This is a genomic window from Pseudomonas sp. E315, assembly GCF_055406205.1.
On sequence record NZ_JBUZPJ010000011.1, the window covers coordinates 1 to 55,966 of the forward strand.

At 54.8% G+C, this 55,966-nt stretch carries 54 protein-coding genes, 2 tRNA genes, 1 pseudogene and 1 riboswitch (1 of these 58 cut by a window edge); of the genes and pseudogenes, 21 read left to right on the forward strand and 36 right to left on the reverse strand.

Annotated elements, in window-relative coordinates; all coding sequences use genetic code 11:
* Positions 1–31: 31 nt before the first annotated feature.
* The 6 genes from ACZRJQ_RS15580 to ltaE all read right to left on the reverse strand — a co-directional run bounded on the left by ACZRJQ_RS15580 (position 32) and on the right by ltaE (position 5,834).
* Positions 32–108: transfer RNA gene (locus tag ACZRJQ_RS15580), tRNA-Arg, on the reverse strand.
* A gap of 107 nt (positions 109–215) precedes the next feature.
* Positions 216–306: transfer RNA gene (locus ACZRJQ_RS15585), tRNA-Ser, on the reverse strand.
* Between the two features lie 61 nt (positions 307–367).
* On the reverse strand, positions 368–556 hold the full coding sequence (gene csrA, locus ACZRJQ_RS15590; protein ID WP_003175645.1) for a carbon storage regulator CsrA: 189 nt from the start codon (positions 554–556) through the stop codon (positions 368–370).
* Positions 557–745: 189 nt separating this feature from the next.
* A complete protein-coding gene (locus tag ACZRJQ_RS15595; RefSeq protein WP_463979223.1) occupies positions 746–1,981 on the reverse strand; it encodes an aspartate kinase in 1,236 nt (411 codons plus the stop codon).
* Between the two features lie 83 nt (positions 1,982–2,064).
* Positions 2,065–4,683, reverse strand: coding sequence for an alanine--tRNA ligase (alaS, locus tag ACZRJQ_RS15600; RefSeq protein WP_463979224.1), 2,619 nt, complete (start codon positions 4,681–4,683; stop codon positions 2,065–2,067).
* Between the two features lie 146 nt (positions 4,684–4,829).
* Positions 4,830–5,834 (reverse strand): low-specificity L-threonine aldolase, encoded by a 1,005-nt coding sequence (ltaE, locus tag ACZRJQ_RS15605; RefSeq protein ID WP_463979225.1) that lies wholly within the window; start codon positions 5,832–5,834, stop codon positions 4,830–4,832.
* A gap of 213 nt (positions 5,835–6,047) precedes the next feature.
* Positions 6,048–6,218, forward strand: a riboswitch (FMN riboswitch).
* A 131-nt stretch (positions 6,219–6,349) separates the two neighbouring features.
* Here ltaE and ACZRJQ_RS15610 point away from each other — a divergent pair.
* Positions 6,350–6,862: a 6,7-dimethyl-8-ribityllumazine synthase gene (locus ACZRJQ_RS15610; protein WP_463979226.1), complete on the forward strand. Its 513-nt coding sequence runs from the start codon at positions 6,350–6,352 to the stop codon at positions 6,860–6,862.
* A 183-nt stretch (positions 6,863–7,045) separates the two neighbouring features.
* On the opposite strand, the gene astE is transcribed toward ACZRJQ_RS15610, so the two are convergent.
* The 13 genes from astE to acs form a co-directional block, all read right to left on the reverse strand.
* On the reverse strand, positions 7,046–8,044 hold the full coding sequence (gene astE / locus ACZRJQ_RS15615) for a succinylglutamate desuccinylase (RefSeq protein WP_463979227.1): 999 nt from the start codon (positions 8,042–8,044) through the stop codon (positions 7,046–7,048).
* Between the two features lie 13 nt (positions 8,045–8,057).
* The gene (locus ACZRJQ_RS15620) at positions 8,058–8,345 is read right to left on the reverse strand and encodes a topoisomerase II (RefSeq protein WP_463979228.1); all 288 of its coding nucleotides are present in this window, start codon (positions 8,343–8,345) and stop codon (positions 8,058–8,060) included.
* Positions 8,346–8,412: 67 nt separating this feature from the next.
* A complete protein-coding gene (gene astB / locus ACZRJQ_RS15625) occupies positions 8,413–9,759 on the reverse strand; it encodes an N-succinylarginine dihydrolase (RefSeq protein ID WP_463979229.1) in 1,347 nt (448 codons plus the stop codon).
* 135 nt (positions 9,760–9,894) lie between these two features.
* Positions 9,895–11,364 (reverse strand): succinylglutamate-semialdehyde dehydrogenase, encoded by a 1,470-nt coding sequence (gene astD / locus ACZRJQ_RS15630; RefSeq protein WP_463979371.1) that lies wholly within the window; start codon positions 11,362–11,364, stop codon positions 9,895–9,897.
* Entirely contained in the window at positions 11,361–12,398 is a 1,038-nt protein-coding gene (astA, locus tag ACZRJQ_RS15635; RefSeq protein WP_463979230.1) for an arginine N-succinyltransferase, read from the reverse strand. The genes astD and astA overlap by 4 nt, the downstream gene beginning before the upstream one ends.
* A gap of 55 nt (positions 12,399–12,453) precedes the next feature.
* A complete protein-coding gene (aruF, locus tag ACZRJQ_RS15640) occupies positions 12,454–13,473 on the reverse strand; it encodes an arginine/ornithine succinyltransferase subunit alpha (protein WP_463979231.1) in 1,020 nt (339 codons plus the stop codon).
* Between the two features lie 212 nt (positions 13,474–13,685).
* A complete protein-coding gene (locus ACZRJQ_RS15645; protein WP_463979232.1) occupies positions 13,686–14,906 on the reverse strand; it encodes an aspartate aminotransferase family protein in 1,221 nt (406 codons plus the stop codon).
* 301 nt (positions 14,907–15,207) lie between these two features.
* The gene (gene argR, locus ACZRJQ_RS15650; protein WP_463979233.1) at positions 15,208–16,197 is read right to left on the reverse strand and encodes a transcriptional regulator ArgR; all 990 of its coding nucleotides are present in this window, start codon (positions 16,195–16,197) and stop codon (positions 15,208–15,210) included.
* Positions 16,198–16,322: 125 nt separating this feature from the next.
* On the reverse strand, positions 16,323–17,087 hold the full coding sequence (locus ACZRJQ_RS15655) for an ABC transporter ATP-binding protein (protein WP_463979234.1): 765 nt from the start codon (positions 17,085–17,087) through the stop codon (positions 16,323–16,325).
* Between the two features lie 47 nt (positions 17,088–17,134).
* Positions 17,135–17,833 carry an ABC transporter permease gene (locus tag ACZRJQ_RS15660; protein WP_463979235.1) on the reverse strand — a complete coding sequence of 233 codons (699 nt, stop codon included), beginning with the start codon at positions 17,831–17,833 and terminating at the stop codon, positions 17,135–17,137.
* Positions 17,830–18,519 (reverse strand): ABC transporter permease, encoded by a 690-nt coding sequence (locus tag ACZRJQ_RS15665; RefSeq protein ID WP_463979236.1) that lies wholly within the window; start codon positions 18,517–18,519, stop codon positions 17,830–17,832. Before ACZRJQ_RS15665 ends, ACZRJQ_RS15660 begins: the two co-directional genes overlap by 4 nt.
* Positions 18,520–18,610: 91 nt before the next feature.
* Positions 18,611–19,384, reverse strand: a complete 774-nt coding sequence (locus tag ACZRJQ_RS15670) for an ABC transporter substrate-binding protein (protein ID WP_463979237.1) — start codon at positions 19,382–19,384, stop codon at positions 18,611–18,613.
* A gap of 543 nt (positions 19,385–19,927) precedes the next feature.
* Positions 19,928–21,883, reverse strand: coding sequence for an acetate--CoA ligase (gene acs, locus ACZRJQ_RS15675; RefSeq protein WP_463979238.1), 1,956 nt, complete (start codon positions 21,881–21,883; stop codon positions 19,928–19,930).
* Between the two features lie 417 nt (positions 21,884–22,300).
* On the opposite strand from acs, the gene ACZRJQ_RS15680 reads away from it, so the two are divergent.
* The 4 genes from ACZRJQ_RS15680 (at position 22,301) to ACZRJQ_RS15695 (ending at position 25,230) form a co-directional block, all read left to right on the forward strand.
* Positions 22,301–22,564 (forward strand): DUF2790 domain-containing protein, encoded by a 264-nt coding sequence (locus ACZRJQ_RS15680; protein ID WP_463979239.1) that lies wholly within the window; start codon positions 22,301–22,303, stop codon positions 22,562–22,564.
* A 134-nt stretch (positions 22,565–22,698) separates the two neighbouring features.
* Positions 22,699–22,917: a heme utilization protein gene (locus tag ACZRJQ_RS15685; protein ID WP_463979240.1), complete on the forward strand. Its 219-nt coding sequence runs from the start codon at positions 22,699–22,701 to the stop codon at positions 22,915–22,917.
* 508 nt (positions 22,918–23,425) lie between these two features.
* Entirely contained in the window at positions 23,426–24,676 is a 1,251-nt protein-coding gene (locus tag ACZRJQ_RS15690) for a ribonucleotide-diphosphate reductase subunit beta (protein WP_463979241.1), read from the forward strand.
* Positions 24,677–24,912: 236 nt separating this feature from the next.
* Positions 24,913–25,230: a helix-turn-helix domain-containing protein gene (locus ACZRJQ_RS15695; RefSeq protein WP_463979242.1), complete on the forward strand. Its 318-nt coding sequence runs from the start codon at positions 24,913–24,915 to the stop codon at positions 25,228–25,230.
* A gap of 12 nt (positions 25,231–25,242) precedes the next feature.
* Here ACZRJQ_RS15695 and ACZRJQ_RS15700 read toward each other — a convergent pair whose 3' ends face one another.
* The gene (locus tag ACZRJQ_RS15700; protein WP_463979243.1) at positions 25,243–26,295 is read right to left on the reverse strand and encodes an MBL fold metallo-hydrolase; all 1,053 of its coding nucleotides are present in this window, start codon (positions 26,293–26,295) and stop codon (positions 25,243–25,245) included.
* Between the two features lie 287 nt (positions 26,296–26,582).
* Between ACZRJQ_RS15700 and ACZRJQ_RS15705 the strand changes: the two genes are divergently transcribed.
* Positions 26,583–27,644, forward strand: a complete 1,062-nt coding sequence (locus ACZRJQ_RS15705; protein ID WP_463979244.1) for a diguanylate cyclase — start codon at positions 26,583–26,585, stop codon at positions 27,642–27,644.
* Between the two features lie 119 nt (positions 27,645–27,763).
* Here the strand turns inward: ACZRJQ_RS15705 and ACZRJQ_RS15710 are convergent, their stop codons facing one another.
* Complete coding sequence (locus ACZRJQ_RS15710) at positions 27,764–28,087, reverse strand: DUF2025 family protein (protein ID WP_463979245.1); 324 nt, start codon at positions 28,085–28,087, stop codon at positions 27,764–27,766.
* A gap of 233 nt (positions 28,088–28,320) precedes the next feature.
* Between ACZRJQ_RS15710 and ACZRJQ_RS15715 the strand changes: the two genes are divergently transcribed.
* The 5 genes from ACZRJQ_RS15715 (at position 28,321) to ACZRJQ_RS15735 (ending at position 32,939) form a co-directional block, all read left to right on the forward strand.
* Complete coding sequence (locus ACZRJQ_RS15715; protein WP_463979246.1) at positions 28,321–29,454, forward strand: glycerophosphodiester phosphodiesterase; 1,134 nt, start codon at positions 28,321–28,323, stop codon at positions 29,452–29,454.
* 220 nt (positions 29,455–29,674) lie between these two features.
* On the forward strand, positions 29,675–29,980 hold the full coding sequence (locus tag ACZRJQ_RS15720) for a PepSY domain-containing protein (RefSeq protein ID WP_463979247.1): 306 nt from the start codon (positions 29,675–29,677) through the stop codon (positions 29,978–29,980).
* Between the two features lie 207 nt (positions 29,981–30,187).
* Positions 30,188–31,345 (forward strand): GAF domain-containing sensor histidine kinase, encoded by a 1,158-nt coding sequence (locus tag ACZRJQ_RS15725; protein ID WP_463979248.1) that lies wholly within the window; start codon positions 30,188–30,190, stop codon positions 31,343–31,345.
* A 123-nt stretch (positions 31,346–31,468) separates the two neighbouring features.
* Complete coding sequence (gene mddA / locus ACZRJQ_RS15730) at positions 31,469–32,257, forward strand: methanethiol S-methyltransferase (protein WP_463979249.1); 789 nt, start codon at positions 31,469–31,471, stop codon at positions 32,255–32,257.
* A gap of 166 nt (positions 32,258–32,423) precedes the next feature.
* Positions 32,424–32,939 carry a GNAT family N-acetyltransferase gene (locus ACZRJQ_RS15735; RefSeq protein ID WP_463979250.1) on the forward strand — a complete coding sequence of 172 codons (516 nt, stop codon included), beginning with the start codon at positions 32,424–32,426 and terminating at the stop codon, positions 32,937–32,939.
* A 5-nt stretch (positions 32,940–32,944) separates the two neighbouring features.
* Here the strand turns inward: ACZRJQ_RS15735 and ACZRJQ_RS15740 are convergent, their stop codons facing one another.
* On the reverse strand, positions 32,945–33,433 hold the full coding sequence (locus tag ACZRJQ_RS15740; protein WP_463979251.1) for a GyrI-like domain-containing protein: 489 nt from the start codon (positions 33,431–33,433) through the stop codon (positions 32,945–32,947).
* A gap of 198 nt (positions 33,434–33,631) precedes the next feature.
* Here ACZRJQ_RS15740 and alaC point away from each other — a divergent pair, with 198 nt between their 5' ends.
* Positions 33,632–34,840: an alanine transaminase gene (alaC, locus tag ACZRJQ_RS15745; RefSeq protein ID WP_463979252.1), complete on the forward strand. Its 1,209-nt coding sequence runs from the start codon at positions 33,632–33,634 to the stop codon at positions 34,838–34,840.
* A gap of 67 nt (positions 34,841–34,907) precedes the next feature.
* On the opposite strand, the gene ACZRJQ_RS15750 is transcribed toward alaC, so the two are convergent.
* Together ACZRJQ_RS15750 and ACZRJQ_RS15755 are read right to left on the reverse strand one after the other, a co-directional pair.
* The gene (locus ACZRJQ_RS15750) at positions 34,908–36,260 is read right to left on the reverse strand and encodes a GntP family permease (RefSeq protein WP_463979253.1); all 1,353 of its coding nucleotides are present in this window, start codon (positions 36,258–36,260) and stop codon (positions 34,908–34,910) included.
* Positions 36,261–36,345: 85 nt separating this feature from the next.
* Positions 36,346–36,879: a gluconokinase gene (locus tag ACZRJQ_RS15755; protein WP_463979254.1), complete on the reverse strand. Its 534-nt coding sequence runs from the start codon at positions 36,877–36,879 to the stop codon at positions 36,346–36,348.
* Positions 36,880–37,107: 228 nt separating this feature from the next.
* Here ACZRJQ_RS15755 and gntR point away from each other — a divergent pair, with 228 nt between their 5' ends.
* Together gntR and ACZRJQ_RS15765 are read left to right on the forward strand one after the other, a co-directional pair.
* Entirely contained in the window at positions 37,108–38,139 is a 1,032-nt protein-coding gene (gene gntR, locus ACZRJQ_RS15760) for an HTH-type transcriptional regulator GntR (RefSeq protein ID WP_463979255.1), read from the forward strand.
* 181 nt (positions 38,140–38,320) lie between these two features.
* On the forward strand, positions 38,321–38,821 hold the full coding sequence (locus tag ACZRJQ_RS15765) for a hypothetical protein (RefSeq protein ID WP_463979256.1): 501 nt from the start codon (positions 38,321–38,323) through the stop codon (positions 38,819–38,821).
* 73 nt (positions 38,822–38,894) lie between these two features.
* Here ACZRJQ_RS15765 and ACZRJQ_RS15770 read toward each other — a convergent pair whose 3' ends face one another.
* The gene (locus tag ACZRJQ_RS15770; RefSeq protein WP_463979372.1) at positions 38,895–39,467 is read right to left on the reverse strand and encodes a methyl-accepting chemotaxis protein; all 573 of its coding nucleotides are present in this window, start codon (positions 39,465–39,467) and stop codon (positions 38,895–38,897) included.
* Positions 39,444–40,214 (reverse strand): annotated as a pseudogene (locus tag ACZRJQ_RS15775) (PAS domain-containing protein); the annotation flags it as partial. The pseudogene ACZRJQ_RS15775 and the gene ACZRJQ_RS15770, both read right to left, overlap by 24 nt.
* 606 nt (positions 40,215–40,820) lie before the next feature.
* Between ACZRJQ_RS15775 and ACZRJQ_RS15780 the strand changes: the two are divergent.
* Positions 40,821–41,231: a GNAT family N-acetyltransferase gene (locus ACZRJQ_RS15780; RefSeq protein WP_463979257.1), complete on the forward strand. Its 411-nt coding sequence runs from the start codon at positions 40,821–40,823 to the stop codon at positions 41,229–41,231.
* A 9-nt stretch (positions 41,232–41,240) separates the two neighbouring features.
* Here ACZRJQ_RS15780 and def read toward each other — a convergent pair whose 3' ends face one another.
* From def to ACZRJQ_RS15795, 3 genes are all read right to left on the reverse strand, one after another.
* The gene (gene def / locus ACZRJQ_RS15785) at positions 41,241–41,780 is read right to left on the reverse strand and encodes a peptide deformylase (RefSeq protein ID WP_463979258.1); all 540 of its coding nucleotides are present in this window, start codon (positions 41,778–41,780) and stop codon (positions 41,241–41,243) included.
* A gap of 2 nt (positions 41,781–41,782) precedes the next feature.
* The gene (locus tag ACZRJQ_RS15790) at positions 41,783–42,736 is read right to left on the reverse strand and encodes a YihY/virulence factor BrkB family protein (RefSeq protein ID WP_463979259.1); all 954 of its coding nucleotides are present in this window, start codon (positions 42,734–42,736) and stop codon (positions 41,783–41,785) included.
* Between the two features lie 194 nt (positions 42,737–42,930).
* A complete protein-coding gene (locus ACZRJQ_RS15795) occupies positions 42,931–43,122 on the reverse strand; it encodes a CsbD family protein (protein ID WP_463979260.1) in 192 nt (63 codons plus the stop codon).
* A 199-nt stretch (positions 43,123–43,321) separates the two neighbouring features.
* Here ACZRJQ_RS15795 and ACZRJQ_RS15800 point away from each other — a divergent pair, with 199 nt between their 5' ends.
* Positions 43,322–43,699 (forward strand): hypothetical protein, encoded by a 378-nt coding sequence (locus ACZRJQ_RS15800; RefSeq protein WP_463979261.1) that lies wholly within the window; start codon positions 43,322–43,324, stop codon positions 43,697–43,699.
* An 87-nt stretch (positions 43,700–43,786) separates the two neighbouring features.
* Here the strand turns inward: ACZRJQ_RS15800 and fadD1 are convergent, their stop codons facing one another.
* Together fadD1 and fadD2 are read right to left on the reverse strand one after the other, a co-directional pair.
* Entirely contained in the window at positions 43,787–45,478 is a 1,692-nt protein-coding gene (fadD1, locus tag ACZRJQ_RS15805) for a long-chain-fatty-acid--CoA ligase FadD1 (protein WP_463979262.1), read from the reverse strand.
* A 362-nt stretch (positions 45,479–45,840) separates the two neighbouring features.
* Complete coding sequence (gene fadD2, locus ACZRJQ_RS15810) at positions 45,841–47,529, reverse strand: long-chain-fatty-acid--CoA ligase FadD2 (protein WP_463979263.1); 1,689 nt, start codon at positions 47,527–47,529, stop codon at positions 45,841–45,843.
* 208 nt (positions 47,530–47,737) lie between these two features.
* Here fadD2 and ACZRJQ_RS15815 point away from each other — a divergent pair, with 208 nt between their 5' ends.
* Both ACZRJQ_RS15815 and ACZRJQ_RS15820 read left to right on the forward strand, forming a co-directional pair.
* A complete protein-coding gene (locus tag ACZRJQ_RS15815; protein WP_463979264.1) occupies positions 47,738–48,682 on the forward strand; it encodes an alpha/beta hydrolase in 945 nt (314 codons plus the stop codon).
* A 76-nt stretch (positions 48,683–48,758) separates the two neighbouring features.
* The gene (locus ACZRJQ_RS15820; RefSeq protein ID WP_463979265.1) at positions 48,759–49,229 is read left to right on the forward strand and encodes a MaoC family dehydratase; all 471 of its coding nucleotides are present in this window, start codon (positions 48,759–48,761) and stop codon (positions 49,227–49,229) included.
* 54 nt (positions 49,230–49,283) lie between these two features.
* On the opposite strand, the gene ACZRJQ_RS15825 is transcribed toward ACZRJQ_RS15820, so the two are convergent.
* Positions 49,284–49,751 carry a ferritin-like domain-containing protein gene (locus tag ACZRJQ_RS15825; protein WP_463979266.1) on the reverse strand — a complete coding sequence of 156 codons (468 nt, stop codon included), beginning with the start codon at positions 49,749–49,751 and terminating at the stop codon, positions 49,284–49,286.
* 210 nt (positions 49,752–49,961) lie between these two features.
* On the opposite strand from ACZRJQ_RS15825, the gene ACZRJQ_RS15830 reads away from it, so the two are divergent.
* On the forward strand, positions 49,962–50,198 hold the full coding sequence (locus ACZRJQ_RS15830) for a DUF3820 family protein (RefSeq protein ID WP_019693207.1): 237 nt from the start codon (positions 49,962–49,964) through the stop codon (positions 50,196–50,198).
* Positions 50,199–50,210: 12 nt separating this feature from the next.
* Entirely contained in the window at positions 50,211–51,398 is a 1,188-nt protein-coding gene (locus tag ACZRJQ_RS15835; RefSeq protein ID WP_463979267.1) for an aminotransferase class V-fold PLP-dependent enzyme, read from the forward strand.
* Between the two features lie 140 nt (positions 51,399–51,538).
* On the opposite strand, the gene ACZRJQ_RS15840 is transcribed toward ACZRJQ_RS15835, so the two are convergent.
* From ACZRJQ_RS15840 to zwf, 3 genes are read right to left on the reverse strand one after another with little or no spacing between them, the layout of a single operon-like run.
* Positions 51,539–52,204 carry a bifunctional 4-hydroxy-2-oxoglutarate aldolase/2-dehydro-3-deoxy-phosphogluconate aldolase gene (locus ACZRJQ_RS15840; protein WP_463979268.1) on the reverse strand — a complete coding sequence of 222 codons (666 nt, stop codon included), beginning with the start codon at positions 52,202–52,204 and terminating at the stop codon, positions 51,539–51,541.
* A 17-nt stretch (positions 52,205–52,221) separates the two neighbouring features.
* Positions 52,222–52,935: a 6-phosphogluconolactonase gene (gene pgl / locus ACZRJQ_RS15845; RefSeq protein WP_463979269.1), complete on the reverse strand. Its 714-nt coding sequence runs from the start codon at positions 52,933–52,935 to the stop codon at positions 52,222–52,224.
* The gene (zwf, locus tag ACZRJQ_RS15850; RefSeq protein WP_463979270.1) at positions 52,922–54,391 is read right to left on the reverse strand and encodes a glucose-6-phosphate dehydrogenase; all 1,470 of its coding nucleotides are present in this window, start codon (positions 54,389–54,391) and stop codon (positions 52,922–52,924) included. The genes pgl and zwf overlap by 14 nt, the downstream gene beginning before the upstream one ends.
* Before the next feature lie 206 nt (positions 54,392–54,597).
* Here zwf and ACZRJQ_RS15855 point away from each other — a divergent pair, with 206 nt between their 5' ends.
* Complete coding sequence (locus ACZRJQ_RS15855) at positions 54,598–55,458, forward strand: MurR/RpiR family transcriptional regulator (RefSeq protein WP_463979373.1); 861 nt, start codon at positions 54,598–54,600, stop codon at positions 55,456–55,458.
* Positions 55,459–55,502: 44 nt separating this feature from the next.
* Here ACZRJQ_RS15855 and ACZRJQ_RS15860 read toward each other — a convergent pair whose 3' ends face one another.
* A protein-coding gene (locus ACZRJQ_RS15860) for a D-hexose-6-phosphate mutarotase (protein WP_463979271.1) crosses the window boundary here: on the reverse strand, positions 55,503–55,966 show its 3' portion. It continues 400 nt past the right edge of the window; the window shows 464 of its 864 coding nt (coding positions 401–864); its start codon lies beyond the right edge, outside the window; it ends in the stop codon at positions 55,503–55,505.

Genomic DNA, 55,966 nt, shown 5'->3' on the forward strand with positions numbered 1-55,966 from the left:
AAGTTGATTGCCTTGGCAACTAACTCTTAAATGGTGCACTCGACAGGATTCGAACCTGTGACCGCTCGGTTCGTAGCCGAGTACTCTATCCAGCTGAGCTACGAGTGCATTTGAAGCTGCGTATTATAGACCGTTGAATCTCTCTGCCAAGTACTTTTTTCAATAAATTCAACAACTTACTGAAATGGCTAGATTCGAACGTGCTACTTAAATAATGGCGGAGAAGGGGGGATTCGAACCCCCGACACCCTTTTGAGATGTACTCCCTTAGCAGGGGAGCGCCTTCGGCCACTCGGCCACCTCTCCGCAACACGGGGCGTATAATAACCAGCCTTTTCCCCGTATGCAACCAAAAACTTAAATAAAATTAAAGACTTGGTTCTTCGTCCTTTTCTTTCTTGATTCGCAGGTAGATTTCCTCACGGTGTACGGCCACTTCTTTGGGGGCATTCACACCAATTCGCACTTGATTTCCTTTGACGCCGAGCACGGTCACAGTAATTTCACCATCGCCTATGATCAGGCTTTCTGCGCACCGGCGAGTCAGAATCAGCATACGTTTCTCCTCACGGTTAGTATTTCAGGGACAACAGTCTGCAAAAAAAAAGGGCTTCGGCCTACTAGCTAAATAGCTATATAGCCCTCCGCTCCTAAGTATTGACCAACGTGACGACACAAGAGGTCTTCGTTCACGATCATCAAAAAAACAAAAGGCGCGGATCAACCGCGCCCTCTGGGCAACGCATTACTCTCCCTGTCGGGCGGGTGCGTCCAATTCAAAAGCGGTGTGCAGCGAGCGTACAGCCAGCTCCAGGTACTTCTCTTCAATCACCACCGAGACTTTGATCTCGGAGGTCGAGATCATCAGGATGTTGATGTTCTCTTTGGCCAGCGACTCAAACATGCGGCTGGCAACGCCCGCATGGGAGCGCATGCCCACACCCACGATCGACACCTTGGCAATCTTGGTATCACCAACCACTTCGCGAGCGCCGATTTCCTGCGAGGTGTTTTCCAACACCTGGAAGGCCGCCTGGTAATCGTTGCGGTGTACCGTGAAGGTGAAGTCAGTGGTGTTATCGTGCGCAACGTTCTGCACGATCATGTCAACTTCAATGTTGGCCGCGCTGATTGGCCCCAGAATCTTGAACGCCACGCCCGGGGTGTCTGGCACGCCACGGATGGTCAGCTTGGCTTCGTCGCGATTGAAGGCGATGCCAGAAATGATTGGCTGTTCCATGGATTCCTCTTCATCAATAGTAATGAGGGTGCCCGGCCCCTCCTTGAAGCTGTGCAAAACGCGCAGCGGAACGTTGTACTTGCCTGCGAACTCAACCGCACGGATCTGCAACACCTTGGAGCCCAGGCTGGCCATTTCCAGCATTTCTTCAAAGGTGATCTTCTCCAGCCGCTGAGCCTGCGCCACAACCCGTGGGTCTGTGGTGTAAACGCCATCAACATCGGTGTAGATCTGGCACTCATCTGCCTTCAAGGCTGCTGCCAACGCCACGCCCGTGGTGTCAGAGCCGCCGCGGCCCAGCGTGGTGATGTTGCCGTGCTCATCAACCCCCTGAAAACCCGCCACCACAACCACACGCCCAGCCTTGAGGTCGGCGCGAATTTTCTGATCGTCGATTTTGAGGATGCGAGCTTTGGTGTGCGAGCTGTCAGTCAGGATGCGCACTTGGCTGCCGGTGTACGACACCGCAGGCACACCACGCTTGTTCAACGCCATCGACAACAGGCCAATGGTTACCTGCTCACCCGTGGACACAATCATGTCCAGTTCACGGGGTAACGGCTGATCGCTGACTTGCTTGGCCAGTTCGATCAAGCGATTGGTCTCGCCGCTCATCGCAGAAAGCACAATTACCAAATCATTACCGGCTTCGCGGAACTTCTTAACTTTATCGGCGACCTGTTCGATTCTCTCGACAGTGCCGACCGAGGTGCCTCCGAATTTCTGTACGATCAAAGCCATTTCAAAGCAGCCTCAGCCCATAAAGGGCGCCCATTTATCATTCAAACTACGCGCTGCCACTAGACGACAGCGCGTACTGGACCTCAGATACCTTGCTCAACAAATGGAACAGTCAGCGCCAGTGCGCTGTCCAGGGCCGCAGCATCAACACCACCGCCTTGCGCCATATCTGGACGACCACCGCCCTTCCCGCCCACTGCCGCAGCGGCTTGCTTCATCAAATCACCAGCCTTGAGTTGGCCAGTCAGGTCTTTGGTCACGCCTGCAACCAGTACAACCTTATCTTCATGAACACTGCCAAGCAGGATCACTGCACGGCCGAGCTTGTTCTTTAGCTGGTCGACCAGCGCCAGCAACGCTTTGCCATCCTGACCGTCCAGGCGGGTGGCCAGTACTTTCACGCCTTTTACATCCACCGCTGACGATGACAGATCATCGCCCGCAGCGCTTGCCGCTTTAGCCTGCAATTGTTCGAGTTGCTTTTCCAGCTGGCGATTACGCTCAAGCACTGCCGACAGCTTGTCGACCAGGTTCTCACGCGAGCCCTTGATCAGGCTGGCCGCTTCCTTGAGCTGCTCTTCAGCGGCATTCAGGTACGCCAGCGCAGCTGCGCCTGTGACCGCTTCGATGCGACGAATACCAGACGCCACGCCACCTTCGCTGGTGATCTTCATCAAACCGATATCACCCGTGCGATTGGCGTGAATCCCACCGCACAGCTCTACCGAGAAGTCGCCACCCATGCTCAATACGCGAACGTTATCGCCGTATTTTTCACCAAACAGTGCCATAGCACCTTTTTGCTTAGCGGTTTCAATGTCGGTTTCTTCGGTTTGCACCGGGGTGTTCTTACGAATCTCGGCGTTGACGATATCTTCCAGCGCCTTGATTTGCTCAGGTTTGATGGCTTCAAAGTGGCTAAAGTCAAAGCGCATGCGCTGACTGTCCACCAACGAACCCTTCTGCTGTACGTGTTCGCCCAACACTTTACGCAAAGCAGCGTGAAGCAAGTGAGTAGCCGAGTGGTTCAGCGCCGTAGCGTGACGCACATCAGCATCCACTTGCGCGTCAACGGTTTCGCCAACCTTCAAACCACCTGCAGCCACGACACCGTGGTGCAAGAACGCGCCGCCGGTTTTAGTGGTGTCGCGCACATCAAAGCGCGCAGCACCTGCTTGCAAGTAGCCACAGTCACCCACTTGACCGCCCGACTCGGCGTAGAACGGGGTCTGGTCGAGAATCACCACGCCCTCGTCGCCTTCGTGCAGGCTGGCAACCGATTGCCCGTCTTTATAAAGAGCAACGACCTTGGCCGAGGCCTGCGTCGCGCTGTAACCAACAAACTCGGTTGGCACGTCAACTTTGACCAGCGTGTTGTAGTCCAGACCAAACGAGCTGGCCGAACGCGCACGCACACGCTGTGCTTCCATCTCGCGCTCAAAGCCTTCTTCATCTACGGTCAGATTGCGCTCACGGGCGATGTCTGCCGTCAGGTCCATCGGAAAACCATAGGTGTCGTAGAGTTTAAACACTACGTCGCCCGGCACTACGGTGCCCTTGAGCTCAGCCAGATCCTGCTCAAGAATTTTCAGGCCCTGCTCCAGGGTCTTGGAGAACTGCTCTTCTTCAGCCTTCAACACACGTTCGATGTTGGCCTGCTCACGCACCAGCTCAGGAAAGCTTGCGCCCATCTCAGCAACCAGTGCTGCGACGATTTTGTAGAAGAAGTTACCCGTGGCGCCCAGCTTGTTGCCGTGACGGCACGCGCGACGAATGATCCGACGCAACACATAGCCGCGACCTTCATTCGAGGGCAGCACGCCATCGGCAATCAGGAAGCTGCACGAGCGTATGTGGTCAGCAACCACTTTGAGCGATGCCTGACCTTCGTTAGCGCAGCCAATCGCCTGGGCAGCTGACTTCAACAGGTTCTGGAACAGATCGATGTCGTAGTTGGAGTTAACGTGCTGCATGACCGCACTGATCCGCTCCAGGCCCATACCGGTGTCTACCGACGGCGCAGGTAACGGATGCAAAACGCCATCGGCGGTGCGATTGAACTGCATGAACACGTTGTTCCAGATTTCGATGTAACGGTCGCCATCTTCGTCTGGCGAGCCCGGCGGGCCGCCCCAGATTTCTGGGCCGTGATCGTAGAAAATCTCGGTGCATGGGCCGCAAGGGCCGGTGTCACCCATAGTCCAGAAGTTGTCCGACGCGTACGGAGCCCCTTTGTTGTCGCCAATGCGGATCATGCGCTCGGCAGGCACGCCGACGTCTTTGGTCCAGATGTCATAGGCTTCATCGTCGCTGGCGTAGACAGTCACCCAGAGTTTGTCTTTAGGCAGCTTCAATACGCCGGTCAAAAAGGTCCAGGCGAAATTGATAGCGTCTTTCTTAAAATAATCGCCAAAGCTGAAGTTGCCGAGCATTTCAAAAAAGGTGTGGTGACGCGCGGTGTAACCGACGTTTTCGAGGTCGCTGTTCTTGCCACCGGCGCGCACGCACTTCTGGCTGCTGGTTGCACGGGTGTAGGCTCGTTTTTCCTGACCCAGGAAGCAGTCCTTGAACTGGTTCATACCCGCGTTAGTGAACAGCAGGGTTGGGTCGTTATTCGGGACCAAGGAGCTGGAAGGGACACGGGTGTGACCTTGCTCCTCGAAGAAGCGAAGGAAGGCTTCACGGATTTCTGCGCTTTTCATAGGTTCTTCCACGGAGGCTGCGGCCAGAGGCAAGTCAATCACGTCCATCGACGGTGCGACTCGCAAAGGGCCGCATTATATCGGCCCTTCGCCTTGGGTACAGCGTGTTTATACGATAGGCACAAGCAATTGGACGGCCTGAGCACTCATTGGCGATTAAATTCAGTCAAAACCGCGATCACCTTCTCAATCTGGCCTCGACTGACATCCATGTGCGTGACCATACGCAAGCGCGGCGCCGCACTCAATTTGATTCCGCGTTCGGCCGCAAACACTTTGAGCGCCTCAGCCCGATCCCCCAGTTGCGCGTAGAACATGTTGGTCTGCACAGGCTCAACGTCGTAACCCGCCGCCCGCAAGCCATCAGCCAAAAAATCGGCGTTGGCGTGATCGTCAGCCAGACGCTCGACCTGATGATCCAACGCATACAGCCCTGCTGCGGCCAACTGACCGGCCTGGCGCATGCCGCCGCCAACCATCTTGCGCAACCTCCGAGCTTTGGCAATCAGATCAGCCGTGCCGCACAGCACCGAACCCACTGGCGCACCAAGCCCTTTAGACAGGCAAATCGACACCGAATCAAAGTAGCGAGTGATGTCGCTTGCCTCCACACCCAGCTTGACCGCTGCGTTGTACAACCGGGCACCATCCAAATGCAGCGCCAGGCCTTTTTCGCGAGTCAAACGGCTGGCTGCGGCCAAATAGCTGATGGGCAGCACTTTGCCCTGCATGGTGTTTTCCAGCGCCAGCAAACGCGTGCGAGCGAAATGGAAATCATCGGGCTTGATGGTGGCAGCCACCTGCTCCAGATCCAGAGAGCCGTCTGCCTGAACCTCCAACGGCTGCGGCTGAATCGAGCCAAGCACCGCCGCACCGCCGCCCTCGTACTTATAGGTATGTGCTTGCTGGCCAACAATGTACTCATCGCCACGCCCGCAGTGCGCCATCAGCGCCAACAAATTACTCATGGTGCCACTGGGCACAAAGAGCGCTTGAGCAAAGCCCAAACGCAAGGCCAACTCTGATTCCAACTGGTTTACGGCAGTGTCTTCGCCATACACATCGTCGCCCAGCGGTGCTCGGGCCATCGCCTCACGCATGCCGAGGCTAGGTTGAGTCACGGTGTCACTACGAAGATCTATAACAGTCATGGGGAGCAGCCTCGGCATGGAGAGATCAGCACAGGATGCCAATCAAGGAAATCCCTTTCGAACAAAGTTCTGCGGGCAGACGCACGGGTTATCAAGGTATCGAACAAGAATGGTCCAAAACAATCAGAAAAATCGATGTCTATTAGCGAAAAGCATCCATGCAAGCTTGAAACAGATGTGATACAAAATGCCCGCCGCCAGAAAGGCTGGTGGCAACGTTCTCAGGGCGGGGCGCAATTCCCCACCGGCGGTAATTACGCGCAAAGCGTATAGCCCGCGAGCGCTTGGCAGGTCCTTAAGCTTTGGCTGAGGGCAAACCAAGGTCAGCAGACCCGGTGTGATTCCGGGGCCGACGGTCATAGTCCGGATGAAGAGAGAACGGGATTGGCGCCAAAGGGCCGTCAATCAGGCGGGCATGCACCGAAGCTTAATTGCAACGAGCTGCCCGCCTGAACGTACCCTTAAATCCCATTCGATTCATATGCCCTGTTTTTCACACAAACAGGAGTCAGAACATGCAACCCACCGCAATCGATAGCAAAAGCAAAAACCACCACAACGAGCGCGTCGCGTTTATTCAAGCCTGCTGGCACAAAGAAATTGTCGACCAAAGCCGCAAAGGCTTTCTGGCCGAAATGTTGGTGCAGGGCTACCAGGAAAGCGACATTGACTTTTTTGAAGTCGGCGGTGCTTTTGAAATCCCGTTGCACGCCAAGTTGCTGGCAAAAAGCGGCCGCTATGCAGGCATTGTTGGCGCAGCACTGGTGGTCGATGGCGGCATCTACCGCCACGACTTCGTTGCCCAGTCAGTGGTCAGCGCACTGATGCAAGTCCAACTGGAAACCGAAGTACCGGTGTTCTCAGTCAGCCTCACGCCGCACCACTTCCACGCGGGTGAAGAACATCAAAAATTCTTCTTCGACCACTTCGTACACAAAGGCGAAGAAGCGGCGAAAACCTGCGTTGATACGCTGCAAAAAATTCGCAATTTGAAGCGCATGGAAACCCAGCAAAAGCGCGCAGTGTAACTACCCCAGCGACCAACTCTTTGTAGCTCAGACACACCGCTGTCGGGTTTGCGAGCGCTATACGCCCGATCGCAGCCTTCGTTCCTCGACAGCGACTACAGAGATCGGGTTAGCCGCACGCACTTCGTGTAAGCGCTGCCGAAGGCTGCAATCGACTGCACAGCAGTCGTACCTCGGCAGCGACTACAGGGTTGCCGGTTCGATGATTATTCCGGCGCGCAAGCCGTTCTTCACCTTTGGGTTAGGGAAGATAATCCTCGCCCCGCCCTCCTCTATCACCCAACGGGTGCTGGCCACGTCTTCGGCCAACAGATAGCCCTTGGGCAGTTCAGAAAAGTTCTCGACATCCGCCGGTAAGTGCAGGATGAACGCATCACTGTGTTTGATCACTTCACGCGCCACGCTAAACAGTTGCAGGCCGTCCAGCGACCCATCATCCAGCGCAGGCTCTGTACCTTCGATGATGTGCTTTAAGCGCAGCTCAAGACGCTCAACATTGACCCCTGCGTTTTGCCCAAACGGTCGAGCCTTGCCCAGCTCAAGGGTGAATGCCTCAGCGCCGAGCTGATCGTAGGTGTAAGCACTGAAGACAATCGAAGGCTTGTTTTGCAACAACACCGCTTCCATACCCGCAGCCCGCAGGCGCGCCAATTGTTGTCGGGAATGGGCGCGCCCTTCTTTATAGGGGTACAACGCAAACTGCTCGATCTTGGAGCCACGAATGGCCGTGTGCAGGTCGTAATGCAGGCGGGTGCGCGCCGGATCGCTGAAAAACGTTTCTGCCAAATGCTCAAGCTCGCATGCACGCAATGCCTCTGGGCCACTGCTGCTCTCGTGCTTGCCGTTAAACAAGCGGTTGAGGTCTTCTTCGACAAAACGGGCGCCCGTGCGCATGGCGCCTGGGTTGCCAAATAGAAATAGAATTCGGGCGCAGGGCGTTACTTCTCCCCGCGCGATGGCATTGATCAGCCGATCGAGTAACTCAATCGGCGCTGTCTCATTACCGTGGATGCCAGCCGACAACAGCAAGTCCATACCATTGTCGCGACCCGCTGGAGGGCTCACTTCAAGCGCGCCCTCGGCCAGCCAGCGCATCCGCACGCCCTTGGCAGTCAGTTGAGTTTTCTCGGCCGGCTCACGCCCAGCCAAGGTCAGTTCAAGCAATTTGCCGAGAGCGAGCATAGAACATCCTTAATCAGTGGTTGCAGTCTGGGCCGTGCACATGACCCTCTTCGTCATCGCCCAGCTCAGCCGGCTCCATTTCCAGTTGCAGGCTTACAAGATTAGTCGCTAATGGACGCAACAGCAGGTTGGCGTATTCCGCGTCACCTTCTTCAACGTCAACACCGATCAGCAGCTGGCCACGGCCATCTTGCTGAATCCACAGCTCTTTGCCCTGCCACATGACCGCAACGCGGGTGCAGGAGGTTTGCAGCTGCGTGCCATCGGTGTCCTCAAGGATCAGCTGTAGGGAATCGCTCATAATTTCGCTCTCATCGGTAGGTGAAGTGGCGCACTCAGCATTGATAAACACCCAAGCGCGCCCATGCTCAATTGATCTGGAAGGGGTAAACCGCGCCCAGTTTAAGGATTTGTGTCAGTTCATCCAGTGCCGTACGGCACTCAAGCAGCAATTGCGGGTCTGCCAAATCGCTTTCGCGCAGGGCATCACGATAGTGCTTGCCGACCCATTGGGTCAGGGTGTCGTACAGCTCGGGAGTCATGATAACCCCGGGATTGACCACCGCCAGCTCAGTTTCATTCAGTGCGACGCGCAGCCGCAGGCACGCCGGGCCACCGCCATTTTGCATGCTCTGTTTAAGATCAAACACCTTGACCTCGCGGATCGGCCCGCCTGTCGCGGTGAGGCCTTGCAGGTACTGCCAAACACGCGGGTTGTCGCGGCATTCTTGCGGCACAATCAGCAGCATTGAGCCATCTGGGCGACTCAACAGTTGGCTGTTGAACAAGTACGAGCGCACAGCATCTTCTACTGCAACCTGATCGCGAGGCACGCTGATGGACTGAAAGTTGCCACCACGGGCCGCCAGTTTTGCATGCAACTCGGCCAGCATCGGCTCGGTATTGAGGAACGCATCCTGGTGATGGAACAACAACTCACCATTACCCACCGCGATCACATCGTTATGAAACACGCCCTGATCAATGACAGCCGGATTTTGCTGAGCAAACACCACGCCCTCCTCGCTCAAACCGTGCAAACGCGCCACGGCCTGCGACGCTTCAAGGGTCTGGCGCGCGGGGTACTTTTGCGGCGCCGGGTAACGGCTGTCGAACGCGCTGCGCCCGAACACAAAAAACTCAACCCCCGCCTCGCCATAATCTCGGCAAAAACGGGTGTGGTTTGCCGCGCCCTCATCGCCAAACTGAGCCACGGCAGGCAGTGCAGCGTGATGCGCAAAATGCTGTTGATCAGCAAACATGGCGCCCAGCACACGACTGGTGGTCGGGTGCTCAATGCTGCGATGAAACTTGCAATTGAGATTGGCAGCAGTGAAATGCACGCGACCATCAGCGGTATCGGCACTTGGGCTGACAGTCGCCGCATTGGCCACCCACATGCTGGAGGCCGAGCAACTGGCCACTAACAAAGGCATGGCTTGCTTGGCCGCTTGCTCAATCACCTGCGCGTCGCTGCCCGCAAAACCCAGGCTGCGCAACGCTGCAACATCCGGGCGCTCTTGAGGGGCCAGCACACCCTGGACAAATCCCATGTCCATCAGCGCTTTCATTTTTTCCAGACCTTGCAGCGCAGCTTCCTTGGGGTTGGAAGCCTGCTGACTGTTGCTCTGGGAGGCGACGTTGCCGAACGACAAACCGCCATAGTTATGGGTCGGCCCCACTAGACCGTCAAAGTTGACTTCAAAGGATTTCATCGGTGAGGCTCCAACAAACGGTGGTAATAGACAAAAAGCTGCACATCCCCGTAGGCGCTGGCAAAGGCTGCGATCTGCTAAAGATCAAAAGATCAAAAGATCGCAGCCTTCGCCAACGCCTACGGGTTTAACCAATTACGATAACCGTACGCCCGGCGTTAATGCCGCAGGCAACGCCAAGGTCGGCGTCTCCAGAGAGGCCACGGGGTAAGCGCAATAATCAGCAGCGTAATACGCGCTGGCGCGATGGTTACCCGATGCCCCGATGCCACCAAAAGGAGCGCTGCTCGCCGCGCCCGTTAGCTGCTTGTTCCAGTTCACAATTCCGGCTCTACTTTCCAGCCAGAACTGCTGGTAACGCGCCTGGGAGTCAGACAACAAGCCTGCCGCCAAACCGAACGCCGTGTTGTTGGCCTCAGCAATCGCCGCATCAAAATCCGCGTAGCGAATCACTTGCAGCAATGGCCCAAACAACTCTTCGTCACTGCGATCACTGACTTCGGTCACATCAATAATGCCCGGTGTCAGTAACGCGGCGTTGCCGTCTGGCTGAGCCATTTCAAGCAAGGCCACTGCGCCCGACCCCAGCAGTACTTCTTGTGCATCCATCAACGCACGGGCCGCTGCCAGCGAAATAACCGAGCCCATAAACGGCGCGGGTTGCTGATCAAACGCACCCACCTCGATGCGCTGGCTAACTTCAATCAAACGCGTCAGCAGGCTGTCGCCCCATGCGCCTTGTGGCACCAACAAACGACGAGCGCAGGTGCAACGTTGCCCAGCTGAGATAAACGCCGATTGAATGATGGTGTAAACCGCAGCCTCCAGATCCGCCACCTGATCGACCACCAGCGGGTTATTGCCGCCCATTTCCAAGGCGAGAATTTTATCCGGGCGACCAGCAAACTGCTGATGCAGCGCGTTGCCCGTACGGCTTGAACCCGTGAAGAACACCCCATCAATACCCGCATGTGCCGCCAGCGCGATGCCCGTTTCACGCGCACCTTGCAGCAGATTCAACACACCCGCTGGCAAACCAGCCTCAATCCAGCATTTGACCGTTAGCTCAGCGATTTTTGGCGTCAGCTCGCTCGGTTTGAACACCACGCTATTACCCGCCAGCAATGCTGGCACGATGTGCCCATTGGGCAAATGGCCCGGAAAGTTATACGGGCCAAACACCGCCACCACACCATGTGGTTTATGGCGCAAAACAGCCGTGGCATCCCCTAGCGGGCCACTTTTTTCACCCGTCCGCTCGCGATAGCTTTGTACCGAGATCGCCACCTTATTGATCATGCTGGTGACTTCGGTGGCCGACTCCCACAGGGGTTTGCCGGTTTCTTCACCGATGCAATGTGCCAGTTCATCTGCATGGGTTTTGAGGCAGGCAGCAAAGGCTTCCAATACGCTCAGGCGCTCGTCGAAAGAACGCTTGGCCCACGCAGGGAACGCCTGACGTGCGGCTTTTACGGCTGCATCCACTTGCTCGGCATTTGCACCTTGCCCCGACCACAACACCTGCTGGGTGACCGGGTTCAATGATTCGAATGCCTCGCCCTGCCCGTTCTGCCAAGCGCCTGCGATGTATAACGTGCTCATTATTTCGACTCCCGTGGGGCAGTTGGCTGGGCAGACAAGGGAACGCCGCGAACCTGATCTCCGGCGGTCAGTTGCAGGCGCTTTGCAGTCAGTTGATCGACCACCAGAGTGCCTGCCGCCAAGCGCGCAGGTGCGGCAGTGATGCGGCAGTCTTCACGCTTGCGGTTATGAATCAGGTAAGGGGTAGCGTCTTCGCCCGGCGTGCCAATGGCCAGCACCAAGGTTTCGCTGTCCCGGACTGCGCGAATTTTGCTGGTTTCACATTCAACCGCCGGGCCAGCGTCGAAAATATCGACGTACCCCTGATAGCTGAACCCTTCGCTTTTAAGCATGTTCAAAGCAGGTTCGGTGTGGGTATGCACCTTGCCGATCACTGCACGGGCGTCTTCGGACAAAAAGCAGGTGTACACCGGAAACTTAGGCATCAGCTCGGCAATGAAAGCCTTGTTGCCTACACCGGTCAGGTAGTCCGCCTGGCTGAATTCCATTTTGAAGAAGTGACGCCCCAGACTTTCCCAGAAAGGAGAACGCCCTGCTTCGTCAGACATGCCGCGCATTTCAGCAATGATCTTGTTGCCAAACAGCTCAGGAAATTCGGCAATGAACAGCATCCGCGCTTTGGCCAGCATGCGGCCATTGAGACCATTGCGGTAATCGGCGCTGAGGAACAACGAGCACAGCTCAGAGTTGCCCGTCAGGTCGTTGGCCAAAAACAGCGTCGGGATTTCGCGGTAAATCTTCAACTCTTGAGACGCGCTGACTGTCAGGCCAACTCGAAAGTTATACCAAGGCTCACGCAGGCCCACAGCGCCCGCGATGGCCGAGATACCCACCACTTTGCCGTCGTCGTTTTCGAGCACAAACAGGTAGTCCGCGTCGCCGCGCTCGGCTTCGCCACGGAAGGTTTTTTCAGCCCAGGTCACACGATGCAGCAAACGCTCTTCGTTGGCCGGCAAGGTGGTCAGGCCAGTGCCCGTGCTGCGGGCCAGTTCAATCAGGGCCGGTAAATCACTATTGCGTACAGGACGAACGATCATGCTATCTCCTTAAACAGGGCTCGCTGGCGAACCCCGCGAAACTCGCTCAAACGCGTTAAACCGCAACCACTCGTACGCTGGCACCTTCGCCAACGCCAAGTGCTTCGGCCGCTTCCAGATCCAGCATGACCGGCTTGCCCGGCGCCCAATCGAGTTCGAGCAATACGGCGCGGTAATCCTGCAACTGGGCATTGGCCACCAAATACTGGCGACCGCTGCCTTTAGTCAGTTCGCCGATTTTGACGGGTACCACACGGCTTTGAGCAATCGAGCGGATACCAGACACCCGCGCATGCAGGGTCGGGCCACCGTCGAAAATGTCGATGTAATGATCGGTCTCAAAACCTTCGCGCATCAGGATGTCGAAGGTGATTTGCGCACGCGGATGCACCTGCCCCATCGCCTCTTGGGCCGTGTCCGGCAACAGCGGCACGTAAATGGGGTAATGCGGCATCAGTTCGGCAAGGAAGGTGCGGCTTTTCAGCCCGCTCAGGCGTTCAGCGGCGGCGTAATTCAAATCAAAGAAGTTACGTCCAATCGCGTCCCAAAACGGCGAGTCGCCATTTTCGTCGCTGTAGCCAACAATCTCCGTCACCACAGAATCGGCAAAACGCTCCGGGTGGTTGGCCACAAACAGCAGGCGACCACGGGAGTTGAGTTCAGACCACGCCGAACCCACCAGCTCCGGCACCACATAGAAACTGGTCAGCAGGCTGTTACCCGTCAGGTCGTGGCACTGCGACAACACGTGAATCTTGTTGTGGATTTTCAGCTCGCGGGAGGCGTGAACGAAGGTCTCATTACGAAAGCTGTAAAACGGCTCTGAGTAACCTGCCGAAGCCACAATGGCTGAACAGCCCACCAGCTTGCCGGTGGCGGTGTCCTCAAGCACAAAGAAGTAGCTTTCTTCGCCATTGAAACTGACTTCTGCCGCAAAGGAAGCTTCAGACGCCGCGATCTTGTCGCTAAGACGCTCGATATCGTCCGGCAATGAAGTGACACCAATCGGGCTGTCCGCAGCCAGACGCTGTACCTCGCCCAGATCAGCCATTTGCGCGGGGCGCATCACCAGCATGGTGTCACTCCTTAATCCTTGAACAACTCAGATGAGAATGCCGAGCAGGGCTTCATCTGTAGGCACGTGCCTGCTCACGATCAAGGCTCACGGACAGACACATAGTGGCCTGAATGGAGGCTATCGCGAGCCAGCTCGCACCTACAGGTTTCGCGGTGCAGGGCGCATAAAATTCGGTTCGACGCCCGATTCATCAGGCGTCGAGGTCACACTCAGGCTTGGGTCAGCGATTGCACAGCGCGCTCAAAACGCTCCAGACCTTCCTGGATGTCTGCGTCTTCAACCACCAGGCTTGGGGCGAAGCGCACCACGTCGGGGCCCGCTTGCAGAATCATCAAGCCCTGCTTTTCAGCGGCATTGAAAATGTCTTTTGCGCGGCCTTTCCAGGCATCGCTTAGCACGCAACCCAGCAGCAAGCCCAGGCCCCGCACTTCAGTGAACAGGCCGTATTGCTGGCCAATGTTCTCAAGGCGGGTTTTGAACAGGTCGTGCTTGGCCTTAACGCCGCTCAACACTTCAGGCGTGTTGATCACGTCAATCACTGCGTTACCGACAGCGCACGCCAGCGGGTTGCCGCCGTAGGTGGTGCCGTGAGTGCCGACGACCAAGTGTTTGGCCAGCGCTTCAGTGGTGAGCATGGCCGCAATCGGGAAACCACCGCCCAGGCTCTTGGCGCTGGTCAGGATGTCCGGAGTCACGCCGTAGTGCATGTAGGCGAACAGCTCGCCAGTGCGGCCCATGCCGGTTTGCACTTCATCGAACACCAGCAGCGCATTGTGCTTGTCACACAGGTCACGGGCGCCTTGCAGGTAAGCCAGTTCGGCAGGCAATACGCCGCCCTCGCCTTGTATAGGCTCAAGCACCACCGCACAGGTCTTGTCCGAAATCGCAGCTTTCAGCGCATCCAGATCGTTGAACGGAACGTGGGTGATACCGGTGATTTTTGGACCAAAACCATCGGAGTACTTCGACTGCCCGCCCACGTTTACAGTGAACAGCGTGCGGCCGTGGAAGCTGTTGAGTGCGGCGATGATTTCGTACTTCTCAGCACCAAAGCGGTCATGGGCCACACGACGCGCCAACTTGAAGGCCGCTTCGTTGGCTTCAGCGCCTGAGTTACAGAAGAACACGCGCTCTGCGAAGGTCGAGTCCACCAGCTTTTTGGCCAAACGCAAGGCTGGCTCGTTGGTGAACACATTGGACACGTGCCACAGATTGTTCGCCTGCTCAGTCAACGCACCGACCAGAGCCGGGTGGGCATGGCCCAATACGTTAACGGCGATGCCGCCTGCGAAGTCGATGAGTTCGCGCCCCGATTGATCCCATACTCGGGAACCGGCGCCACGCACAGGAATGAAGGCTGCAGGTGCGTAGTTCGGAACCATGACCTGATCGAAATCGGCGCGTTGCACCGGGGCTTGCTCAACGGACATCGGAGTCTCCTGATGAGAAACGCCTGCCTAAAATGGCGAGCGATGGGGGATTGTAAGGACAGATGCTGACGCGGCCTTGTCGCCAAGCGACAACTTCTTATAGCGGCCAACCACAGCGTTGACGGGGTTTATGACAATGCGACATATTTCGTCACAAAGGCGCAGTTTAAACGCTGCGCATCTCCAGAGAAGCCCTTTGTACCTAGAAAAGGTTTGCCATCACAACCCACGCACCTTAATGCTCGCGCAGATTCCAACGGGCACGCCCGAAAGCGATCATCAAGACACGCCACCGACAGGGTCAACCCCGTTCAGCAGGCACCGAAGACAATTCAAACGGGCTACTGCTGCGGCGCTGGTTGCGGTCTTCGCGAGGGGTGGCGCCAAAAAAGTTGCGGTAGGCGCTGGAGAAGTGAGGCCCGGACGAGAACCCGCACGACAGGCCGATCTGAATGATCGACTTGCTGGTTTGCATGAGCATTTGTCGCGCCTTGTTCAAGCGCAGCTCAAGGTAGTACTGACTGGGGACGCGATTGAGGTATTGCTTGAAGATGCGCTCCAACTGACGACGCGACACACACACATGCTGAGCGATTTCGTCTGTTGTCAGGGGCTCTTCAATATTGGCTTCCATCAACAACACTGCCTGGGTCAGCTTCGGATGACTGGAACCCAGACGGTTTTGCAGCGGGATGCGCTGACGCTCGCCCCCTTCACGAATGCGTTCAACCACCAACTCTTCCGACACGGCCCCCGCCAACTCAGCACCGTGATCACGCGCCAGTAACGCAAGCAACAAATCGAGTACCGACATGCCACCACACGCACTCAAGCGATCACGGTCCCAGTCGAACAAATGGCTGGTCGCAATAACCTTGGGGAAGCGCTCGGCAAAGTCATCTTGCCAGCGCCAATGCACGGCCGCCCGATAGCCATCGAGCAACCCCAATTGGGCTAATGGATACACCCCAGCAGACAACCCACCAATCACACAGCCAGCACGCACCAGTTGTTTAAGCGCGCTGCTTAAGGCGGGAGCGATCGAAACCGGCGGCTCGTCTGCCAGCAAGAAAAGCTTCTGACACCCTTCTAGCTTTCCGGCCCACGGCTCGCCCGGCAATTGCCAGCTACCCGTGGCCACTTCTGGCACAGCTTCGGCGCTCAAAAACAACAGCTCGTATGCCACTTCTGGATGCACCCGCTGCGCGACACGCAAGGCCTCCTCTGCCAGCGCCAGCGTCAATGCTTTGGTGCTGGGCCAAATCAGGAAACCTATTCGATGGGCAGTCATGGCATGCAATCCGAAACTAAACAGTGTTAAAGCCGAAAGTGGCAACAACCAAGCTAGATCAGTTGCCACAGAATGGGGAAGCATGCACTAAGTTGGTGCAAAATAGCAGTCTCACATCACCGGTATTACTTGAGGCTGCCCGACAAAAACTGCTGCAAACGCTCGCATTTCGGGTTGACCAACACTTCGCGCGGGTCGCCACGCTCTTCTACAACGCCTTTGTGCAAGAACACCAACTGGTTCGACACCTCACGGGCAAAGCCCATTTCGTGGGTCACCACCACCATCGTTCGGCCTTCTTGAGCCAAGGCCTGCATCACCTTGAGCACATCGCCCACCAGCTCTGGGTCCAGCGCCGAGGTCGGCTCATCGAACAGCATGACCTCCGGTTCCATCGCCAACGCTCGCGCGATTGCCACACGCTGCTGCTCACCACCGGACATGTGTCCCGGATACGCATGCTTGCGATGTGAGACGCCGACTTTGGCCAAATAGTGCTCGGCTTTTTCCAGCGCTTCTTTTTTGGGCATGCCCAGCACGTGCACGGGCGCTTCAATGATGTTTTCCAATGCAGTCATGTGTGACCACAGGTTGAAATGCTGAAACACCATCGACAGACGCGAACGCATGCGCTGCAACTGCTTGGGATCAGACGCAACCAGTGCGCCGTCCTTTTTGGCCACCAGTTTGAGCTCTTCGTTGTTGAGCAGGATTTTGCCCGCATGCGGCTGCTCAAGCAGGTTGATGCAACGCAAAAAGGTACTTTTGCCTGAGCCGCTGGAACCGATGATGCTGATGACATCACCCGCCTTTGCAGCCAGAGATACGCCTTTGAGCACCTCGTGGCTGCCATAACGCTTATGCAGGTCTTGGACTTCAAGTTTGTACATGCTGTCGGTTCTCACAAAAACAGTGGTTCAGTCGCTGAGCAGACCGCTCAACCCTTACGCGGGGCCATGTAGCCCAGCCAGCGGCGTTCAGCCAGTTTGAACAGGCGCACCAGAATAAAAGTCAGGCACAGGTAGAACACACCAGCGGTGATATAGGCTTCAAACGGCAAGTAATATTGGGCATTAACAGTACGCGCAGCCCCAGTGATATCAATCAGGGTCACGATGGACGCCAGACTGGTGGTTTGCAGCATCATGATCACTTCGTTGCTGTATTGCGGCAGCGCTCGGCGCATGGCCGACGGCAGCAAAATACGGCGATACATCTTGGCGCGGGACATGCCCATTGCCTTGGCTGCCTCAATCTCGCCATGAGGTGTGGCTTTAAGGCTGCCAGCAATGATCTCTGCGGTGTAAGCACTGGTGTTAATGGAAAATGCCAGGCACGCACAAAACGTTGCACTCGACAGCAATGGCCACAAGACACTGTTACGCACCGCTTCAAACTGAGCCAGACCGTAATAGATCAGAAACAGCTGCACCAGCATCGGCGTGCCACGAATCACATAAGTAAACAGCCACGCCGGAAAGTTTATAAACGGGCTCTTGGATACCCGCATTAAGCCCAGCGGCACCGCCGCCAGCAAACCAAAAAACAGCGAAATACCCAGCAATTTAAGGGTTTCGAGCAGGCCACCCAAGTACAGCGGCATGCTTTCCCAAATGACGTTGTAGTCGAAGATCATAGATCGGCCGCCTTAACGCCTACCGAGTAGCGCTTTTCAAGTTGTCGCAATGCCAGCAACGAAACACTGGTCAACACCAGGTACATCGCTGCCACGACCAGAAAGAAGGTAAAGGGTTCGCGGGTGGCATCAGCCGCCTGCTTGGCCTTGAACATCATGTCCTGCAGGCCCACCACCGAAATCAGCGCTGTCGCCTTGGTCAATACCAGCCAGTTGTTGGTGAACCCCGGAATCGCCAGACGAATCATCTGCGGCACCATCACCCGGAAAAACACCTGAAAAGGGCTCATGCCATACGCCATGCCAGCTTCTGCCTGACCTTTGGGGATCGCCATGAAGGCCCCGCGAAAGGTTTCAGACAAGTAAGCACCAAAGATGAAGCCCAAGGTGCCAATGCCTGCCGCCAAGGGGTTCAAGTCAATGTAATCGTCGTAGCCCAGCAGCGGCGCCACACGATTGAGCAAGTCCTGACCGCCGTAAAAAATCAGCAGGATCAATACCAGATCGGGAATCCCGCGGATAACCGTTGAATACAGATCGCCCAACCAAGCCAGCCAGCGTACCGGCGAAAGACGCAAGGCAACCCCGATAAGACCCAGAACAATGGCCAAGGCCATGGACGACAAGGCGAGCTGAAGCGTCAGCCAAGCGCCATCGAGGATGACAGCCCCGTAGCCTTTCAACATGATTCAGGTCCTCGAAAACTAGAATGAAAAAATGGCGCAAACTTCAGAGATTCTGTCGATTGCGCCATTTCGGACGTACCGCTGCGATGTATTACTGACCGTAAATATCGAAGTTGAAGTATTTGTCCTGGATTTGTTTGTACTTGCCATTGGCACGAATGCCTTCAATGGCAGCGTTGATTTTGTCTTTCAGCGCGTCGCCCTTGCGCACAGCGATGCCTACGCCATCACCAAAGTATTTAACGTCAGTGAATGCTGGCCCTACAAACGCAAAACCTTTGCCCGCTGGGGTTTTCAAGAAACCGTCTTCCAGCAAGGTGGCATCAGCTACGGTGCCATCAAGGCGACCGGCTTGCACGTCAAGGTAGATCTCGTTCTGCGAGCCGTAAGGAACTACTGTGGCACCTTTAGGTGCTAACACTTCCTTGGCAAAACGGTCATGGATCGAGCCACGCTGCACGCCGATTTTTTTGCCTTTGAGCTCATCCAGACTGTCGCTGACCACAGTGCCTTCCTTCAACACCAGCCGCGCTGGAGTGAGGTAGTACTTGTTGGTGAAATCGACGGACTTTTTACGGTCTTCAGTGATGGACATCGAGGAAAGGATCGCGTCGATCTTGCGCACTTTAAGCGCAGGGATCAGACCGTCGAACTCTTGCTCGACCCACACACACTTGACCTGCATCTGCTCACACAGAGCGTTACCGATGTCGTAGTCAAAGCCAACAATGCTGCCGTCCGGCGCCTTGGAGGCGAACGGAGGGTAGGCAGCTTCAATGCCAATTTTCAGCGGCTTTTCTTCAGCAAAAGCCTGCAGGGACAGCACGGACAGTGCCAGGGCGCCAAGAAGCACGAGTTTCTTCATCTTAGGACTCCATCGGTAAAGGGCAATAAATGCAGAATGAGCGTGAGCCCAATATGCGAAGGTTAAACCGGGAATGCGGCGCCACGTCCTACAGGCGCTGTACTGAGACCAGCACAACCAAGACGAGCGAGTGATCGGCATTCTAACGACAGGCTTCAAGCCGTTATTTCTTCAATGCGACAACATATTACAAATGCACCGAGAAAGGCGACTCCAAGCATTGACATCCAGAGCATTTAATGCAAGGACGAAAGATGTAGAACCTATACACATTGCAAATAGCGGGCCTATTATTCGCAAAGCCTTCTATTCCGGCAAGCGTAGCGTTTCATCTTATTTGATAGTCCTCTGAAAACGGCTCTAAAACGGTGCTTTGCGTAGCACATAGCTCCGTTTTTGTGCGCCCGGTTACACATGCGGTAACACCCGCACTAAAGAGGCGCTCCATTTTGTTGATGCTGGAGCAGACGGCTATAAGCCCGCCTACAGACAAAAAAAACCCGCCAAGCATCGCCAGGCGGGGTTCTTTTAAAGCGAAGATGCTTACGCGACCTTCATGCCTTTATGGGTATCGATCAAGTGCTGCACCACACTCGGGTCAGCCAAGGTGGAAATATCACCCAACCCGTCATACTCACCCGTCGCGATTTTGCGCAGGATGCGGCGCATGATTTTGCCCGAGCGAGTCTTGGGCAAACCAGGTGCCCACTGGATAACGTCCGGCGAAGCAATCGGGCCGATTTCCTTGCGCACCCAGTTTTTCAGCTCAAGACGCAGCTCCTCTGTAGGCTCTTCGCCACCATTCAACGTGACGTAAACATAGATGCCCTGCCCTTTGATGTCGTGCGGCACACCCACCACTGCTGCTTCAGCGACTTTAGGGTGGGCGACCATTGCGCTTTCAATTTCGGCGGTGCCCATGCGGTGGCCGGACACGTTGAGCACGTCATCCACACGGCCCGTGATCCAGTAGTAACCGTCTTCGTCACGACGCGCGCCATCACCCGTGAAGTACATGCCACGGAACGTCTTGAAGTAGGTATCAACAAAGCGATCATGATCGCCATACAGCGTGCGCGCCTGACCTGGCCACGAATCGAGAATCACCAAGTTCCCCTCAGCAGCCCCTTCTATGAGGTTGCCCAGGTTATCGACCAGCGCGGGCACCACACCAAAGAACGGACGTGCTGCCGAACCCGGCTTGAGCGCGTGCGCCCCCGGCAACGGGCTCATCATGCAAGCGCCGGTTTCGGTCTGCCACCAAGTGTCCACAATCGGGCAGCGCTCTTTACCGACTGTTGTGTAGTACCAGTTCCAGGCTTCAGGGTTGATGGGCTCACCCACCGACCCCAGCAAACGCAGGCTGGAGCCGTCTGCATCTTTAACCGCCGCCTGACCTTCGGCCATCATGGCGCGGATAGCCGTTGGAGCCGTGTAGAGAATATTGACCTTGTGCTTGTCGACGATCTTCGACACGCGGGTGATATCTGGATAGTTCGGCACACCTTCAAACAGCACCGTGGTCGCGCCATTGGCCAGCGGCCCGTAAACGATATAGGTATGACCCGTTACCCAGCCCACGTCAGCCGTGCACCAATACACTTCACCCGGACGATAGTCGAACACGCGCTCGTGGGTCAGCGCCGCATATAACAAGTAGCCGCCGGTGGTGTGCTGCACACCTTTTGGTTTACCGGTGGAACCCGAGGTGTAAAGGATGAACAACGCTTCTTCGGCGCCCATTTCTTTTGGTGCGCAGTGGGTGGAAGCCACAGCCATCAAGTCGTGGTACCAAATATCGCGATGCTTGTACCAAGCGATGTCGCCGCCGGTGCGCTTGAACACAATGATCTTCTGCACACTTGAGGTGTCAGGGTTGGTCAATGCCACATCAACATTGGCCTTAAGAGGCGTACGTTTGCCGCCACGCAGACCTTCGTCAGCCGTAATCACAACCTTGGATTTGCAATCGATAATCCGACCCGCCAGCGCCTCAGGCGAGAAGCCGCCGAACACCACCGAGTGAATCGCGCCGATACGGGTACAGGCCAACATGGCGACCACGGCCTCAGGAACCATTGGCATATAGATAGTGACTACGTCACCACGGTGAACGTCCTGCCCGCGCAAAGCGTTTGCAAGCTTGCAGACTTCTTCATGCAGCTCGCGATAGGTAATGTTGCGCTGCTCGGAAGGGTCATCGCCCTCCCAGATGATTGCTATCTGATCGCCGCGCTCGGCAAGGTGGCGATCCAGACAGTTATAGGAAACGTTGAGGGTGCCATCGGCAAACCACTTGATATCGACATGGTGATCGTCGAAGGAGGTTTGTTTGACCGTGGTAAAAGGCTTGATCCAGTCGAGACGCTGAGCTTGCTCGCGCCAGAAGCCATCGGGGTTGACGACCGACTGCTGGTACATCGCCTTGTAGGTCGCCTCGTCAGTCAGCGTGTTCGCAGCAACTTCGGGGCGTACGGGATACAGGGAAGCGGCACTCATGTTTCATACCTCAATTTTTTGTAGTTGTTGTTTTATGACCCTGTTGTAGCCGGGCCAAGGCCTAAGAACCATTCGACGTTGGTAGTAAGAAATACACCCAAAAGCACTGTTTTTTCGTCTGAAGGCTCAAGATCAGTACTTACAGCGCTTTTGTATTATTTGCCTACTGACAAAATGTGGCAGCCACCCCCTGTTTTCGACGATTGTTGCAGAATCTGTCAACAGTCTTTATCAAAACTCCCTCTATATGCCCGTCCAGCGCAGGCATAAAATTCATCTCGCCAACCAAGGCACTGCGATTAACGCAAGTTACAGCCCCCACGAAGGCAAGTTTAATCGCTCTTAAACGATGATGTTTCACACGTAGCCTCATAAGGGCTACGTGACCCCTCTCGACCAAAAACAGGTAATCAAGAAATGAAAGCGTTGTTAGTTCTGGCCCTCAGCAGTGTGTGTTTAACCGCCTTTGCTGATGAAGCAAACACTAAAGTTTCCAGCCAGCAACCTGCCGTTGAACACTATTCTTACTCTTCCGAACTGGACATTGCCAAAGTGATTTCCATGAGCGAAATCCCAAGTGTTTGCGAAGTCGTCCCAGCACAAATGGTTTACGAAGACTCGCAAGGCATGCAGCACACTCTTGAATATCGCGTGATGGGTAATGGCTGTTCCAACGGCTAACTTCAGCGCCAACAATCACGCTTAACACATGTATTAAAAACGTGATTATTGACACTTAAAAGTTATCGCTCTCAATGCAACTTTAACTGCATTGAAACTTAGTAATGCCTGAATACTCTGACAGGACACATTAAATGAAACGCTCACTGATCATGGCTTTAAGTCTGTCAGTATTGGCCAGTGCCGCCTTTGCAGCAGATGGTTATGACCGCACCCATTCGGCAACCTTTGCAGAGGATGGTTATGACAACACCCGCTCAGCGTCTTTTGCAGAAGATGGCTACGACAGCACGCGTTCCGCCGCCTTTGCCGAAGATGGCTACGACCGCACCAACGGTCATCGCTTGAGCTGACACGGCTCGCGACTTTAACGCCCGGTTTTGGCCGGGCTTAAGTCCGCCTCCCACGCCCAAAACCTGCTGCATTGCACACCCAAACCGGGCGTCACTCGACCTCCCGGGCTCGCTGTAAAAAAACTTCCTCCAGGGCAAACCCACGCCCAGCCGCTGCCAAGCCAGAGTCCAGGCCCGATTTAGGGCATTTCGTCGCATCGACCAAAAAAATACTGGCTGAAATACGTTGTGCAAAAGCCTTATACTGCGGCCGTCAAACGGGCTCACAGCTCCTCTGACTGGGCCATAAACCCACGCTGCGACGGCCTCCAGGGCCAAGGCGAGATGCAGGCAACGCCTCCTCCCCCAGCGACAGCGGGACAACCCCCCGAATACATTCATGTTTTTGCGTGCGCACACCGCTACTGCAAGCAACATTTCTTAGATCCAAGCGGCCAATGGCCGTGTGACAACCAAACCATCAGTGTTATCACACGGGCACAGGCCCTCACGCAGGAGACGACACGTCATGCTGAGCTGGGACGAATTCGACAAAGAAGACGAAGGCGAAATCGCCGTTAAAGGCGCCAACGCTGGCCACGCAACGGAAGCCAACATGGACCGTCTTGACGCCGCTGGCGGCGTTGCGGCTCAAGAAGCCCGCGCAGTAACCGCAACTGACTCTGCCGCGATCATTCGCGCCAAGGCTGCTCTGGACAACCTCGACATCGCTGAAGGTCTGGCTGAACTCGAAGGCGCCAGCGCCCGCGTCGCCGTTGACGAAAAGATGATGATCAACTGCCGCGCCGACCTTAACCAACTCGTACCGTTCAAATACGACTGGGCTTGGCAGAAGTATCTGGACGGTTGTGCAAACCACTGGATGCCGCAAGAAGTCAACATGACCGCCGACATCGCCCTCTGGAAAAACCCAGAAGGTCTGACTGACGACGAACGCCGCATCGTGATGCGTAACCTGGGCTTCTTCTCCACCGCCGACTCCCTGGTTGCCAACAACCTGGTACTGGCTGTGTACCGCCTGATCACCAACCCTGAGTGCCGCCAGTACATCTTGCGTCAGGCATTCGAAGAGGCGATCCACACTCACGCTTACCAGTACTGCATCGAATCGCTGGCTATGGATGAAGGCGAGATCTTCAACATGTACCACGAGATCCCATCGGTCGCGAAAAAGGCCACATGGGGCCTGAAGTACACGCGCTCGATCTCGGATCCAAAGTTCGAAACCGGCACCGTAGAGACCGATAAGGAACTGTTGCGCAACCTGATTGCGTACTACTGCGTTCTGGAAGGCATCTTCTTCTACTGCGGCTTCACACAAATTCTGTCGATGGGCCGTCGCAACAAAATGACCGGTGTTGCTGAGCAATTCCAGTACATCCTGCGCGACGAATCCATGCACCTGAACTTCGGCATCGACGTGATCAACCAGATCAAAATCGAAAACCCGCATCTGTGGGACGCTGAAATGAAGGAAGAGGCTTCGCAGATGATTCTGCAAGGCACTCAGCTGGAAATCGAATACGCACGCGACACCATGCCTCGCGGCGTGCTGGGCATGAACGCAGCCATGATGGAGGACTACCTCAAGTTCATCGCTAACCGCCGCCTGTCGCAAATCGGCCTGAAAGAAGAGTACCCAGGCACCACTAACCCATTCCCATGGATGAGCGAAATCATGGACTTGAAGAAAGAAAAGAACTTCTTCGAGACGCGGGTTATTGAGTACCAAACGGGCGGCGCGCTGAGCTGGGACTAACTCCCTGCGAGTGTGTTTGCTGTTAAAGGGGCTGCCGCGAGGCGGCCCTTTTTGTTGGCGTCACAGGCACATCGAAATTTTCGACCCCCTGTTTGCGCACAAAACGCTGAAAGCGGCGTCCGGCTCTAGATTCCTACCGCGGGCACTCATCAAAAAATGAGTTTGATCAGCTTTAAAAACAACTGTATAAAAACACAGTATATTTTCAAGCACCGAATCAGCCACGGAGAATCGTCATGTCCAACGCAGCCATGCGCAGCACATTCGAACGCATCATCATTAATCAATTCACCCCTCTGCACTGCGCACAAGCTCGTGAAATGCTCGGCTGGAGCTTTGAACATTTGAGCGAGCAGTCCAGCGTTTCAGTGCCTGCCATTCAGCGTTTTGAAGCAGGTGAGCCGGTGCTCGACGTGACTCGTCTGGCGTTGGCCTACCGACTGGAAGCAGAAGGGTTAGTGTTCTTCCCCGGGTTTTCGCCTGGACGCGGCGGCAATGTTCGCGGCTCAACCCCCGACCCAATGGGCCGAGACGACTTCGCGATGATTGAGTAAACACACTCCCCCTCAGAGCCTGCCGTCGTGATGGGTGTCACCCTCCTCTGTCGGCACGTTAACCCACCACGCACTGCCCTTGTGGGGCTGACGCAGGTTAAAAGCCTCGCCCATGTGTGGCGTTGTAATCAGCACATTATGTTGCCGAGCCAACGCCACAATGCGATCAAAGGGTTCATGCCAAGGGTGAAACGCCAAATCAAAAGTACCGTTGTGGATGGGCAATAACCAGCGGCCTTTAAGGTCGATATGGGCTTGCAGGCTCTGCTCTGGCTGCATGTGTACGTCTGGCCAGTCCGCGTTGTAAGCGCCCGTTTCCATCAGCGTCAGATCAAATGGGCCAAATTGCTCCCCAATTAACTTAAACCCATCGAAGTAACCTGAGTCGCCACTGAAGAAAATCCGCACATCGTCAATGATCATTACCCACGACACCCAAAGCGTCTGGTTGTGGTCAAACAACCCACGCCCAGAAAAATGCTGACTAGGGGTCGCAATAAAACGAATGCTGTCGATGTGGGTGTGTTGCCACCAATCCAGTTGCTGCACGTTTTGCGCTGGCACGCCCCACCGAATGAGCAAATCACCCACGCCAAGCGGGGCTAGAAAGTGACGGGTTTTGGCTGCCAGCTTTAGCACTGACTTCTGATCAAGATGATCGTAGTGATTGTGGGAAAGAATGACGGCCTCAAGGGCCGGAAGCTCATCAAGGCTGATCGGCGGCGCATGAAACCGCTTGGGGCCAACCCACTGAAAGGGAGAAGCACGCTGCGCATAAACCGGGTCGGTCAGCCAATATTTGCCCTTGAGCTTAAGCAGCAAGGTGGAATGGCCTAGCCGAAACACACTCAAATCAGGGGCCATCTCCAGCGTTTGAGGGCTTAAGGGCTCAACTGGAATAAACCCGGCGGGCCGCGTATTCAGAGGCTTTCGAAATAACATTCGCCAAAAGATGCCCAAGGTTTTACCCAAACTCGCAGCTGGCCTGACACCTTGATTCTGAAATTTACCCTGATACCGCTCAGCGGGCCCAAGCCCGTCGTTCCCGGAAGAGTCAAAGGCCATGCTCAAAAGACTCCAATAAACGAACGTCACGATTACGCTCGTTGTTGGACGATAGAAGGTCAGCCATCATTTTCAAATCAATGTGCGCATTGGCGAGTAGTGTCAGGCAGCAATCATCGGCACCTTAACTGCCACATGCAGCTAATCTTGGTGCTAACGTAAACGCCTTAACCGTGCAGGCCATTGACATCCCAACCCTTGGAAATGCTCAACCTGTTGGAATCACAAACAGCGGTGCCGTGCCAAGCGGCAACCACGCCGGACTCAAACATCTTGCGCAGATCACTATGGACAACCAATTAGGTAAAGGCCTGTCATTCACTCAGCGCATTTATGTGCCACGAGTCATTGGTTCAGGGATCGGTTTTATCTGCGTGATGGCCGCTCTTTACCCGCTCAATACACCCGGCTGGTTGTGGGGAGTGCTGTTGATCAACGGTTTTGTCTGGCCGCACCTAGCGCTTTTACTGTCTTCACGGGCGGCCTACCCGTATCGCGCCGAGCGCCGCAACATCCTCTTCGACTCGCTGTGCGGAGGCTTTTGGGCGGCGAGCATCCAGTTCAATCCGCTGCCATCGGTGATCATCTTATCGATGATGACCATGCATAACGTTGCAGCAGGCGGGCCTAAAATGCTGATTCGAGGGGCATTGGCTCAAGTGGCAGGCATCCTGCTTTCGCTCCTGCTTCTTGGGGCGGCCTTCAACCCTCACACAACAGCTCTGCAAATCTATGCGTGCATCCCCGTGCTGATTTTTTACCCATTCGCCGTGGGTATGGTCAGTTACAAACTAGCCATCCAACTGGCAGAACACAAACGCACTCTGAGCGCCCTGAGTCGTACAGACAGCCTGACAGGGCTGTTGAATCACGGTTCATGGAAAGACCTGCTGCACATTTGTTTTCAGCAATGCCAGCACGATCAATCCGCTGCCACCTTGGCTTTGATTGATATTGATCACTTCAAGACCATCAATGACACCTATGGTCACATCATCGGTGACAGCGTATTGCGCCAACTGAGCAAAGAGCTGAAAGACAACTTGCGCAGCGATGATTTTGCAGGCCGGTATGGCGGCGATGAGTTCTGCGTCATTTTGCCCAATCGCACGCTCGCCCAGGCGCAGGAAATTCTGGAACGGTTACGCCTTGTGTTCTGCCAGTACCAACACTGCGAAGCACCTGGGCTGCAAGTGAGCCTGAGTATAGGCTTGGCATCGTACCGCACCGATCTACAGGACGCCGGCATGTGGCTCAACGAAGCCGACAAAGCGCTGTATATCGCGAAAAAGACAGGCCGTAATCGGATCAGTCTCGCAGCAGCAGACCAGTTTATGGACTCCGTTTAAAGCCCAGTCCGGCAAGGCACGCGCGCAAACGCTCAGTTAACTGAATTGAACACACAGCTAACCGAGCGAAGGGTGAGCCTGACATCCAGCATGCCCCGACACACTGTGAGCGAGCGTTCTTAACTCACACACCTGCGTACCGCCGAGATTTCAGGCACGTCCCGACGCTGCATGTACACACGCAAGGGCTCGGTGATGTTTAAGCGATCGTCGATATTTTGATCCAGCAGCAACTGAATCAATTCGCGCTTGAGGGTCATGGTGTCTGCGGCATCGGCCTGCCAGACAAACTCGCTGGTTGGCGTGATGTTGTCGTCTGCCACATCCATTCCGAAGGAATCTTCACTGAATCGGACAATGTACTGCTGTGTCTTACGATTGAAACCTACAAAGCCGTTAAGTAGGTCGGCAGCCTGACAGATGAGTTGCGAAGTGATACGCATGGTAAACCTCACTAACGAGCCGCGAGGGCTCTGGGACGATGGTTTACACGCAAGTCTTAAACACGCATCCCTCTGCTGGGAACGCTGGGTGAGCGAAGAATACTGCACAAACGGGCAAATAAGTGCTGCAAATTAAACACGACGCACGTTTATGTCGGGTTCTCGATAGCGCTCCCGTAGCGTCAGTTGCTAAAAGACGCCCCTATTTTTTATGCGACCAAAGGAACTCAACAATGCCTGACACTTTTAGCAAGAGCGCACTGCTGCTGAGCCTGCTTCTGGGCATGGGCGGCGCACACGCTGCCAGTGAGTCAAAAAGCGCTCAGACAACCTTGGCCAATGCGCATGGCATCCCGCGCCCGGCGGTTATTGCTCACCGAGGAGCCTCTTTCGATGCGCCGGAATCAACCGCTGCCGCTTACACACTGGCTCGTGATCTGGGCGCTGACTATCTGGAAATGGACCTGCAACGCAGCAAAGACGGCGTGCTGTTTGCCTTGCATGACAACAGCCTGCTGCGCACCACTGACGTGGCCAAAAAATTTCCAGAGCGTAAAGACAGCCCTGCAAGCGCCTTCACCTTGGCGGAGTTGAAAAGCCTGGACGCTGGCAGTTGGTTTAATCAGGCCTACCCTGATCGTGCTCGGGCCTCCTACGCCGGCCTGCAAATTCTTACCTTGGATGAAATCATTGATATCGCCCAAGGCAACCCACAACATGCACCCGGTTTGTACATTGAAACCAAAGAGCCCAAACAGTTTCCGGGCCTTGAACACGATCTGAAAAACGCACTAAACAAACGTGGATGGCTACAGCCTGCTACTTCAGCAGAGGCCAAAGGCGAACCAAAGGTGGGCCAAGGCAAAGGCCGGGTAATACTGCAAACTTTTGAAAAAAGCAGCCTACAACTGCTGCAAAAAGAAATGCCACAAACACCAAAAATCCTGTTGTTGTGGGTCGGTGAAGGCGGCATGGCCCCCAGCTCCAGCGTCAGCTTTGCCGATTCCGGCGAGAAGGACAAAGCCGCCTACTACGCCAAGCAACAACCCAAAGACAAAGCAGAATTCATGCAATGGCTCGATTTTGCCAAAGCCCACGGCGCCATCGGCACTGGCCCTTCAGCAACCCTGACCAATGGTGGCGACCAAAGCTACTTCGACCTGATCCAACCCTGGATGAACAAAGCCACCCACGACAAAGGCATGTTGGTGCATGTTTACACCTTGGACGAACCTGTGGATTTCAAAAAAGCTATGGAGGCTGGCGTAGACGGGATTTTCACCAATCGTGCCGCGCAACTGCTCAAACACTACCAACGCCCGAGCCCAGTCAGCGTTAACCAACTGCTGGAAAAAAACGGCTACTGAGCCAATAAACCCGCACGTCAGTCTTGGGGCTGTACGAAATATATCTGCGCCCCGTGATCCCTCGTTGAAAACAGCCGAACAATGCCCATTTACAACTCGTAAGCGGCACTTGCTCTCCTGTTTTCGACTTGCCTAACCTTGGCGCGAAAAATTAAGGGTGAGTTAAGTTGCGCTGGTTAATCTGATCCCACTTAAACAGATCACCCCAGAGGGATTAAACATGAAAGCACTTAAAATTTTGTTCGCCGCTACTGCCCTGACACTGACCGCTGGTTTGGCTCAAGCTGATGTGCGTCCAGACCATATCCCGGATCTGCTCAAATCGGGTGAAATCACCTCATTTGAAAAGCTGAATCAAGCGGCTATCGCACTTCATCCGGGTGCAACAATCCTCGACACAGAGCTTGATCACTCTTACGGCAAGCTGGTGTATGAAGTTGAGTTGCGCGATACCAAAGGTGTTAAGTGGGACGTCGAACTAGAGGCAAAAAACGCTGAAGTTCTGCAAAACAAACAAGATCATTGATTTAAAGTAACCCTGTTTAAAAGCCGCGCCCCTTGTTATGAGAGGCGCGGCTTTTTTATGCGTTTATCCCGCATGAATCCATACCAAAGTTATTTGCACTCGCTAGAATTGCGCAATCATCGCCTACAACAGAGAGCGTCGACCTTGGTAAATAAGACAGCGGCCGCCGACATTACAACCATTGGCCGAATAAGCGCTGTACCGGCAATGCTTCAAGTTATCAGCGAGATGACAGGCATGCGCTTTGCTGCCATCGCAAGGGTGACACAAGATAGCTGGACGGCCTGCGCAGTGCTGGACAAGCTCGGCTTTGGCTTGGAGGTGGGTGGCGAGCTGGAGCTGGCCACCACCTTGTGTTTTGACAGCATGAACTCGCACTTACCGATCATTATCGATAAGGCGAGCGACGATCCGCTGTACTGCAACCATCACACGCCAAAGCTCTACCACTTTGAAAGTTACATCACGATTCCTGTAGTGCGCACCGACGGCCGCTTCTTCGGCACCCTATGCGCGCTTGATCCGGAACCTGCGACAGTCAAAAACAGCACCATCCAGAACACCATGCAATCTTTCGCTCGCCTGCTCGCGCTGCAAATCGAAGCCGAAGAGAACCTGCAACGTACCGAAGACGCACTGCTTGTCGAGCGTGAAACAGCGGAGCTACGCGAGCAATTTATTGCCGTGTTAGGCCACGACTTGCGAAACCCGCTGTTCGCCATCACCACAGCGGCTGAGCGTTTATTGCGTAAACACCCCAACGCCACAACGGATAGCTTGGTGAAACACATACTGAGCTGCGGCCTGCGGGCTTCAAGTCTGGTTGAGGACGTGCTGGACTTTGCCAGAGGCCGACTTGGCAGTGGCATCCCGATTACAGTGCAAGAGTGCCCGAATCTCGATCAAGCATTACGCCATGTCATCCGCGAAGTACAAAGCGTGCACCCTGAGCGCCTGATACACACCCACCTTCAGCCGCTGACCGGGATTCATTGCGACAGTGACCGTTTATCCCAATTGCTCTCTAATTTGCTGGCCAATGCAATCGCTCATGGCGCTGGCGATGGTGTAGTTGAGGTTCAAGCACACATCATCGATCAGACATTTACCCTGACAGTCAGTAATCAAGGCAATCCCATTGCGGCGGATGTGCTGCCGCAGTTGTTCCTGCCTTATTCGCGTCCGGCCAATGACACGCCCCAAGCTGGCTTGGGCCTTGGTTTGTACATTGCCAACCAAATTGCCCTGTCTCATGGCGGCCGACTGGACGTCTGCTCAAGCCTGCAAAAAGGCACTGTCTTTAGTTTTCACCTGCCCATTACACAGCCAAAAAAAACAACACCTGATCCGTCTCTGGGTGCCTGAGTGGTATGAAAAGCTTCATCTTTTCAAACTGACCACCGGCAAGGGCCAAGTGCTCAAGATGGGCTATGGTGTGCATTCAAGCAGTCTGCAACACCCCTCAGCCATGTACGAAAGGAGTCGTTCATGCACACCAAGCTCGCCCCAAAATCCCTTTTAAGCACACTCATCGGGAAACTCGCTGGCATTGCCTACAGCCTGTTCAGCTACGTGTTCTTCTTGCTGACCTTTCTTTACCTTATAGGTTTTCTGGGCAGCGTATGGGTACCGAAAACGATTAACTCTGGCCCCGCCCTCTCATGGCCGTTGGCGCTCTTAGTCGATGTATTACTCATTACTCTGTTCGCCGTGCAACACAGCGGCATGGCTCGTAAAAGCTTTAAAAACTGGTGGCTCAATTACGTGCCCGCCCCTGTTGAGCGGGCCACTTATGTACTGGTCACCAGCGCAGTGCTTGCGCTGATGTTTTGGCTATGGCAACCGATTGATACCCCGGTATGGACCGTTGAGTCTTCGGTGGCCCGGGCTCTGCTCGCGGCCGGATACTGGACGGGGTGGGGCATCGTATTGCTGGCCACTTTTCTGCTCAGTCACTTTGAATTGTTCGGCATCAAACAAGCGCTTGATGCTTTACGCCTGCCAAAGGCTGCGCCCTGCACCTTCAAAACGCCCATGCTCTACAAAATCGTCCGGCACCCTCTGTATCTGGGGTTTCTGATTGCCTTTTGGGTCACGCCTGACATGAGCGTCGGGCATCTGGTGTTTGCCTTGACCAGCACGCTTTACATCGTGATAGGCACACAGCTGGAGGAGAAAGACCTGGTTGTACTGTTTGGCGACAAATACCGTCGCTATCAAAAGGAGGTCGGCATGTTGCTGCCGTTTATGCGCCGAAAACCGTCTCCAAAGGATTAAATGGCCTGTACGCTGGCGCACCCGGCGGCACAACGCGCCACACGTTTAATGTCACTCGCCATCAAAAACCCACGCCGGTATTTATAGAAAGCCAAGATAGGTAGACACTGGCGCCCTGCTTTAACGGCGCACCGCGCCTGCCCATTGCGCCCAGACAGAACTCAGCATGAACAGCCGCCTTTGCCTCTACGAAGAACTAACGCCCCTGCAACGCGAACAACTGCGCGAGGTTGAGGTTCACCCTGAACAAATTGCCTTTTGCGGCGATGTCACATCGGCTTTGCACTCACTGCCTGCGCAACCTCATGCAGGTATAAAAGGCTTGGCCCTGCTCAGCGATGAAGTACCCGTGGCCTTCTTGCTGCTCAAGCGCCACCCGCTATTAGCCCATTGGGCCGATGCCGACAGCGCCACCCTGCACGCATTGCAAGTCGACAAACGCGTTCAGGGGCAAGGTTTGGGTAAAGCATGCCTGAGTGCGCTACCACTGATGCTCCAACACCTTTGGCCTGACATTCGTCAGGTGATGCTTTCTGTGAGCGTCTTCAACACAGGCGCGCTGGCATTTTATCTAAGCCAGGGCTGGGTCGAGGATGGCGAAGCCTATCGCGGTGAACGCCGCCTGGTGCTTCGCCTAAGCGACTGCGCTGCGCTGCAACAATCACTACCGCAGGCAGTTTGAAGCGTTTATAGCCTCTTTAACGGCAGCCAGATTTCCACTGACCCAGCCCCCGTTTGCGGATCAAAGTCTGCACTGTAACGTTCAAACTCTGGTGCATCCGCAGCCTCACGCCCCGAATGGGGTAGCCAGTCATTCCAGATCGACTGGAATGTTTGTCCAAGGCTTGTCAGCGGCCCTTGATGCTCAAAAACGGCGTACTCCTGCTCTTTTAACTCAACCCAACGATACTCTTCGGGCAAGTCATCGAGCTTGCTGATCGCTACGCCTGCGATGTATTCAAAACCACCCTTACCGTCCGGGTTACAGCACACGCCGTAAGTTTCGCCGCCTACTTGCCCTGGAACCTTCCCTATGCACGAAAGGAGTTGCGTCCACAACTTCGGAATATCTGCCACGGAGCCCTGGGTAAAGTGCCTCCCAAAACCCGCAATCAGTTGAAACGGGCCTCTAGCGAATCGGGGAGCTGAGAGCTGAAACTTTTGTGCTTCGTCCATAGGGGCGCGCTCGGTAATTAAGTAGGCGACACAAGTTGTGAGTATAGGAACAAATACAGATACGGCCCTAACCTGTGAAAAATACACCTGTTCTGTATCTAGACAGCTGCCCGTGCGCGCCATTATTGTTTCGCCCAGACCACCGCAGTGGTCAACGTCGCTCGGACGGTTCCGGGCGCTTACGTACCAGAGGCATACATGGCAGACCAAGGTTCGCCGCGCCGCTTTGCGCGCATAGATCGACTCCCCCCTTACGTGTTCAACATCACTGCTGAGCTGAAGATGGCCGCCCGACGTCGTGGCGAAGACATTATCGACTTCAGCATGGGCAACCCTGACGGCCCAACCCCGCCACACATTGTTGAAAAACTCTGCACTGTCGCCCAGCGTGAAGACACCCACGGCTACTCCACTTCCCGGGGCATCCCGCGTTTGCGCCGGGCAATTTCGCGCTGGTACGCCGACCGTTACAACGTTGAGATTGATCCCGAGCACGAAGCTATTGTGACCATTGGTTCAAAAGAGGGCCTGGCACACCTGATGCTTGCCACTCTTGATCAAGGCGACACCGTTCTGGTGCCTAATCCCAGCTACCCAATTCACATCTACGGCGCTGTCATTGCTGGCGCCCAAGTGCGCTCAGTACCGCTGATTCCGGGCGTGGATTTCTTTGCCGAGCTGGAAAAAGCCATTCGTGGCTCAATTCCCAAGCCCAAAATGATGATTCTGGGCTTCCCGTCCAACCCAACCGCGCAGTGTGTTGAACTGGACTTTTTCGAGCGTGTGGTTGCATTGGCCAAGCAATACGATGTGTTGGTGGTACACGATCTGGCCTATGCCGACATCGTCTACGACGGCTGGAAAGCCCCTTCAATCATGCAAGTGCCGGGCGCCAAAGACATCGCCGTAGAGTTTTTCACCCTGTCCAAAAGCTACAACATGGCAGGCTGGCGAATTGGCTTTATGGTCGGCAACCCTGAACTGGTCAATGCGCTGGCCCGCATCAAGAGCTACCACGACTACGGCACATTTACCCCATTGCAAGTGGCGGCCATTGCGGCACTTGAAGGTGATCAGCAGTGCGTCAAAGACATCGCCGAACAATACCGGCAACGCCGTAACGTCTTGGTAAAAGGCCTGCATGAACTGGGCTGGATGGTCGAAAACCCAAAAGCGTCGATGTATGTCTGGGCAAAAATCCCTGACGCATACGCCCACTTGGGTTCGCTGGAGTTTGCCAAAAAGATGCTGGCAGAGGCCAAGGTGTGTGTTTCACCCGGCGTAGGATTTGGTGAGTATGGCGACGACCATGTGCGCTTTGCACTGATCGAAAACCAGGACCGGATTCGTCAGGCCGTTCGCGGAATTCGCGCCATGTTCCGTGCCGACGGCTTGAGCCCGATGTAAGCCTCTACCCACTCACCGCAGCTGCGATCTGCTCAAAAGATCGCAGCTGCGGGCGAGGTGCGGCGTTTTAGACCACCAACGACAACAGCAGAATAAAGATCAAACCTACAACCGACAGAATGGTTTCCATTGCAGTCCAAGTTTTGAAAGTCTCGGCTACGGTCATATTGAAGTACTGCTTAACTAGCCAGAAACCCGCATCGTTCACGTGAGACAAGATCAACGAACCCGCACCGGTCGCCAGTACCAGCAGCTCGCGATTCACCCCCGGAATCAAGTCCACTACCGGCAATACAATCCCCGCGCCAGTGATGGTTGCAACCGTGGCAGAACCGGTCGCAATACGGATCACCGCCGCCACCAGCCAAGCCAGCAAAATCGGCGAAATCTGTGCATTGACCGCCATATGGCCGATCACGTCCCCCACTCCGCTGGCAACCAGCATTTGTTTGAAGCCGCCACCTGCACCAATGATCAAGATGATCGCCGCAGTAGGGGCCAAACTTGCGTCGAGCAGTTTAAGGATGCGCTTGGAGTCGATCCCTTGCTTGGCGCCGAACGTATAAAGCGACAGTAGCAACGCCAGCAGCAGTGCACTGATCGGGTGGCCGATCATGTCCATCCAGCCACGGAAGAAGTTGCCATCAGGCAGCGCCACGTCAGCAAACGTCTTTAGCAACATCAAAAACACAGGCAACAACACGGTAGCCAAGGTGATGCCAAAGCTCGGCAGACTGCTGGACTCCGGCTCGCTTGCCAGTTGATCCACCAACTCTTGCGACGCATGGCCGGGAATGTGCTTGGCGATCCAGGTGCCGTAAATCGGCCCGGCAATAATGGCCGTCGGCAAGGCCACAATCAGGCCGTACAGAATGGTTTTACCGATATCGGCACCGAACACACCAATCGCCAACAGTGGGCCCGGATGCGGCGGCACCAGACCGTGTACCGCCGACAAGCCGGCCAGCAATGGAATACCGATTTTGATGATGGACACGCCAGTGCGACGCGCAACAATAAACACCAGCGGGATCAGCAATACAAAACCAATCTCGAAGAACAGCGGGATCCCTACCAGAAACGCCGCGAACATCATCGCCCACTGCACCCGCTCCTTGCCGAAAGCACGAATCAGGGTGCGAGCGATTTGGTCAGCACCGCCGGAGTCGGCCATCATTTTGCCAAGCATGGTGCCCAACGCCAGGATGATCCCGACAAAGCCCAATACGCCGCCAAAACCGTCTTGAAACGACTTAATGATTTTGTCCGTAGGCATGCCTGAGGTCAGGCCTAAAAACGCAGAGGCGATGATCAGCGCAATAAAGGGGTGCAACTTGAATCGGGTGATCAGTACGATCAACCCGATGATGGTCACCACTGCATCAATCAGCAGAAAGGTGTTTTGGGACATGCCTAGCATGGGGCGTCTCCTGCCTTGTTTTTGTTTTTAAGTGCGAATGTACAGCCGCAGCTGACGTGGATAGCGCTGTCTTTTTTATGAACAATCATGGCGTTGTCAGCACCGAATGCTCACGCCACCAATCACGCGCGTCACTTGCCAATTGGGCAATGTCTTTGCTCGCCGCATCCAGTGTGAGCACCAACGGCTCATCGACGGGCGATTCAAGCGCAGCGAACTGGCTGTCGATCAGGGTCTTGGGCATGAAATGACCGGGGCGATGTGCCACTCGATCAGCAGCAACAGCTGGGGTCAACTCAAGAAACACGAAGCCCAGACCGCTGACAGCACCGCGCAAACGCTCGCGATAACGCAGCTTCAGGGCAGAACAGGTCAATACCGGACGCTGCCCGCGGGCAACAGCCACGCGCAACGCATCGCACAAGCTATCAAGCCAGCCGGCGCGGTCTTCGTCGGTCAGGGGAATGCCTGCACTCATCTTGGCGATGTTGGCGGCAGGATGAAACGCATCGCCCTCGATCGGGGTTGCGCCATTAAGCTGGCACAGCGCCTGACTCACGCTGGACTTGCCGCAGCCGGCAACCCCCATGATGACGAGGGCAGTGATAGGTTGACTCATGAAACACCTCAGTCCGTAGACAGCGCTGTCTTTGCACCCGCGTTCAATACTTGAAAGCAAAGCACAAAGCCGGAGCTACCGACGTCTATTTCTCATTTTTATGGGGAAACGCGTTGGCGCTCTCGACATACAAAGCTGGGGTAAAAACCTGGCCACAATCAGGCAATTGCGGGCACGCCAGGACAGCGCTACCTTAGTGACTTGTTTTTTGTTTGGCAAGCCACCCCGATGACCACCCCCAAGAACGATAAAAATACCCGCACCACAGGGCGCCCGACCTTGAATGAAGTCGCACGACTGGCAGGTGTCAGCCCCATTACCGCCTCGCGCGCATTGCGCGGTATCACCAGTGTTGCGACCGACCTCGCAGAAAAGGTGCGCATGGCCGCAGACGAACTGAATTACGTCGTTAACCCAGCCGCTCGGGCTCTGGCTTCGGCGCAGAGCCACTCTGTCGTGGTGCTGGTGCCTTCTTTGTCCAACCTGTTGTTTATTGACACCCTCGAAGCCATTCATGCCGTATTGCGCCCCAAAGGCTTTGAAGTGCTGATTGGTAACTTTCACTACTCACGCGATGAAGAAGAAGACCTGCTGCGTAACTACATGGCTTACCAGCCACGCGGTCTTTTGCTGACAGGCTTTGATCGCTCCGAAAGCTCCAGACGGATGATTGAAACCAGTAATGTGCCCTGCGTGTACATGATGGAACTGGACGCCGCTGCCGGCCTGAACTGCGTCGGCTTTTCGCAGTTAAAAGCGGGCGAAACCGCAGCTCAGCATTTGATTTCCCGCGGGCGCCGACGCTTGGCCTACATCGGCGCTCAGTTGGATCAGCGCACGCTCTTGCGGGGTGAAGGCTATCGCCGAGCCTTGCAGCAAGCCGATTTATACGACCCAGACCTTGAAGTACTCACACCACGCCCCTCTTCGGTAGGCCTGGGCGGCGAGCTATTTTTACACTTGCTGGCCAGCCATCCGAATGTGGATGCGATTTTTTTCGGCAATGACGACCTTGCCCACGGCGCTTTGCTAGAGGCTGCACGTATCGGTATAAAAATTCCCGAGCAAATCGCAATTCTGGGCTTCAACGATTTGCCCTCGTCCGAATTTATGGTGCCGCGTTTGAGCAGTATTCGTACCCCCCGAGAAGCCATTGGCCGTCGCGCCGCCGAACAAATGCTCACGCTGATGGCGGGCAACAAAGTGGCTAATCCGGTACAAGACATGGGCTTCGAGCTGATGGTGCGCGAAAGCAGCTAAGCGCACGCGCCATATCCCGCTAAAACCTTGCCCATTGTTAGCCGCAAGCGGCAAGGTTTGACCGCCTGACACACCGCTAAAAACCGTCGCCCGCCTGTAGCCCTTCAAAATCGGCGTGCACCTGAGTGGGCATACTAATTGCTGGTAGATTGGCCATCACCGTTTCTACGAGGCCACGTTCATGTTGATTAGCGCGCAGCAAACGTCTCAGATCCAAAAAAGCCAGCGTACCGATCTAGACCCAACTACAGCGGCTGCTAGCGTGCTGTACAGCGGCATGCTGCAAAACCAGCAGCCATTAACCAATATTCAAGCCTCAGCGGCATCGGTCGCGGGTGACAAGCAGGCGGACAACGTCAACGCTGCATTCGCCAAAACCCGCGTACTGCTGCAAGCCAGCGTGCCCGAAGCCGCAGCCGTGCAAAGCACCAGCACTCAAAACAGCACGGCTGCCACTCAAGGATCGGCGGCTGAAGAGTTCAAGGACTACATGAGCAAACCCGTCACACAACGGATTCGTGAGCAGTATCTGAAAGAATTGGGACTGACCGAAGAAGACGTGAAAGCCATGCCCCCTGAGCAGCAGCAAGCCATCGCCGATAAAATCAGCGACTTGATGAAGGGTCAGCAAGCCATCAAACAAGCTGAAGTCGCACAGAACGCCGCTGAAAAACAGGTGTAAGGTTTTTTCAGGCGCCCCCCACCCTGTAAGCGCTGCGCTGCCTGCTCGCGCTTACAGGGCCGCTCAATCCGCCTTAATGCAGTTGCAAGGTGGAGTTGAATTGGCTGATAGCATCCACCACATGCTTGGAGCCTTGCTGAATCTCCAAAATCGCTTCCCCCGCCTCATTGGCCAACTCGACCCCCAGCCCGGTTCGACTCAGGCTTGACTGCATACTCGTCACAGCACTGAGGGATAAATCATGGTTCTTGCGCACCACCTCCACAATCTCAAGCGTGGCCGCACTGGTTCGCGCCGCCAGGCTTCTTACCTCATCAGCGACCACCGCAAAGCCACGCCCATGTTCACCCGCTCTGGCCGCCTCAATCGCCGCATTGAGCGCCAGCAAGTTGGTTTGATCGGCAATACCGCGGATGGTCTGCACAATTTTGCCAATGATCTCTGACTGCTTGCTCACCGCATCAATGCTTTGTGCAGCTTCATTAAGATCTTTGGAAATCGCTTCGATGATTTGCACCGTTTGCTGAACCACCTGCGACCCCTTTTGCGCACAGGCATCGTTTTGCACGGAAGTGGCGTGTGCTGAATCGGCAGCCGTTTGCAGGTTGGTGACTTGAGCGGTGATGTCACTGGCAAACTTGACCACTTTATACAGGCGGCCCTTGGCATCAAAAATCGGGTTGTAAGATGCCTCGAGGAAAACCACATGCCCGTATTTATCCACCCGCTCAAAGCGCCGCGAGTGGTATTCGCCCCGATTGAGCGAGGCCCAAAAAGACTTATACGCTGCGGACTCTCGCTCGCTGGTCTTGCAGAACATACTGTGGTGCTGGCCCACAATCTCACCCAGCGAGTAGTGCATGGTGTCCAGAAAGTTCTGATTGGCGTGTATGACGCGACCGTCGGGAGAGAACTCAATCAAGGCCATTGAACGGCTCAAGGCATTCACGATGCTCTCGTTTTCGTGCTCTTTATTAATGCGCTGAGTGATGTCTGCAGCCACCTTGATGACGCTGGTTACAGTGCGATTTGCATCAAGAATCGGCATGTAACTGGCTTCTAGCCACACCTCGCGCCCCGCCCTGTCGAGGCGTAAAAAGCTTCCACTTAGCGCTTCGCCTTTGGCCAGGTCGTGCCAAAAGCGAATGTACTCATCGCTGCGGGTGTAAGCCTCATCACAAAAAATTCGATGGTGTTTACCGCGAAGCTCATCAATCGAGTAACCGGTCACCCGACAAAAATTGTCGTTGGCCTCCAAAATGGTGCCATCAGGCGCGAACTCAATGATTGCCATTGACCGGCTGATCGCCAGAACTTTGGCCTTCATGTCACTGAGAGAGCAAGTGAGGCGTTGATTTTCAAGCAGATCAGCTTTGCGGTGCGAGTTAAACATGGCTCAATCCCTGGAGGTGCTGTCTATTGATAATTCAAAGGTTTCAAGACACAACAAACCGCCTGCGCTATTTAACTCTTGTCACAAGAGCTTTGTTTGCAGTTCGGGTATTAAAGCAATTAAAGGTCAGGCCCTGTAAATCTGAGCATAGTCAGCGAAAAAAACCGTGCAAGCACATTGCCATCAAAATGCGACGAAACACTCAATACGCACAAAGTTGTCAAACAGACGATGCTGGCTTTGTACATTAATGGAGGCCCGAAAACCGAGCCCCCAGAGGCTTTACTTAATGCCCGAACAAGCCTGATTCAGCTTTTTTCGACTTTTTGTCAGCACGCTTCTCATCAGCGGTTTTGGCGGGTTTCTTCTTGGCTGACTTCTTTGAATCCATACCTTTGCTCATGTCACGTACTCCACTGTTCAGGGATGTAGCCTCACGTATAACACTTATCACCCGCCTTAAGACTTTTAACTGTGTTATTCAAAAAAACGCTGAATATGAATTTTTAATTGCTAAATAGTTTCAACACTCTCACACCCACATAACATCCAAAATCAATAGTTATTGTTTATAATGCGCGCCCCAAAATCCGCGACTGTGAACTCATGCCCTCCCTTGTTTATGCGCCACTTGAAGCAGCCTTATGGCCTTTGATGAACAAGTTTTACCGCAGCCATCAATCATCGATGAAAGCGAGTAAGGACGCACAGCTATGGGTGGCACGAGAAATAGAAATCGTTGCCGGTCTATGCTTGAGGCCAGCGGCACAGGGTTATTGGTTGACGGGCCTGTTTGTAGCCCCTGCTCTACGCAAAAAAGGCATTGCCAAAGCATTGGTCGAACAGGCAGTAACGCCTTGCGAGGGGCCTGTATGGCTGTTTTGCGACCCTGAGCTACAAGGGTTTTATGAAGGGCTGGGGTTTAGCCTGGACACCACGCTCCCCCAGGTTTTGCACGAACGTTTGGTTCGCTATCAACGCAACAAGGCGATGATAGCGATGGGCTTGGAGCCGTAAGCTGAAGACCTACTCCTGAGTGCCCGGCTCCAGATCAGGGAATAACACGTCGATAAAACCGAACTTGCTGAAATCCTTGATCCGCGACGGGTATAGGCGACCGATCAGGTGATCACACTCATGCTGCACCACCCGTGCGTGAAAGCCTTCGGCCTCACGCACAATAGGCTCACCCTTGGGTGTGAAACCTTCGTAGCGGATCTTCTGAAAGCGCTCAACCATTCCACGCAACCCCGGAACGGACAGACAACCTTCCCAGTCCTGTTCAACGGTCGGGCTCAACGGGGTAATCAACGGGTTAATCAGGATCGTCTGCGGGACAGCTTCCGCATCGGGGTAGCGTTCGCTGTGTTCGAAACCAAAAATAACCAGTTGCAGGTCAACTCCAATCTGCGGAGCCGCCAAGCCCACACCGCCTGCGTGCTCCATGGTCTGCAACATGTCGTCGAGCAACTGCCACAGCTCTGGCGTATCAAACATTTCAGCAGGCACGGGCTGCGCAACACGCAGTAAACGCTCATCACCCATTTTCAAAATTTCACGAATCATAGTCAGGCTTCATCAGAAGTAGGTTTGAGGGAGTGGTCACGGCCCAGACCAGAAACATGCTGCTTTTCATCCGGCATATTGGACTCATCGAATGTTTTCTCACCCGGGTCCTTGCCTTCGACAGACATGTGTTCGATCACTGCATTCATCTCCGCACCCAGCAACAGCACTGCTGCTGAGATGTAGAAGTACAGCAACAGCACGATAATTGCGCCGATGCTGCCATACATGGCGTTGTAATCGGCAAAGGTTTTGACATAAAACGCAAAACCCAACGACGCCACAATCCACACCACCACAGCCAACACCGAGCCTGGTGTGATAAAGCGAAATTTTTGCTCAACATCCGGCATGACGTAATAGATCACGGCCACCGCAACCATCAGCAGCAACACGATGACCGGCCAACGCAAAATGGTCCACAACGTGACAACAAAATCTTCAAGACCTACTCGCCCAGCCAACCAACTCATCACCTGAGGGCCAAGCACCATCAGTGCAGCCGCGGCCAAGAGCATGCCTGCAAGACCAATGGTGTAAAAAATCGACAGCGGAAAGCGCTTCCAGACTGGCCGCCCCTCAACCACGTCATACGCCGCATTCATCGCGCTCATCATCAGCCGCACGCCGGCCGAAGCCGTCCACAGCGCGATCACAATACCCACAGACAACAAGCCACCTTTGGACTGCTGCAACTGATCAATCACAGGGTTGACCTGCTCTAATGCCTGAGGCGGCAACACCAGCTCGGACTGTAAGCGCAGCCAAGTAAAGAAGTCAGGCAGATGCAAAAAACCGATCAGCGCAATCAAAAACAGAATGAACGGGAACAGCGAAAACAACATCTGATACGCCAGCGCCGAGGCGTAGGTCGACATTTCATCGTCGATAAACTCTTTGACCGTACGGATCAAGACTTTGCCCAGTGGCAGGCCCTTCAAGACCGGAAAAAACATAGCGTCTCCTTTCGCCGCTCAAGGGTTTCATTCAACAAGCCATCCCACAAAGATGGACAGGCGTTTTACCTCAAAAGTAGTCGAGTTGGCGACTTTGAAAACATTTGACCCAAAAAACCATAAAAACGGCCATCACTGGGATGGCCATTTTCGATATTGCAGGCAGCTTGCGCACCTCATGGGCGCGCGAACCCTCAAGCCTTGTCGACGGCCTTTTTCACCGCATCCTTAACCTTTCCGACAGCCTGTTGCCCTTCACCTTTCAATTCCTGGGCTTTGCCCTCTGCACGAAGCTGATCGTTATCAGTGGCTTTGCCAACTGTTTGTTTGACATTACCGACTGCTTCGTTCGCCATGCCTTTGATCTTATCGCCAGTGCTGCTCATGGGATTTCTCCTGATGAAATTTCGGACGTCATAACCTCGACAGTAGGTTGACCTGCCTGTATCTGGCAGAGTTTCATTTATTTTCTGTGGTTCATTTCATCACCCAGCGCAGGTTTGGCTTTATGTTTACTCGCTAACCCCCGAGAATGCGCAACGTATTCAGGCTATGGCGCTGAAGATCCAGAATTGTAGGAAGGTTATGAAACTCGATAAAAAGCAGGCCATTGCCCGCAGAAACCAAGAGCTTGGCGGCGCAGTGCTCGGCGTTAATAACTGTCATTTCGCTACGCTGAACACCAACAAAAACATCTGGTGGTTCGATATTCCGTTGGCCCGTTTGGCCATCGGTCAATACGAATGGGTGCACCTGTTGCTGCACACCCCAAGCACCGACCAGATGCTGCACTTGAAAGTCACCACAGCATTTTTGCGTGAAAAACGCGAAGGCATGGTGGTACGCGCCACGCATAAGCGCACACCGACCATGAGCCTTGAGCTAAGCGCCGACAAAGACTCGTACTTGCAAGACGTTCGCCCTGCTGGCACAGGCGTTAACTTTGCGCAGTTTTTGCTGTAGTCGCTGCTGCAGGCTGTGAAGGGTCGTAGACCCTGAGCCACAAAAAACAAAGCCCCGCTCGTGCGGGGCTTTGTCGTATCAGGCGCCTTACTTTTTAAGGCCCAGTTTTTTCAGCTCTTCGTCACGCAATTCTCGACGCAAGATCTTGCCCACGTTAGTCGTCGGCAAGCTTTCGCGAAACTCAATGACCTTCGGCACCTTGTAAGCAGTGACGTTCGCACGAATATGGACCATGACCTGCTCTTTGGTCAGGGTCATGCCCGGCTTGACCACAATAAAGACTTTGATCAGCTCGCCGGTTTTTTCGTCCGGTATACCGATGGCTGCCGATTGCAGCACACCCGGCAACGAAGCCATCACATCTTCCAGCTCATTGGGGTAAACATTGAAACCCGAGACCAGAATCATGTCTTTTTTGCGGTCAACAATGCGCATATAACCATCGGGCTGGATGATGGCAATATCACCCGACTTCAACCAGCCTTCGCTGTCCATGATCTCGTCGGTGGCGTCTGGACGCTGCCAGTAACCCTTCATGACCTGCGGGCCTTTGATGCACAGCTCGCCGATTTCGCCCAACGGCAACTCTTCGCCAGCATCGTTAATGACTTTGCACAGCGTGGACGGCACCGGAATGCCGATAGTGCCCGCCTGAATGTTTTGGATCGGGTTAACCGAAGCCACCGGGCTGGTTTCGGTCATGCCATAACCTTCGCAAATCGGGCAGCCGGTTACGGTTTTCCAGCGTTCAGCCACCGACAGTTGCAACGCCATACCGCCAGACAAGGTCACCTTAAGTGCCGAGAAATCCAGCTTGCGGAACGCATCGTTGTTACACAGCGCCACGAACAGCGTATTGAGGCCGACAAAACCACTGAACTTCCACTTCGACAGCTCTTTAACCATCGCCGACAAGTCACGCGGGTTGCTGATCAAGACGTTGTGGTTACCGATCAGCATCATTGCCATGCAATGAAAGGTAAACGCATAGATGTGGTACAGCGGCAGCGGGGTAATCAGGACTTCGCAGCCCTCGTTGAGGTTCGACCCCATTAACGCCTTGCACTGCAACATGTTGGCGATCAGGTTACGGTGGGTCAGCATCGCACCTTTGGCCACACCGGTGGTGCCGCCAGTGTATTGCAGCACTGCAACATCACTGCTGACCGGATTAGCTTCTTTGACGGGTTGCCCCTGGCCTTTGCTCAACACATCGTTGAATTTGATGGCCTGCGGCAAGTGATAAGCGGGCACCATTTTTTTCACGTACTTGATCACACTGTTGATCAGTACGCGCTTGAACGGCGACAGCAAATCAGCTACTTCGGTGACGAACACATATTTGACGGACGTTTGTGGCACAACCTTTTCAGCCAGGTGCGCCATGTTCGCCAGACACACCAACGCCTTGGCGCCGGAGTCATTAAATTGGTGTTCCATTTCCCGCGCGGTATACAGCGGGTTGGTATTAACCACGATCAAACCGGCGCGGATCGCTCCGAACACAGCAATCGGGTATTGCAGCAAGTTGGGCAGTTGGACGGCGATTCGATCGCCAGGTTGCAAGTCTGTGTGCTGTTGCAGATAGGCTGCAAAGGCACCAGAAAGTTCGTAGAGCTCACCATAGGTGATTGTTTTACCAAGGTTACTGAACGCTGGCTTGTCAGCGAAGCGCTGGCAAGATTGGCGCAATACCGTCTGAATATTCGGATACTCGTCTGGATTGATTTCGGCAGCAATCCCAGCTGGGTACTTATCCTTCCAAAAGCCTTCAATCATGGAAGCCCACTCCTCAGCGACGCGAATTCTTCACCGCATTTGATGCGGTTATTATTTGTTTGATTTTTATAATGAATACATATGGCTTCTTACTTACCGAGAAGTCACAAAGCGCGCCGAGAGTAGCAGCTTTGCCAAAGGCCGCCTAGAGCCAAAGAAAGCCCCCACAGTCACAAACCTGACTGTCCTACAATCCAAAGTCACTATTAGTATAAAAGCTCTATAAGTACCAAAACCGCTCTAAACCAAGTGATACAGGGCATTCAATGAACATTGCTGCGCAAAATAATTATGTTAGGCCATACCAATAAAAACGCCCGCTTGCACACGGCAAACGGGCGAGTGTCGCCACACTGAACGAATCAGGCGTTATCGCGTAACTCACGGCGCAGGATCTTGCCCACAGGCGTCATTGGCAACGCATCACGTAATACGATCTGCTTGGGCACCTTGTAACCGGTGAAGTTTTCTTTGCAGTACGCTTTGAGTTCTTCAACGCTGACCCCACCATCACGCGGCACTACAAACAACTTGACCGCCTCACCCGTACGTTCATCAGGCACACCAATAACCGCGCAGTTTGCGACTTTAGGGTGGGCCATCACGATATCTTCGATTTCGTTGGGGTATACGTTAAATCCCGAGACGATGATCAGATCCTTTTTGCGATCAACGATGCGCACAAAACCATCGGGATCAATCACCGCGATGTCGCCAGTACGGAACCAACCTTCGGCGTCCAGCACCTCTGCGGTTGCTTCGGGGTTGTGCCAGTAGCCTTTCATCACTTGCGGGCCTTTGACGCATAACTCACCCCGCTCGCCCAACCCCAACTCTGCACCGTCATCATTGATGACTTTCATGATGGAGCCAGGCACCGGCATTCCCACTGAGCCGAGTCGCGCCTGAATACCGTAGGGGTTAGTACTGGCAACCGGCGAAGTCTCGGTCAAACCATACCCTTCGACGATGCGACAACCGGTTAGTTTTTCCCAACGCTCAGCCGTGGCCTTGACCAGCGCCGTGCCCCCGGAGTTGGTGAGTTTGAGCTGAGAGAAATCCAGCGTTTTGAAATCGGGATGATCCATCAACGCCACAAACAGCGTGTTCAAACCCAGCAACGCAGTAAAGCGCCAGTTTTTCAGCTCCTTGATAAAGCCCTTAATATCACGCGGATTGGTGATCAGGACGTTGTGGTTGCCGGTCACCATCATGCACATGCAATTCGCGGTGAACGCATAGATATGGTAGAGCGGCAACGGCGCGATCATGACCTCGCGCCCTTCTTTAAGCAGCGGCTGACCATCATCGCCATGCTGTGACAGGCAAGCGCGAATTTGCTGCATGTTCGCCACCAAGTTGCCGTGGGTCAGCATGGCGCCCTTGGGCAACCCGGTGGTGCCACCGGTGTATTGCAAAACAGCAATGTCATCGAGCGTAACGGCCAATGGCTCAATGACCTGGCCTGCGCTTCTGCGCAAAGCACTTTTGAAAGGGACTGCTTGAGGCAAGTGATAGGCCGGAACCAGTTTTTTGACCTTATCGACCACCAGGTTAGTGATCCAACCTTTGGCCGCGGGCATCAAATCGCCCATTTTGGCTTCGATCAGGTAATCGATCTCGGTGTCTTCAAGCACTTCCTGTACACGCTTACCGAACATATTCAGGTAAACCAGCGCGCGAATGCCGGCACTTTTGAACTGATGGCGCATCTCTCGCGAGGTGTACAGCGGGTTGGTATTGACCACCACCAGACCAGCGCGCAGCGCCCCGAATACCGCGATGGGGTATTGAAGAATATTGGGCATTTGTACGGCGATGCGGTCGCCGGGCTTAAGGTCTGTGTGCTGCTGCAAATAGCCTGCAAATGCCGCACTGTGGCGTTCCAGTTCGGCATACGTCAGCGTGATGCCCAAGTTACTGAAAGCCGGGCGATCCGCAAATTTTTTGCAAGAGCGTTCAAACACATCAACGACCGACTTGAAGGCCGTCATATCAATGTCCAGCGGCACGCCAGCAGGACGTTTGTCATTCCAGAAATCAGGTTGCATTATTTTTATCCTCTTACCTGAGCATGTCTGGCCGCATCTGTGATGCAGGGAAAGCGCAACTCGCGGACGTTAACAGGTATCAAGTTGTAGGCAAATAAACGGATCGGCGCCATTTACATCTTGAATCTTATTACTGTGATCAAGCCCGTACAGCCGCCCTCAGTCAAATGCGCTATACACTGCTACGACACTGCGCAAAGGAATCGCCATGACCCACGACACTTTTTGGCTGGATGCGAATGATCGAACTGGTCTTTTCGTTAACCAATGGCTGCCCGAGGGCAAGCCCAAAGCCATAGTTCTGCTGGCTCATGGCATGGCCGAACACAGTGGTCGATATGCGCGTCTGGGCGCAGCATTGTGTGATGCGGGCTTTGGGCTGTATGCCCACGATCAGCGCGGGCACGGCAAAACAGCCGAACGCGGGACGCTAGGGCACTACGCTGACAACGATGGCTGGTGCGCCGTCGTCAGTGACGTGGCCAGCCTCAACCAGCACATCGGCCAAGCCCAGCCCGGTGTACCGATTTTTCTTTTGGGGCACAGCATGGGCAGTTACATCGCCCAAGCGTACTTGCTGCATCACAGCGCCAGCTTGCACGGCGCTATTCTGAGCGCTTCCAATTTTCAGCCAGTGGCGCTCTATCGCAGTGCCAGCCTGATAGCCCGCTTCGAACGCTGGCGCCAAGGCCCTAAAGGCCGTAGCGCACTGATTGAATGGTTGTCCTTTGGCTCCTTTAATAAAGCCTTCAAACCCAACCGCACTGCGTATGACTGGCTCAGCCGGGACCCTGCCCAAGTCGATGCTTACGCCCATGACCCTCTGTGCGGGTTTCGCTGCACCAACCAACTGTGGATCGACCTGCTCGGCGGGTTGCAGCAAATCAGTAAAGCATCCAACCTCGCCCAGATTGACCCGGCCCTGCCCTTGCTGGTGATGGGCGGCGCTTGCGACCCCGTCAGCGAGGGCAAGCGGCTTGAAGTTTTGGCCAACGCTCTACGCAATGCGGGCAATCGAAATGTGCAGCTCACTATTTACCCCCAAGCACGGCATGAGCTTTTTAATGAGATCCATCGCGACGAGGTGACAGCAGACGTTATTGCCTGGCTTAACCAGGCATTGGGCCACTCGCGCCCGCAGCGAAGCGAATAAGCCCAACACCTTTTTTAAAAAAAGCCTCTAAAATCAACATCTTGAAATCAAACACTCAGCACAGGACATGCGCTAGATGACACAGGTTACCAACACCCCGTACGAAGCCCTCGAAGTTGGCCAAACAGCCAGCTACAGCAAAACCGTCGAGGAACGTGATATTCAGCTGTTTGCGGCCATGTCCGGCGACCACAACCCCGTGCATCTGGACCCTGAATTTGCCGCTGCCACCATGTTCAAAGAGCGCATTGCCCACGGCATGTTCAGTGGCGCACTGATCAGTGCTGCTGTTGCCTGTGAGCTGCCAGGGCCGGGCACTATTTATATTGGTCAGCAGATGAGCTTTCAGAAGCCGGTCAAAATCGGGGACACCCTGACCGTGCGTCTGGAAATTTTAGAAAAAATGCCCAAGTTCCGTGTACGCATTGCCACCCGCGTGTTCAACCAGCGCGACGAGTTGGTGGTTGATGGCGAAGCCGAAATCCTCGCCCCACGCAAGCAGCAGACGGTCACGCTGCCAACCTTGCCAGCCATCAGCATCGGCTAAAACGCATGTATAAAAAAACGCCGGCTAACCGGCGTTTTTTTTAACTCATATTACTCAAGCACGTGCGCGAGCCTGATTGCGCAGCGCTTTGACCTGATCGTGATTGCGCTGTACGCCGTGGTATTGGCGCTCTACCAGATCACGAATATTGACCAAGTTGTGTTTGTTGATTTTATCCAGCGCTTCTTTATAAGCCTTCAGAGCATGGTCTTCGCCGCGCTCAGCTTCATTGAGTACAGACTCTTCGTCCTTGCCAGTCACCAGTGACTTCAAGTCTACCCAGCGACGATGCAAATCACCGGCCACACTGGTTGTCGTCTCAGGATCGCCACCCAGTTCGCGTACTTTGGCCTGCAACTCGGCAGCGGCAGTGGCGCAATCAGCAGAGCGTTTGACGAACAGCGCCTTCAACTCCGGATGCTTGATGTCTTCAGCACATGTCTTGAAGCCTTCCTGACCATCTTTGCTGGTTTCGATCAAATCGTTCAGGACAGAGATGGCTTCTTTATTAATGTCAGTCATGGTTCTAATTCCTTACGGGGTTGAGAATCGTACTGATTAGATTGCAGTCCCCGTGCCAGAATTGAAAAATAAAATAATCCCTTATTTATCAGTGATTTATATAAAACCCGAAAAGGTGTATCCGGTTTTTTTGCATGAACTGTCAATTGGCCTCCATGCAGAATGCCTGTATTTTCCATGTCATCGCGTCACGCACACCAAGGCCGCTTCATGAACCCTGAAAAACTCGAACTGCTCGTTACCCGCGAAATGCCCTTCGGTAAATACAAAGGCCGCATCATCGCCGACCTTCCCGGCCAATACCTGAACTGGTTTGCCCGTGAAGGCTTTCCGCACGGTGAGCTGGGTGGTTTGCTGGCCTTGATGCAAGAGATTGACCACAACGGCTTGTCAGACTTGCTCGACCCGCTGCGCGCCAAACACGGAAAACCCAAACCTCGCCATTGAAAGAGTGCCCCCATGCCAAGGATTGAAGAGAACGCCCGCGACGAAAACTTCTGGCACGACATTGCAGACCGCTACGACATCGCACCCGGCCCGATCAACCTTGAGAACGGCTACTTCGGGCGCATGACCCGAGGGGTAGCCCAGGACTATCAGCGTCATATCGACGTCATTAACCGCAGCAACTCGGTGTATGTGCGCCAGCATTTTGATAACACCCAAAGCACTGAAATTCGCGATCAGTTGGCAGATTTACTGGGTGTTGAACACGCCAGCATCGCCCTCACTCGCTGTGCCTCAGACGCTCTGCAATCGTTGATTCGCAACTACAACGGCTTGCAGCCCGCAGATCAACTCCTGATCAGCGATCTGGAATACCACAGCGTTGACTATGCAATGCGTTGGGTCGCCAAGCAGCGCGGGCTCGAAATCATCGAAATATCCCACACCCACCCCTGCACCCATGAAAGCCTGGTGGCCAGCTACCGCGAGGCGTTTGAGCGTCATCCGCGCATCAAGTTGATGGCACTGACCCACGTGACTCACCGCACCGGCCTAGTCATGCCCGTGGAGGCTATTGTCGAAGCTGCTAATGCCCACGGCGTTGACGTGATCCTCGACGGGGCTCACGCACTGGGCCAGATCGATTTTGACCTGCCAACCCTCGGCGTAGCCTTTGCTGGCTACAACTTGCACAAGTGGATTGGCGCGCCGCTGACGCTGGGTTTCATGTACATCGACCCGCAACGTCTGGCAGACATTGATCCTGACATGGGCGGGGATCGTTACATCGAGCCTGATATTCGCAACCGCGCCCAATATGGCACGGTCAACATCCCGGCGTGGCTTACGCTGCCCAAAGTGCTGCAAGAGCATAAGGACTTGGGAGGCGCAAAAGCCAAAGGTGCGCGGCTGAACTATTTACGTGAATTATGGGTGAGTGAGGCCCGCAAGCTGCCAGGCATTGAGGTGCTCACCCCCAATGACCCGCGACTGAACTGCGCGATTGCCTCGCTGCGGTTTACGCATCTTGATGACCAGCAACCTATGGTTGAACGGCTGCTCAACGACTACAACCTGTTCACCGTTGCGCGGGACGGCTCGGCGTGTGGCAGTTGTATTCGAGTCACCGTTGGGTTTGCCACCCGCGTGGATGACATCAAGCATTTGATCAAAGCACTGCGCGAACTGTCGCAAAACTGAGCGTGATGCCTCTCGCAGGGCTGCGATTTTCTAAAGATCGCAGCCCTCGACGGCACTTACAAAATAAAGGCAAAAAAAAGGTGCGCCGACCAAGCGCACCGAAAAACCGTAGAACATGCAAAACATTCGTAACTAAAGGGTCAATCCAGCAAAGCCAGTGCTTGGGCGGTGCATTCCTGAATGCGCGCCCAGTCGCCGTTTTTGATCCAGTCGCTGTCCAGCATCCAGCTCCCGCCCACGCACATCACGTTTTTCAACGCCATGTAGTTGCGGATATTGGCCGGACTAACGCCTCCCGTCGGGCAGAACTTCACTTCACCAAAGGGGCCGCCCAACGCTTTAATGGCTGCCACGCCGCCACTGACTTCAGCCGGGAACAATTTGAAACGGCGATAACCCAGGCCATAACCTTCCATGATCCCTGAGGCATTGCTGATCCCCGGCAGCAGCGGAATATCGCTGGCGACGCTGGCTTGCAGCAAGTCACGGGTGATGCCCGGGGTGACAATAAATTGCGAACCGGCTTCTTCGGCCGCGGCCAGCATGTGGCGATCCAGAATGGTGCCAGCACCGGTCACAAGCTCGGGGCGCTGATCGCGCAATACACGAATCGCCTCCAGGCCAAATTCCGAACGCAGGGTCACTTCAAGCGCGGTCAGACCACCGGCAGCCAGCGCATCAGCCAGCGGCAGAATGTCCTGCTTACGCGCAATGGTGATCACCGGCAAAATTCGCGCCTTGGCACACAATTCGTCGATCATGGCGACTTTGTCGGCCATCGAAACGTTCGCAATAGTTGTTGTCATGGCAGCTGATCCTTGGCTCATGGGCACCAGTAAATCTCTAACGTGGGTTGCAAAAAGGCACGAATCGGCAAGGCATTAACATCAGTGCCTGCCAACGCATCGTTGAGGGTGTTCAATTTGGCCTGCCCTTGAATCGACAGCACCGTGTGCTTTGCACTGGCCAACAAGCTGAGGCTCATGCTTAAACGTTGATGCGGCACCGTCGGCGCCAGCATTGGCCAGCAGCGGCGTGCATTGTGGGTATCCAGTGCCTGGGCCAGATTGGGGCTATTGGGGAACAGCGACGCGGTATGACCGTCATCGCCCATGCCCAAAATCAGCACGTCAATCGGCGGCAACTCAGCCAGCAGGCGATCTGCTTGCTCAGCAGCCTCACCCAGGCTGGGCGCAACGTTGTACAGACCAACAAAGCGCGCCTTGGCAGCCGGGCCTTGCAGCAGGTGTTTTTTAAGCAGCCCAGCATTGCTGTCGGCGTGCTCCACCGGCACCCAGCGTTCGTCGGCAAGGCTGACCACCACTTTCGACCAGTCCAGCGGCTGATGCCGCAAGTGTTCAAAAAAAGCGACCGGGCTACGCCCACCCGACACCACCAGCGTAGCGACGCCTTGGGTCTGAATGGCCGCGTTCAGTTGCTCGGCCACCGCTTTTGCCAGCCCTTCGGCCAGCACCGCCGGTTTTTTGAATGTATGGGCCGTCACACCGTGCGGCAGTTTCAAATCAGATATCGCCATACCAAGACCTCCCGTCCCGCGTGATCAAGGCAATGGAACTCATCGGCCCCCAGGAGCCCGCCGCATAAGGCTTGGGCGCATCACCGGATTTTTTCCAACCGGCGATCAACTGGTCACACCATTTCCATGCCGCTTCAATTTCGTCTTTGCGCACAAACAAGTTTTGATTGCCGCGCATCACTTCAAGCAACAAACGCTCGTAGGCATCTGGGATCCGTTCACTGCGATACGTGTCGGAAAAATTCAATTGCAACGGGCCGCTGCGCAGCTGCATGCCTTTGTCCAGACCTTGCTCTTTGGTCATCACACGCAAAGAAATACCCTCGTCCGGTTGCAAGCGGATGATCAGCTTGTTGCCGATTTGCAGACGCTGCTCAGGGGCGAAGATGTAGTGTGACGGTTCCTTGAAGTGGATCACGATCTGCGACAGTTTTTGTGGCATGCGTTTGCCAGTGCGCAGGTAAAACGGCACGCCCGCCCAACGCCAGTTGCGAATATCGGCACGCAACGCAACAAAGGTTTCCGTGTCGCTCTGGGTGTTGGAGTTTTCTTCCTCCAGATAACCCGGCACCGACTGCCCTTCGCTGTAACCGGCAATGTACTGGCCACGCACCACTTGGGTAGTCAGGCCTTCGGCACTGATCGGGGCCAGAGCTTTGAGCACTTTTACCTTCTCGTCGCGAATGCTGTCGGCCGACAAGTCCGCAGGCGGGTCCATCGCAATCAGGCACAGCAGCTGCAACAAGTGGTTTTGAATCATGTCGCGCAGTTGACCAGCCTTGTCGAAATACCCCCAGCGGCCCTCGATGCCGACTTTCTCGGCCACGGTAATTTCAACGTGGGAGATGTAGCGCTGGTTCCACTGGGTTTCAAACAGGCTGTTGGCAAAACGCAACGCAATCAGGTTTTGAACGGTTTCTTTGCCCAAGTAGTGGTCAATGCGGTAGATGCGGTTCTCGGGAAAGAACTGCGCCACGGCATCGTTGACCTTGCGCGAAGAGTCGAGATCCGAACCAATGGGTTTTTCCAGCACCACACGGGTGTTGTCGGCCAGGCCTACTTTCGACAGGTTTTCACAAATGGCGCCATACACCGCTGCCGCAGTCGCGAAATACGCAATCAGGCGTTGTGAGGTTGCAGCCTGCTCGGCCAACGGCAAATAGTCCTCAGCCTTGAGAAAGTCCACATGCAAATAGCTCAAGCGAGCCAGAAAACGGCTAAGCGCTTGGTCTTCGATTTCTTTATCACCGACAAACTGACGCAACTGGCTTTGGATGTGTGCCAAATGCGTGCGGGCATCACCCGGCTCACGCGCCAGCGCCAAAATGCGCGTGTCGTCATGCAGCAGCCCGGCACGATCAAGTTGGTATAAAGCAGGAAACAGCTTGCGCAACGCCAGGTCGCCCAAAGCGCCAAACAAGGCAAAGGTGCACGGTTCAACCGTAATCGAAGGCATGATGTTGGTTCTTTTATCAAGTTAAGCTACAAATACCTTTTTTCAAGGCATCACTCAAGGAGAAATGTAGTAATAAACACAACATTTTCTCAAAATACAGATTGCTACTAGTGGTCGTTACAAGCCATCAGTAGGATAGGCCACCTTCCCGAGCCGCTTTAGGGCCGCTCTTTGCATCGCCGACCCAAGGAACATAAATGGACCGCGTGCGAAATTTACTCGAACAGATCAAAGGCCGCCTTGAAGAGCTGAACAAGGCCGAGCGTAAAGTGGCTGAAGTGATCTTGCAAAATCCTCAGCAGGCAACTCGATTCAGCATCGCAGCGCTGGCTCAGGCCGCATCGGTGAGCGAGCCGACTGTTAATCGTTTTTGCCGCTCGTTTGGTGTCAGTGGTTATCCAGAATTAAAGCTGCAACTGGCGCAAAGTCTGGCCAGCGGCGCGGCTTATGTCAGCCGTGCAGTCGAAGCAGACGATAACCCGCAAGCCTACACGCAAAAGATTTTTGGCAGCGCCATTGCGTCTCTGGACAGCGCCTGCCAAGCCTTGGACCCAAACCTGATCAGCCGCGCAGTCGATTTGCTGATTCAGGCGCGGCAGATCCACTTTTTTGGCCTAGGCGCTTCGGCCCCGGTCGCGCTGGATGCACAGCACAAGTTTTTCCGCTTCAACCTGGCCGTCACTGCGCATGCGGACGTGCTGATGCAGCGCATGATTGCGTCAGTGGCACACACCGGTGAGTTGTTCGTGATTATTTCGTACACCGGCCGTACCCGCGAGCTGGTCGAAGTGGCACGCATTGCACGCGCCAACGGCGCATCGGTATTGGGCCTGACCGCAGAAAACTCACCCTTAGCCAAAGCCAGCACCTTAAGCCTGAATATCCCGCTGCCAGAAGACACTGACATCTATATGCCAATGACCTCGCGCATCATCCAGCTCACCGTGCTGGATGTGCTGGCCACCGGCATGACTCTGCGCCGTGGCGTCGATTTTCAGCCGCACTTGCGCAAAATCAAAGAAAGCCTCAACGCCAGCCGTTACCCGGTGGGGGACGAGTTTAACTGAGCACAACGTGGCGCCCCTTTGTCACCACGCCAGCACGCGACGACTCAGGCGCTCACCAGCCCTGCCCGCGCTTGCAAGCTCAGATGCGCTTGCTCGCCGGGGGCCAGGGTTTGGCTCTGAGTGCCGCCACTGGTGGACTCAACGCACACAAAACCCATCACCTCGCTCCAGCTCACCCCCAATAAAGGACGCTTGCCCGGATGCCAGACCACGGTGTTGGCGCGCTCACCGGTATCAATACTCAATGCCCGTCGCCACGCATGGTCGTTAAGGTGTAATTCGCCATCGTGCTGGAACACTCGCTGACAGCCCCCCTCTACGCGCAACTCACCTTTTTGCTGACACGTTTGGCGGCTCAGTTGGTCATAACCTTCAACGCCATCCAGCCCAGACAGCGCTACCTCGGCAACATCACCAATACGCCAGTAAGCGTGCAAAGCCTGACTCATCTGGCAAGGTTCATCGTCCTGATGCTCTGTGCTCAGGCGCAACGCCATGTCTTCTCCCA

What these genes read in the sequence shown, in the direction of transcription:
- csrA (WP_003175645.1), bottom strand. Translation starts at nt 556, where the DNA reads ATGCTGATTCTGACTCGCCGGTGCGCAGAAAGCCTGATCATAGGCGAT.
- ACZRJQ_RS15595 (WP_463979223.1), bottom strand. Translation starts at nt 1,981, where the DNA reads ATGGCTTTGATCGTACAGAAATTCGGAGGCACCTCGGTCGGCACTGTC.
- alaS (WP_463979224.1), bottom strand. Translation starts at nt 4,683, where the DNA reads ATGAAAAGCGCAGAAATCCGTGAAGCCTTCCTTCGCTTCTTCGAGGAG.
- ltaE (WP_463979225.1), bottom strand. Translation starts at nt 5,834, where the DNA reads ATGACTGTTATAGATCTTCGTAGTGACACCGTGACTCAACCTAGCCTC.
- ACZRJQ_RS15610 (WP_463979226.1), top strand. Translation starts at nt 6,350, where the DNA reads ATGCAACCCACCGCAATCGATAGCAAAAGCAAAAACCACCACAACGAG.
- astE (WP_463979227.1), bottom strand. Translation starts at nt 8,044, where the DNA reads ATGCTCGCTCTCGGCAAATTGCTTGAACTGACCTTGGCTGGGCGTGAG.
- ACZRJQ_RS15620 (WP_463979228.1), bottom strand. Translation starts at nt 8,345, where the DNA reads ATGAGCGATTCCCTACAGCTGATCCTTGAGGACACCGATGGCACGCAG.
- astB (WP_463979229.1), bottom strand. Translation starts at nt 9,759, where the DNA reads ATGAAATCCTTTGAAGTCAACTTTGACGGTCTAGTGGGGCCGACCCAT.
- astA (WP_463979230.1), bottom strand. Translation starts at nt 12,398, where the DNA reads ATGATCGTTCGTCCTGTACGCAATAGTGATTTACCGGCCCTGATTGAA.
- aruF (WP_463979231.1), bottom strand. Translation starts at nt 13,473, where the DNA reads ATGCTGGTGATGCGCCCCGCGCAAATGGCTGATCTGGGCGAGGTACAG.
- ACZRJQ_RS15645 (WP_463979232.1), bottom strand. Translation starts at nt 14,906, where the DNA reads ATGTCCGTTGAGCAAGCCCCGGTGCAACGCGCCGATTTCGATCAGGTC.
- argR (WP_463979233.1), bottom strand. Translation starts at nt 16,197, where the DNA reads ATGACTGCCCATCGAATAGGTTTCCTGATTTGGCCCAGCACCAAAGCA.
- ACZRJQ_RS15655 (WP_463979234.1), bottom strand. Translation starts at nt 17,087, where the DNA reads ATGTACAAACTTGAAGTCCAAGACCTGCATAAGCGTTATGGCAGCCAC.
- ACZRJQ_RS15660 (WP_463979235.1), bottom strand. Translation starts at nt 17,833, where the DNA reads ATGATCTTCGACTACAACGTCATTTGGGAAAGCATGCCGCTGTACTTG.
- ACZRJQ_RS15665 (WP_463979236.1), bottom strand. Translation starts at nt 18,519, where the DNA reads ATGTTGAAAGGCTACGGGGCTGTCATCCTCGATGGCGCTTGGCTGACG.
- ACZRJQ_RS15670 (WP_463979237.1), bottom strand. Translation starts at nt 19,384, where the DNA reads ATGAAGAAACTCGTGCTTCTTGGCGCCCTGGCACTGTCCGTGCTGTCC.
- acs (WP_463979238.1), bottom strand. Translation starts at nt 21,883, where the DNA reads ATGAGTGCCGCTTCCCTGTATCCCGTACGCCCCGAAGTTGCTGCGAAC.
- ACZRJQ_RS15680 (WP_463979239.1), top strand. Translation starts at nt 22,301, where the DNA reads ATGAAAGCGTTGTTAGTTCTGGCCCTCAGCAGTGTGTGTTTAACCGCC.
- ACZRJQ_RS15685 (WP_463979240.1), top strand. Translation starts at nt 22,699, where the DNA reads ATGAAACGCTCACTGATCATGGCTTTAAGTCTGTCAGTATTGGCCAGT.
- ACZRJQ_RS15690 (WP_463979241.1), top strand. Translation starts at nt 23,426, where the DNA reads ATGCTGAGCTGGGACGAATTCGACAAAGAAGACGAAGGCGAAATCGCC.
- ACZRJQ_RS15695 (WP_463979242.1), top strand. Translation starts at nt 24,913, where the DNA reads ATGTCCAACGCAGCCATGCGCAGCACATTCGAACGCATCATCATTAAT.
- ACZRJQ_RS15700 (WP_463979243.1), bottom strand. Translation starts at nt 26,295, where the DNA reads ATGGCCTTTGACTCTTCCGGGAACGACGGGCTTGGGCCCGCTGAGCGG.
- ACZRJQ_RS15705 (WP_463979244.1), top strand. Translation starts at nt 26,583, where the DNA reads ATGGACAACCAATTAGGTAAAGGCCTGTCATTCACTCAGCGCATTTAT.
- ACZRJQ_RS15710 (WP_463979245.1), bottom strand. Translation starts at nt 28,087, where the DNA reads ATGCGTATCACTTCGCAACTCATCTGTCAGGCTGCCGACCTACTTAAC.
- ACZRJQ_RS15715 (WP_463979246.1), top strand. Translation starts at nt 28,321, where the DNA reads ATGCCTGACACTTTTAGCAAGAGCGCACTGCTGCTGAGCCTGCTTCTG.
- ACZRJQ_RS15720 (WP_463979247.1), top strand. Translation starts at nt 29,675, where the DNA reads ATGAAAGCACTTAAAATTTTGTTCGCCGCTACTGCCCTGACACTGACC.
- ACZRJQ_RS15725 (WP_463979248.1), top strand. Translation starts at nt 30,188, where the DNA reads ATGCTTCAAGTTATCAGCGAGATGACAGGCATGCGCTTTGCTGCCATC.
- mddA (WP_463979249.1), top strand. Translation starts at nt 31,469, where the DNA reads ATGCACACCAAGCTCGCCCCAAAATCCCTTTTAAGCACACTCATCGGG.
- ACZRJQ_RS15735 (WP_463979250.1), top strand. Translation starts at nt 32,424, where the DNA reads ATGAACAGCCGCCTTTGCCTCTACGAAGAACTAACGCCCCTGCAACGC.
- ACZRJQ_RS15740 (WP_463979251.1), bottom strand. Translation starts at nt 33,433, where the DNA reads ATGGACGAAGCACAAAAGTTTCAGCTCTCAGCTCCCCGATTCGCTAGA.
- alaC (WP_463979252.1), top strand. Translation starts at nt 33,632, where the DNA reads ATGGCAGACCAAGGTTCGCCGCGCCGCTTTGCGCGCATAGATCGACTC.
- ACZRJQ_RS15750 (WP_463979253.1), bottom strand. Translation starts at nt 36,260, where the DNA reads ATGCTAGGCATGTCCCAAAACACCTTTCTGCTGATTGATGCAGTGGTG.
- ACZRJQ_RS15755 (WP_463979254.1), bottom strand. Translation starts at nt 36,879, where the DNA reads ATGAGTCAACCTATCACTGCCCTCGTCATCATGGGGGTTGCCGGCTGC.
- gntR (WP_463979255.1), top strand. Translation starts at nt 37,108, where the DNA reads ATGACCACCCCCAAGAACGATAAAAATACCCGCACCACAGGGCGCCCG.
- ACZRJQ_RS15765 (WP_463979256.1), top strand. Translation starts at nt 38,321, where the DNA reads ATGTTGATTAGCGCGCAGCAAACGTCTCAGATCCAAAAAAGCCAGCGT.
- ACZRJQ_RS15780 (WP_463979257.1), top strand. Translation starts at nt 40,821, where the DNA reads ATGCCCTCCCTTGTTTATGCGCCACTTGAAGCAGCCTTATGGCCTTTG.
- def (WP_463979258.1), bottom strand. Translation starts at nt 41,780, where the DNA reads ATGATTCGTGAAATTTTGAAAATGGGTGATGAGCGTTTACTGCGTGTT.
- ACZRJQ_RS15790 (WP_463979259.1), bottom strand. Translation starts at nt 42,736, where the DNA reads ATGTTTTTTCCGGTCTTGAAGGGCCTGCCACTGGGCAAAGTCTTGATC.
- ACZRJQ_RS15795 (WP_463979260.1), bottom strand. Translation starts at nt 43,122, where the DNA reads ATGAGCAGCACTGGCGATAAGATCAAAGGCATGGCGAACGAAGCAGTC.
- ACZRJQ_RS15800 (WP_463979261.1), top strand. Translation starts at nt 43,322, where the DNA reads ATGAAACTCGATAAAAAGCAGGCCATTGCCCGCAGAAACCAAGAGCTT.
- fadD1 (WP_463979262.1), bottom strand. Translation starts at nt 45,478, where the DNA reads ATGATTGAAGGCTTTTGGAAGGATAAGTACCCAGCTGGGATTGCTGCC.
- fadD2 (WP_463979263.1), bottom strand. Translation starts at nt 47,529, where the DNA reads ATGCAACCTGATTTCTGGAATGACAAACGTCCTGCTGGCGTGCCGCTG.
- ACZRJQ_RS15815 (WP_463979264.1), top strand. Translation starts at nt 47,738, where the DNA reads ATGACCCACGACACTTTTTGGCTGGATGCGAATGATCGAACTGGTCTT.
- ACZRJQ_RS15820 (WP_463979265.1), top strand. Translation starts at nt 48,759, where the DNA reads ATGACACAGGTTACCAACACCCCGTACGAAGCCCTCGAAGTTGGCCAA.
- ACZRJQ_RS15825 (WP_463979266.1), bottom strand. Translation starts at nt 49,751, where the DNA reads ATGACTGACATTAATAAAGAAGCCATCTCTGTCCTGAACGATTTGATC.
- ACZRJQ_RS15830 (WP_019693207.1), top strand. Translation starts at nt 49,962, where the DNA reads ATGAACCCTGAAAAACTCGAACTGCTCGTTACCCGCGAAATGCCCTTC.
- ACZRJQ_RS15835 (WP_463979267.1), top strand. Translation starts at nt 50,211, where the DNA reads ATGCCAAGGATTGAAGAGAACGCCCGCGACGAAAACTTCTGGCACGAC.
- ACZRJQ_RS15840 (WP_463979268.1), bottom strand. Translation starts at nt 52,204, where the DNA reads ATGACAACAACTATTGCGAACGTTTCGATGGCCGACAAAGTCGCCATG.
- pgl (WP_463979269.1), bottom strand. Translation starts at nt 52,935, where the DNA reads ATGGCGATATCTGATTTGAAACTGCCGCACGGTGTGACGGCCCATACA.
- zwf (WP_463979270.1), bottom strand. Translation starts at nt 54,391, where the DNA reads ATGCCTTCGATTACGGTTGAACCGTGCACCTTTGCCTTGTTTGGCGCT.